At 56.9% G+C, this 50950-nt stretch carries 47 protein-coding genes and 1 tRNA gene (1 of these 48 running past the window's edge); 37 read left to right on the forward strand and 11 right to left on the reverse strand.

Annotated features, from left to right (window positions below):
• Window positions 1-3699 carry the 5' portion of a dermonecrotic toxin domain-containing protein gene (locus AKL27_RS17110; protein ID WP_050464070.1) on the reverse strand. Its footprint begins 297 nt before the window's first position, so the window shows 3699 of its 3996 coding nt (coding positions 1-3699); the start codon lies at window positions 3697-3699; its stop codon lies off the left edge, out of view.
• 782 nt (window positions 3700-4481) lie between these two features.
• On the opposite strand from AKL27_RS17110, the gene AKL27_RS17120 reads away from it, so the two are divergent.
• The 5 genes from AKL27_RS17120 (at window position 4482) to AKL27_RS17140 (ending at window position 8477) form a co-directional block, all read left to right on the forward strand.
• Complete coding sequence (locus tag AKL27_RS17120) at window positions 4482-4787, forward strand: DUF883 family protein (protein WP_050464072.1); 306 nt, start codon at window positions 4482-4484, stop codon at window positions 4785-4787.
• 14 nt (window positions 4788-4801) lie between these two features.
• Entirely contained in the window at window positions 4802-5194 is a 393-nt protein-coding gene (locus AKL27_RS17125) for a phage holin family protein (protein ID WP_157056972.1), read from the forward strand.
• An 11-nt stretch (window positions 5195-5205) separates the two neighbouring features.
• Window positions 5206-5592: a hypothetical protein gene (locus AKL27_RS17130; protein ID WP_050464073.1), complete on the forward strand. Its 387-nt coding sequence runs from the start codon at window positions 5206-5208 to the stop codon at window positions 5590-5592.
• A 55-nt stretch (window positions 5593-5647) separates the two neighbouring features.
• Window positions 5648-6304 (forward strand): OmpA family protein, encoded by a 657-nt coding sequence (locus AKL27_RS17135; RefSeq protein ID WP_050464074.1) that lies wholly within the window; start codon window positions 5648-5650, stop codon window positions 6302-6304.
• 274 nt (window positions 6305-6578) lie between these two features.
• Window positions 6579-8477: a dermonecrotic toxin domain-containing protein gene (locus AKL27_RS17140; protein WP_050464075.1), complete on the forward strand. Its 1899-nt coding sequence runs from the start codon at window positions 6579-6581 to the stop codon at window positions 8475-8477.
• Between the two features lie 105 nt (window positions 8478-8582).
• Here AKL27_RS17140 and AKL27_RS17145 read toward each other — a convergent pair whose 3' ends face one another.
• Window positions 8583-9152: a c-type cytochrome gene (locus tag AKL27_RS17145; protein ID WP_050464076.1), complete on the reverse strand. Its 570-nt coding sequence runs from the start codon at window positions 9150-9152 to the stop codon at window positions 8583-8585.
• A 247-nt stretch (window positions 9153-9399) separates the two neighbouring features.
• Here AKL27_RS17145 and AKL27_RS17150 point away from each other — a divergent pair.
• Window positions 9400-9475, forward strand: a tRNA-Arg gene (locus tag AKL27_RS17150).
• 230 nt (window positions 9476-9705) lie between these two features.
• Here the strand turns inward: AKL27_RS17150 and AKL27_RS17155 are convergent.
• Both AKL27_RS17155 and AKL27_RS17160 read right to left on the reverse strand, forming a co-directional pair.
• The gene (locus AKL27_RS17155) at window positions 9706-10467 is read right to left on the reverse strand and encodes a sulfite exporter TauE/SafE family protein (protein WP_050464077.1); all 762 of its coding nucleotides are present in this window, start codon (window positions 10465-10467) and stop codon (window positions 9706-9708) included.
• 51 nt (window positions 10468-10518) lie between these two features.
• The gene (locus tag AKL27_RS17160; protein WP_050464078.1) at window positions 10519-11247 is read right to left on the reverse strand and encodes a helix-turn-helix domain-containing protein; all 729 of its coding nucleotides are present in this window, start codon (window positions 11245-11247) and stop codon (window positions 10519-10521) included.
• A 545-nt stretch (window positions 11248-11792) separates the two neighbouring features.
• Between AKL27_RS17160 and AKL27_RS17165 the strand changes: the two genes are divergently transcribed.
• The 12 genes from AKL27_RS17165 to AKL27_RS17220 all read left to right on the forward strand — a co-directional run bounded on the left by AKL27_RS17165 (window position 11793) and on the right by AKL27_RS17220 (window position 21001).
• Window positions 11793-12137, forward strand: a complete 345-nt coding sequence (locus AKL27_RS17165; protein ID WP_050464079.1) for an ATP synthase subunit I — start codon at window positions 11793-11795, stop codon at window positions 12135-12137.
• Complete coding sequence (gene atpB, locus AKL27_RS17170; RefSeq protein ID WP_050464080.1) at window positions 12134-12949, forward strand: F0F1 ATP synthase subunit A; 816 nt, start codon at window positions 12134-12136, stop codon at window positions 12947-12949. Before AKL27_RS17165 ends, atpB begins: the two co-directional genes overlap by 4 nt.
• 76 nt (window positions 12950-13025) lie before the next feature.
• Window positions 13026-13271, forward strand: coding sequence for a F0F1 ATP synthase subunit C (atpE, locus tag AKL27_RS17175; protein ID WP_006461334.1), 246 nt, complete (start codon window positions 13026-13028; stop codon window positions 13269-13271).
• Between the two features lie 75 nt (window positions 13272-13346).
• Complete coding sequence (locus AKL27_RS17180) at window positions 13347-13817, forward strand: F0F1 ATP synthase subunit B (protein ID WP_050464081.1); 471 nt, start codon at window positions 13347-13349, stop codon at window positions 13815-13817.
• A 1-nt stretch (window position 13818) separates the two neighbouring features.
• A complete protein-coding gene (locus tag AKL27_RS17185) occupies window positions 13819-14352 on the forward strand; it encodes a F0F1 ATP synthase subunit delta (protein ID WP_050464082.1) in 534 nt (177 codons plus the stop codon).
• 48 nt (window positions 14353-14400) lie between these two features.
• A complete protein-coding gene (gene atpA / locus AKL27_RS17190) occupies window positions 14401-15942 on the forward strand; it encodes a F0F1 ATP synthase subunit alpha (protein ID WP_050464083.1) in 1542 nt (513 codons plus the stop codon).
• Window positions 15943-15972: 30 nt separating this feature from the next.
• Entirely contained in the window at window positions 15973-16842 is an 870-nt protein-coding gene (atpG, locus tag AKL27_RS17195; RefSeq protein ID WP_050464084.1) for a F0F1 ATP synthase subunit gamma, read from the forward strand.
• A gap of 56 nt (window positions 16843-16898) precedes the next feature.
• Window positions 16899-18299: a F0F1 ATP synthase subunit beta gene (gene atpD, locus AKL27_RS17200; protein ID WP_050464085.1), complete on the forward strand. Its 1401-nt coding sequence runs from the start codon at window positions 16899-16901 to the stop codon at window positions 18297-18299.
• 55 nt (window positions 18300-18354) lie between these two features.
• On the forward strand, window positions 18355-18777 hold the full coding sequence (locus AKL27_RS17205) for a F0F1 ATP synthase subunit epsilon (RefSeq protein ID WP_050464086.1): 423 nt from the start codon (window positions 18355-18357) through the stop codon (window positions 18775-18777).
• A 154-nt stretch (window positions 18778-18931) separates the two neighbouring features.
• On the forward strand, window positions 18932-19360 hold the full coding sequence (locus AKL27_RS17210; RefSeq protein WP_050464087.1) for a CoA-binding protein: 429 nt from the start codon (window positions 18932-18934) through the stop codon (window positions 19358-19360).
• A gap of 69 nt (window positions 19361-19429) precedes the next feature.
• Complete coding sequence (locus tag AKL27_RS17215) at window positions 19430-20236, forward strand: PPK2 family polyphosphate kinase (RefSeq protein WP_050464088.1); 807 nt, start codon at window positions 19430-19432, stop codon at window positions 20234-20236.
• Window positions 20237-20254: 18 nt separating this feature from the next.
• The gene (locus tag AKL27_RS17220; RefSeq protein WP_050464089.1) at window positions 20255-21001 is read left to right on the forward strand and encodes an SGNH/GDSL hydrolase family protein; all 747 of its coding nucleotides are present in this window, start codon (window positions 20255-20257) and stop codon (window positions 20999-21001) included.
• On the opposite strand, the gene AKL27_RS17225 is transcribed toward AKL27_RS17220, so the two are convergent.
• On the reverse strand, window positions 20994-21770 hold the full coding sequence (locus tag AKL27_RS17225) for a transporter substrate-binding domain-containing protein (RefSeq protein WP_050464090.1): 777 nt from the start codon (window positions 21768-21770) through the stop codon (window positions 20994-20996). The two genes, AKL27_RS17220 and AKL27_RS17225, sit on opposite strands and share 8 nt — an antisense overlap.
• Before the next feature lie 210 nt (window positions 21771-21980).
• Here AKL27_RS17225 and hemE point away from each other — a divergent pair, with 210 nt between their 5' ends.
• From hemE to AKL27_RS17265, 9 genes are all read left to right on the forward strand, one after another.
• Entirely contained in the window at window positions 21981-23060 is a 1080-nt protein-coding gene (gene hemE / locus AKL27_RS17230; RefSeq protein WP_050464091.1) for a uroporphyrinogen decarboxylase, read from the forward strand.
• A gap of 424 nt (window positions 23061-23484) precedes the next feature.
• Complete coding sequence (locus tag AKL27_RS27805) at window positions 23485-23694, forward strand: hypothetical protein (RefSeq protein ID WP_157056973.1); 210 nt, start codon at window positions 23485-23487, stop codon at window positions 23692-23694.
• Window positions 23695-23750: 56 nt separating this feature from the next.
• Window positions 23751-25787, forward strand: a complete 2037-nt coding sequence (locus tag AKL27_RS17235; RefSeq protein ID WP_050464092.1) for a primosomal protein N' — start codon at window positions 23751-23753, stop codon at window positions 25785-25787.
• 137 nt (window positions 25788-25924) lie between these two features.
• Window positions 25925-27664, forward strand: a complete 1740-nt coding sequence (gene argS / locus AKL27_RS17240; protein WP_050464093.1) for an arginine--tRNA ligase — start codon at window positions 25925-25927, stop codon at window positions 27662-27664.
• Window positions 27665-27684: 20 nt separating this feature from the next.
• Window positions 27685-28317, forward strand: coding sequence for an SPOR domain-containing protein (locus tag AKL27_RS17245; RefSeq protein ID WP_050464115.1), 633 nt, complete (start codon window positions 27685-27687; stop codon window positions 28315-28317).
• A gap of 32 nt (window positions 28318-28349) precedes the next feature.
• A complete protein-coding gene (locus AKL27_RS17250) occupies window positions 28350-29051 on the forward strand; it encodes a thiol:disulfide interchange protein DsbA/DsbL (RefSeq protein WP_050464116.1) in 702 nt (233 codons plus the stop codon).
• Window positions 29052-29115: 64 nt separating this feature from the next.
• Entirely contained in the window at window positions 29116-29898 is a 783-nt protein-coding gene (locus AKL27_RS17255; protein ID WP_050464094.1) for an SDR family oxidoreductase, read from the forward strand.
• Between the two features lie 60 nt (window positions 29899-29958).
• Window positions 29959-30912 carry a methionyl-tRNA formyltransferase gene (fmt, locus tag AKL27_RS17260; protein WP_050464095.1) on the forward strand — a complete coding sequence of 318 codons (954 nt, stop codon included), beginning with the start codon at window positions 29959-29961 and terminating at the stop codon, window positions 30910-30912.
• Window positions 30913-30938: 26 nt separating this feature from the next.
• Window positions 30939-31841, forward strand: coding sequence for a LysR family transcriptional regulator (locus AKL27_RS17265; RefSeq protein WP_050464096.1), 903 nt, complete (start codon window positions 30939-30941; stop codon window positions 31839-31841).
• A gap of 18 nt (window positions 31842-31859) precedes the next feature.
• Here the strand turns inward: AKL27_RS17265 and AKL27_RS17270 are convergent, their stop codons facing one another.
• Both AKL27_RS17270 and AKL27_RS17275 read right to left on the reverse strand, forming a co-directional pair.
• On the reverse strand, window positions 31860-32471 hold the full coding sequence (locus AKL27_RS17270; protein ID WP_050464097.1) for a cysteine hydrolase family protein: 612 nt from the start codon (window positions 32469-32471) through the stop codon (window positions 31860-31862).
• 159 nt (window positions 32472-32630) lie between these two features.
• Window positions 32631-33197, reverse strand: a complete 567-nt coding sequence (locus AKL27_RS17275; RefSeq protein ID WP_050464098.1) for a phosphorylase family protein — start codon at window positions 33195-33197, stop codon at window positions 32631-32633.
• A 238-nt stretch (window positions 33198-33435) separates the two neighbouring features.
• On the opposite strand from AKL27_RS17275, the gene metH reads away from it, so the two are divergent.
• From metH to AKL27_RS17295, 4 genes are all read left to right on the forward strand, one after another.
• Window positions 33436-37179: a methionine synthase gene (gene metH / locus AKL27_RS17280; protein WP_050464099.1), complete on the forward strand. Its 3744-nt coding sequence runs from the start codon at window positions 33436-33438 to the stop codon at window positions 37177-37179.
• Between the two features lie 83 nt (window positions 37180-37262).
• Window positions 37263-37487 carry a hypothetical protein gene (locus tag AKL27_RS17285; RefSeq protein WP_232311017.1) on the forward strand — a complete coding sequence of 75 codons (225 nt, stop codon included), beginning with the start codon at window positions 37263-37265 and terminating at the stop codon, window positions 37485-37487.
• A 310-nt stretch (window positions 37488-37797) separates the two neighbouring features.
• A complete protein-coding gene (locus AKL27_RS17290; protein ID WP_083439121.1) occupies window positions 37798-38976 on the forward strand; it encodes an MFS transporter in 1179 nt (392 codons plus the stop codon).
• Window positions 38977-39066: 90 nt separating this feature from the next.
• On the forward strand, window positions 39067-39747 hold the full coding sequence (locus AKL27_RS17295; RefSeq protein ID WP_050464102.1) for a MarC family protein: 681 nt from the start codon (window positions 39067-39069) through the stop codon (window positions 39745-39747).
• A gap of 5 nt (window positions 39748-39752) precedes the next feature.
• Here AKL27_RS17295 and AKL27_RS17300 read toward each other — a convergent pair whose 3' ends face one another.
• From AKL27_RS17300 to AKL27_RS17315, 4 genes are all read right to left on the reverse strand, one after another.
• Window positions 39753-40394 (reverse strand): LON peptidase substrate-binding domain-containing protein, encoded by a 642-nt coding sequence (locus tag AKL27_RS17300; protein WP_050464103.1) that lies wholly within the window; start codon window positions 40392-40394, stop codon window positions 39753-39755.
• Window positions 40395-40429: 35 nt separating this feature from the next.
• The gene (locus AKL27_RS17305; RefSeq protein WP_050464104.1) at window positions 40430-41965 is read right to left on the reverse strand and encodes a SpoVR family protein; all 1536 of its coding nucleotides are present in this window, start codon (window positions 41963-41965) and stop codon (window positions 40430-40432) included.
• Window positions 41962-43227 carry a YeaH/YhbH family protein gene (locus tag AKL27_RS17310; RefSeq protein WP_050464105.1) on the reverse strand — a complete coding sequence of 422 codons (1266 nt, stop codon included), beginning with the start codon at window positions 43225-43227 and terminating at the stop codon, window positions 41962-41964. Before AKL27_RS17310 ends, AKL27_RS17305 begins: the two co-directional genes overlap by 4 nt.
• 81 nt (window positions 43228-43308) lie before the next feature.
• Window positions 43309-45231, reverse strand: coding sequence for a PrkA family serine protein kinase (locus tag AKL27_RS17315; RefSeq protein WP_050464106.1), 1923 nt, complete (start codon window positions 45229-45231; stop codon window positions 43309-43311).
• Window positions 45232-45933: 702 nt separating this feature from the next.
• On the opposite strand from AKL27_RS17315, the gene rpmH reads away from it, so the two are divergent.
• The 6 genes from rpmH (at window position 45934) to AKL27_RS17345 (ending at window position 50873) form a co-directional block, all read left to right on the forward strand.
• Window positions 45934-46068 (forward strand): 50S ribosomal protein L34, encoded by a 135-nt coding sequence (gene rpmH / locus AKL27_RS17325; protein WP_039784652.1) that lies wholly within the window; start codon window positions 45934-45936, stop codon window positions 46066-46068.
• A gap of 25 nt (window positions 46069-46093) precedes the next feature.
• Window positions 46094-46486, forward strand: a complete 393-nt coding sequence (rnpA, locus tag AKL27_RS17330) for a ribonuclease P protein component (protein WP_232311018.1) — start codon at window positions 46094-46096, stop codon at window positions 46484-46486.
• 3 nt (window positions 46487-46489) lie between these two features.
• Window positions 46490-46753, forward strand: a complete 264-nt coding sequence (gene yidD / locus AKL27_RS27250) for a membrane protein insertion efficiency factor YidD (RefSeq protein ID WP_083439120.1) — start codon at window positions 46490-46492, stop codon at window positions 46751-46753.
• Window positions 46754-46772: 19 nt separating this feature from the next.
• Entirely contained in the window at window positions 46773-48416 is a 1644-nt protein-coding gene (gene yidC / locus AKL27_RS17335; protein ID WP_050464109.1) for a membrane protein insertase YidC, read from the forward strand.
• A gap of 99 nt (window positions 48417-48515) precedes the next feature.
• Window positions 48516-49922, forward strand: coding sequence for a tRNA uridine-5-carboxymethylaminomethyl(34) synthesis GTPase MnmE (gene mnmE / locus AKL27_RS17340; RefSeq protein WP_050464110.1), 1407 nt, complete (start codon window positions 48516-48518; stop codon window positions 49920-49922).
• A gap of 354 nt (window positions 49923-50276) precedes the next feature.
• Window positions 50277-50873 (forward strand): nitroreductase family protein, encoded by a 597-nt coding sequence (locus tag AKL27_RS17345; RefSeq protein WP_050464117.1) that lies wholly within the window; start codon window positions 50277-50279, stop codon window positions 50871-50873.
• The last annotated feature ends 77 nt before the right edge of the window (window positions 50874-50950 follow it).

Raw genomic sequence — 50950 nt, forward strand, 5'->3', positions numbered from 1 at the left:
GGGTTTTACCGGCCGTTGATTTGTATAAACGGATTTTTTTTCCAGATAGCGCCGGTAGCTTTCTTCCGAGACGGCCTCCAGCGTGGGATTCTTTGCCCGGGTACCGAAGACGCTGTTGTTGTATTGCGTATCCAGTTTCAACGTGTTGTGTGATAGCGGCGACGACAATGCCAGCCCGTCGCCGGCAGTTTTGAGGACGCCGGGAAGTGCGGTCAAGGTGTCGTCGGTATCGATATAGAGACCGCCTTCACGAAACAGAAGCCGATAGCGGATCACATCTGCGGCCGAGGCAAAATTGGAGTTGCCGGGTTTGCCAAGGGCGGCCTGATATTGTTCGAAGTATTTGCTTTGTTCGAATTCACGGTAGAACGGACTGTGTTCCAGTGTAGTTGGCCCGATGTGTGGCGCCAGCAAACCCAGATTGCGTCTGTTGCTGGCGAATACTGCCGGGTCACTGTTGGAAAGATAGAGGTGGCTGCTGTAGCCGGACCCTGCCGCGATCAGGGCGTTGCTCTCAAGGTTTTTCAGGATGGTGTCAGGTATCACCTTGTTGCCCACCCATATGCTGTAAATATTCTTCGGAATGGCTTGCAGGCTTGATGCCCGTGGTGCGGCAAAGTTCAGCGGCAATTCGAGGTCAATGCCCATGGCGCGCAAGCTTGCTTCGCGCTGCACGTCGGTAATGACACGGGCGGCACCGGCCAGCTTTGTCATCCCCGTTTCACCGGGTACGTAGAGCTCACTCTGATCGAATGTTTCGCCAAATGTTTCGACGCCATCAAGCACGCCAAATGCATTTTTCTGAAAGTCGTATTCGACTGACATTTTTCTGCCCTGGATTTCGGCGTTCCACGATGTACCCTGCACCGGATCGTGTTCTTTCCGCACGACGTTGCTCACCCAGGGATCGGGAGCAATTCTGCTCGGGCTGATGCTGCTGTATGGATTATCACCAGCGACGCGGCTGGACCCGCCGCCGCCGGCCAATGACAACTTGCGCCACGTCTGGTTCGCGTCGGGCGCGCCGTAGCCGGCCGATTTAAGCTGGCCGGAATGCAGCGGGTCCCAGGCAAACAGGTCGCGGTAAGTGTTGGTGTTTTTGCTGGAATGCCAGTAGAAGTAGGTCTGACCGTCAATTTTCACACTGGCCATGCCATTGGGGGCGTGGAGTGATGCCGGCGCTGTCTTGGTTGTCGGCGATGGCTTGTGCGTGACTGCTGCGCGGGCAGCGGATGATGCCGCCCGGGACGCAGGTACGTGCAATTTTGGCGCCGCGGTGAGCGCAGCTGTGGCGGCGTTTCCCAAATGATTGAGACCGGAAAAGATTTCTTCCAGTGCCATGTCGTTGTTGCCGCGTTGACGCTCCTGATGAGCGTTGTAGAAAGCATAGGTGGCGCGCCCCAATGACAAGGGTATCGCCACCACCGGGGGCAGGAAAATGCCGGCGATATCCAGCGTGGTATTGAATTTGTTCCACCGGGCCTGACGCTCGATATCGGCATTGCTGGTGCTGCGGACAGCGGCATCGGCAAGGATGCGCCCGGCCTGACGACGATAACAGGCGTTCAGGAAATCCTCGGGCATGAGGGTGTCGGTTACCTGGGCTTCAGCGACGCCGCCGGTCAGTAATATTTTCAGCTGGCCCTGACGACCAGGATCTGCCTGTCGCCACAGATAGTCGCGCATGGCAGGTGCGTTGATGAAATCCTGATTCATCTGTGCGCGGTTGGCATATTCGCGCAGGCGTTTGCCGTCTGGCGCTGCTGGCGTATAGACAACCACCCTGGCGGCAGCCTGGTTTGGAATGTAGGGGGCAGAAGACATTGCCGGTCCGGAATGCGGGTGGAATGCAGGCGGTGGTGCAAAGATCAGAATGTCATTCAGCGGGATATCGTTGATACGCAAATCCCGTGGTTGTACGGTTTTGACATTGACGGTTTGTGGATTGACGCGGGCCCGCGTAGCGGTCAGCGCAGCATGTACCCAGTGCATGGCTGGTGCTGAAATTTCGTTGCCTATCCTGGCTTCGCGCGCATCGAGTTGCAATCGTGCTTGCATAAATGCCGCGTAAGCCTGTGCTCTGGCCCTGGCTTCCGGAGAATCCAGCAGATGTGACTGCAATAATTCCTGGTAATGCCGGCTGATGTCCAATGCACGGACGGTATCTGTCAGATATTGGTGTGTCAGTGCCGGCAGTGGTTGCCCCAGTGTATTTGTGACAGTGATTTTCTTTTGATAAGACTGATCAAGTGGCGTGGTATTGGCCAGCGCCAGCGCTGTGAGTGTCATCGTCGAGGTGCGCTCTTCCGTACAGGTGTGGACGTAAGGTTGCGTTTGGGCTGTGCGTTCATAGGTGGTGACCTTGATCTGATCGGGATCGATATCGAGTTGCAAATCCTGCCTGATTCGTTCCTGTACTTTGGTGCGGGCGTACCGGTTCAGGAAATCCGGAGCGAGATACTGTCGCATGTCAGGCAGGCCGCTGGTCTGGGTGTTGTGCAATGCGACCTGGTATTGCGTCAGTTCTTCGGTCCATTTGCTGCGGTCAGCAGCACTGGCGTTCTGCAGAAACTGATCTACCTGTTGTTGCAGACGCTCCTGTATCGTGCCCTGGATGTCAAACATGGCCTGCACAGTTTGTGCCGCATCGGGCGCCAGCCGTTGCCGGCCGGCATAGGTAATATCGCGCACTTGCTGATTCAGAAGGGATTGAATGCTATCGGGCAGGGCATGTTCGCGGGCGACCGCAACATAAGCAAAGGGCGAGGCCGCCCTCACGCTATTGTCGATCCCGGCGGCGCGTTGCCGGTCTTCGCGCGCGACAAAATTGAGCAAGATGTCGCGCTGTTCCTTGAAATCGAATATTTGTTGCAAGGTTCTCTTGTAGATGTTGGACGAAGCAAATTCCATGATCGGCTGGCCGGGTATCATCAGCATCACCGGGCCGGTCGTCGCCGCCGGTGACTCATCGGGGCTGCGTGTGAATACGACAATGCCGGAAAACGGAATGTCGCCGGCTTCGTCTTGCAGTCTCAGCGTAAAACTGGCTGGCGTCGGTTTGTCGTTGCCGTCCATCAGCCAGCGCGCCACCGGCACGGCAGGCGCGCCTTCGGTGGTTCTCAGCTTCTGTTCGATCAGACGCTGAGTGGCATATTTCTCGGTGAGCCATGCCGCAGGTGTCTTGCCCTGACCGAGAGTGGTGTCGGGGCGATGCCAGAATCGTTCAAATGCCTTTCGATAATTGCGCGTGGCTTGATTGATGCTGTTTTCCAGAATTTTTTCAAAAGCGACGAGGTGAGATGCGCCGGCGGCCATTCCCGGAACTGTCTGCGCCGGATTGGCATTATCCCGGGAATAAAAGAAGCCGGTTCTGGAGACGGTGTAGGTGGGCGTCGAGCCGTTGGCCAGTGCCGTCTGCAATACCTCCGTGAGCGTATGCGATGCAATTGGGATGCGGATGCCGATCCGGCCATGGTCCGGCAGCTCGAGCTCTTCTTCCTCATATTCCGTTATATAAATGAGATCGGGGTCAAGTGGCCCGGGCGCACGGGGAAATGCGGCCTGCAACGCCGCCAGATAGGCTTGCTTCGTCATGCGCTGAAAATCCGGCTGGCGTTGCAGCAGACGGGCTATTTCCTGATGCGTATCGCGCAGCTGTGCGCCCGGCAGCGCCGCAGACCGCGTTTGTGCAGCGACCATATCGATGCTGCGGACAGGGCGCCGTGGCGGTGAAGTGTAGATACGGCTGTGCTCCGGTTTGGCAACAGAGGGCGGTAACCCCGACAAGTTACCGGCCGATGCAAACGCGGCGCACACCGGTTGTTGCTGTGACGCATCGCCGGTTGGCGGAAGGGAGGATTGCTGCCGTGCTTGGCGCAGGGCCGGTCGGGACAGGAGATTATCGGTCGAGCTGCAAGCGGGAGGGATTCTGATCATGGCAAGAGTCCAAAGCAAGTTGGTCCCAGGTGGACATTGCCGCAAAGAAAATAGTTTCATTTTGACAATTTTGCATGATGGTGTGCGAGATGCGGTTGAATCATTTCACCGGTGTTGATGCCTCATTCCTGATCGGATGCAATGTGCCTGATTGCTGTAGGCACAGATTTTTTTTGTACGGTGATGCTGCGCGGAGCGGCTACTGTCGCTGCCCCGCGCGATACGCCAGTCATCATGGCGTGGCTTCGTTTTCGGCACGACATTGGGGGCGGGTGCGGGACCGGGCGCCCCGACGATTTTGCGAATCATGCCGATGGCTTTGCCTGTAGCGTCGTGGCAGTGTATAAAGACAGTGTCAGCGCGCAGCGGTGTAATTTCGACAAGTTCATGCGTTTCCTGAAACTTATGCGCGAGAAACTCATCGAAACTAGCCGGTGCCGTCTGGTATCGGCATAGCGAATGCACTGCTGCCTCATTCTGGTCCGATGGTGCTTCAGGTTTGACTTCAGTCAAAGCCGGTGTATTTATTTAATAGGAGAATCCTCATGACAAAGTCTGCCCTTAAAACAGTGAGAAACGATATGAAAACTCTGGTCAAAGATGCACAAGAGCTGTTCCGCGAAGCCGCTTCGGCAACCGGCGACAAAGCCGACGAGCTGCGCAACAAAGGACTGACATTGCTGGAAGCTGCAGTGGAAACTGCGCAGAATGCACACACTGCCGCCATCGAGAAGGGCAAGGTCGTCGCCGCTCGCACTGATGATTACGTACATGAAAATCCATGGCGTGCCGTGGCCATTTCAGCCGGACTCGGCTTGCTGGTCGGCCTCGTCATCGGTCGCAGCAAATAAGTACCCCGCAGACGATGGAACATAAGCATCCTCAGTCTGAGTCTGGCAATCCCGGCCTGGTGGCCGGATTGCTGGGCATCACCCGCAACCTGCTGGCATTGATCATCAACCGCATTGAACTGGCCGCGCTGGAATTTTCCGAAATCGGCGCCAATCTGGTTCGTTTCGTGGTGATGTTCTCGCTGGCAATCGTCGCCTTGTGGTTTGCCGTCGCATTCTGGACGGTGCTGCTGGTCTTTCTCGCCTGGGAATCGTGGGGCTGGAAAATTCTGTTTTTGTTCGGCGCATTGTTTACTGCCATCGCCGGGATTCTGGCCTGGCAGGCAAGAGCATTGCTGCAAAAAGAAAAACTGGCGCTGCCGGCCACCATGGCGGAGTTGCGTAAAGACCGCGATGCCTTGCTGTAAATGAGGAAAGCATGACGCAAGATCACAAATCCGAAATGACGACAGAAGAACGCAAGCGCTTGCTGCTGGCAGAAGGTGCCTTGCTGCGGATCGGCATCATGGATGCGCGCAGCGTTGTGCGCGGCAATCTGAATCCCGAGTCGCTGGCAAAAGGCGCACTCAACCGTGTTGTCGGCGCTGCCTATTCGACCTTCGGCGGCGCATTTTCGGGCGGCAACCTGCAGGCCTTGTCACCGTTGCTGATTGGTGGGGTATCCCTGTTGACCAAGCGTTATCTGCGCAAGCCGCTCATGTATGGCAGTGTGATCAGCGCTGTCGCCAGCCTTGCGTATTATCTGAGCAAAAAAAAGAAGCGGCCCGACAGCGATGCTGATGCATCCGTGCCGGACGGTGAATGAAAAAAATCAATACAGGCACGCTGCTCGGGCGGTACGTGTCGCGAAAGGAAATATCATGCGTAAATTGATGACCGTCGGCGCACTGGCGCTGACACTGGCAGCCACCGGCTGTGCCGACATGTCTGCCACTCAACGTGGCACGGCCACCGGTGCCGGCATCGGCGCCGGTCTGGGCGGCATCCTCGGTGCGGCCACCGGTGGTGGCGGTGGCGGTCGTGCAGTTGGCGGTGCGGCCATCGGCGGCGCGCTTGGCGCGGTCATCGGCAACGTCTGGTCTACCCGCATGGAAAACCAGAAACGTGCGATGGAGCAGGCAACCGCCGGCACCGGCGTGCAGGTGACCCAGACTGCGGATAATCGCCTGAAGCTGGAAATCCCGAGCGATATTTCTTTTGATACCGGCCGCGCCGACATCAAGCCGAATTTCCGTCCGGTGCTCGATAAATTCGCGACGACGCTCAATGACAATCCGGCGACCACGGTCACCATCGTCGGTCATACCGACAGTACCGGCAGCGATGCGATCAATAATCCTTTGTCGATGGAACGCGCCAGCCGCACACGCGATTACCTGAGCGCCCGCGGCGTCAATGGCAACCGCTTCCGGGTGGAAGGACATGGTTCCCACGAGCCGCTCGTGGACAACAACACGGAAGCCAACCGCGCGCGCAATCGCCGGGTCGAGATTTTCGTCGCTGAACCACAGCGTTGAGCGGGCGGGCACCACGCCCGCACGTTGCTTCAATGTAGTGTGAGTCGATCCGGATCAGCGCAGTCTGATTGCCGCTGATCCGATTGACTGCAGCGCTGCACACTATTGCCCTGTTCGCATTTCGCCATCCAGTCGCACTCTTTTTTGCAGTGCGCCAAGACCGCCAGCCAGCTTTCGTCTGAGCCTGGAATCACTCGAAGTTCATCCATAGTCATACCAATGCTGATCGCCGTCGGTCATCGTTACTGCATTTTTATCAGCGAGAGGGTTCGTCATGATCAAAGCAGAGCGCAGTATTGCTGCGTCAAATGATGTGCTGTCGGCCGCCGTTGTGCCGTCGGATGAGTTTGTGCACGGGAGTCACGACACTTCTGCGGTGGTCAGGATAGCCGGTGTTGGTGATGGTACTGATCCGGTATTGATGACGGGACTGCAAGATCCGACCTACGCTACCTCGATCGCCCGGGCCAGAGAGCAGATCCGGGTCAGGCGCTCAGCTGCCTCGCCCCCGCAACAGGTCGCAGCATCAGTAACACCGCCTGCGGTTGCCGGGCGCTTTCCGGACCGGATCAGCAACAGCGTGCTGCATGTGACGTCGCGCGACAAGTTGCCGGGCAGTGCGAACGAGCAGGAACAACTTTGGGCTATACGGCAGAATCGTCTGGAGGCAATCGCGCTGACGCGCAATTTCCCGCAGCCGACGGCAGTTGCAGCACGCTGGTTGCGACAACATATCAAAGATCTTTACGGACAGGATGTCGACCCCGATACATGCCATCTGGTCCGTTTCAAGGAGGGTTCACTGACCAGCAATTCCCAAGGCATTCCGGATGCTGCCTGTACCCTGAGTGAAGTCGCGGCTTCCGGTGCCGATGGTGTCAGAGGCTGGAAAAGTTGCGACATCGCAGAACTCAACAGCAAATTCGGCATATATAAACACAATCGACCGGAAGCCGCTTACGACATGCGGCAGCAGATTCCTCTGCAGGCCAGCGAATTGAAGGATTTGTTGCGTGGCTATGATCGCAACCTTGAGTATGAGCACGCGGTGAAGATTTTCTGGGAGCAGCACCGGGCGGATTACCGGCGTCTGCTTGCCGACAGTTTCAACGTCTCACTGATGCAGCAGCATCGGGATGGCAAACTGTCGGAGAGCAGCTTCAATCTGATACAGCAGTCATTGCAGAATGCCGGTTTTCAGGGGCAGGTATTCAGCTTCGATCTGGCGGGTAACCGGGCTGCCGATATGCTGCGTTTCAGGATTCCGGAAACCAATCGCGTCGTCCTGTACATGCCGGGGCAGCAATACCCTTTTCACGAGTTCAACAGCGAAGGGAAACTGCGCGAATGGGTAGCGGCCCTGGCCACCAGCAAGAGCGGACGGGAACAGATCGGCAGCCATTTTTCGAGCATGCAGCGCGAGCTGCACGGCGTTAATGCATTCCTTAAGCGGCTGGCAGAGACTCCGCTTGAGCGCAAAAAAATCAATCAGATCGACCGCTTCGGTACTTCCGGCATCATGCACGACTTTTTGCCGCGCCTTGTCTTGTGGGGCGTGGAGAAATCTCTGCAAGATGCCCAGTTCGGTATTGCCCGCCTCGGTTCCGGCAATGACCAGCAACAGGCCGCATCGGTGTTGGCGCCATTGCTGGCGGCGCCCGACAGTCGTACCGCGCGGACGGCCTTGACGGTACTGGCCAGCCAATCCATGGCGCAGGAGTTTGATACATTTCTGGAACACGCCAGCGCCAGGGGACTGCGCAAGAACAAGCTCAATGCGGTGCTCGGTGCATTCTCGGTCCCGCAGGTTGAAGATCCGGTGCAGATCCGCAAGCGACTGGAGCGCATTGAACACCGTATGGCGCGGGTCGATGAGGCTTATCGCAACGTGGCGCTGCAACTGCAGGCGGTGTTCAAGCCGGGGCCGCACACCATGTCGATGCGCTCAGCGCGGGCGGCGCAGTGGGCACTGAAACAAGCGCATGCCTTGCAGGAAATCGGTATTCCCGGATACCGCAATATCTCGGCACCGGCATGGTCGGAGGCAATTCGTCAGATGAAACAAACGGGAGTTTCCGCAGGCAAGCTCGATATCCGGACGCTCGCCGATCAGGCATTTTTGCTGAACCAGATTCCGCAGCATCTGTGGGGCGAGGCGACAAATGACGTCTGAACCTTGTGCTGTGCAGCGATCAGGCGAGGAAGTATTCGCGGCAGATAAAAAAAATGCCGCGCTGAGCGCGGCATTTCCGGTATTTCCGTACAGCCGGTGACGGCCTTATTTCTTTTCTTCTGCCGCCGGTGCTGCTGCTGGTGCAGCCGCTGCTGCCGGAGCCGCAGCCTTCACCTCAGGTTCCTTGAACTTGGCGCCGGACTGGTTGGCCATGTAAACCACGGTACGTGCAATTTCGATATCATCCAGATCAGGATTGCCGCCCTTGGCAGGCATGGCGCGCAGACCGTTGATCGCGTGCGACACCAGCTTGTCATAGCCTTCGCCGATGCGTGCTTTCCAGGAAGCTTCGTCGCCAACTTTCGGCGCACCTGCAACACCGGCACCATGGCATGCGGCGCAAGTCGATTTGTAGACTTCTTCGCCGCTCAGCAATTGCTTCGGCGCGGTGGAATCGCGGAAGGTAAAACCATCGTCCGCAACCGGCTTGATGCGGGCGGTAATCATTTCTGCGGTCTGGCTTTCGGAGCCGGCACCGGTCTTTTGTGCGTTGGTCACATATTCCACCAGCAACACGATACAGATGATGGGGACCAAGAAGCCTGCGGCAACAGCGGCGATCAGTTGCTTTGGTGTTTTAATTGCTGATTCGTGTTCGTTATGTGCGTCGCTCATGGATTCCCTCAGTGCAATTTTTCTTCGAAAGCGGCGGCTGGGACAGCGTCAAAACCAGTACGGGTGACCGTTCAAGACGTGCTACCTCGCCAAACCCTTGATTATAGACGCAATATAATCTATTTGGAATGGAAAATAGTTGCTTTGCGTGGACGCCGGAGCAGAAAAACTGTATCCTTCAGACCTCTCCGAACTTGTTCATGATCTTGTCTGTAGACAGTGAACTGGTTCTGACATTACCTTACATGCGGCTGTAGCTCAGTGGATAGAGTATTGGCCTCCGAAGCCAAGGGTCGCTGGTTCGATTCCAGCCAGCCGCACCAGTCAAGGCAATGCCCGTCGTTTGCACCTGCTGCCGCAGTGATTCTGTGATGCCTGCCTCCCGCAGTTGCAACGCTCCTGATAGTTACCAATTCATCCATATATCGCCAGCCACGCTGTGGCCCAACCGTGCCGTCTGGATCCGGTCCCGCATCAGGCTGCTGCTCCCCCGGCGCTGCATGACTGACAACCACCCGATATGCAGGCCCGGCGTCGCAGACCAGCGCCCGTATCAACACCAATAACGTTGCGCATAGATCAGGCTCATCACCATTCCCGCCGCAATAACACACCAGCGCACGATATGCGCCGGCAGTACGCGTACCAGCATGCCGCCGGCATAGCCGCCCGGCAGGGCGCCGGCCAGCATGATGGAGGTTTCTTGCCATTTCACGGCATCCTGAATGATGAAGATGGTGATCGCCGCTAGGCTGACAGCGGTGGCCAACATGTTCTTCAATACCTTGACCTTGCGAATATCGTCCGGCTCGGCAAGCGCCAGTACCGCGGTCAGGATAATTCCCAGCGCGGCGCCAAAGAAGCCGCCATACACCGCGGCACAGGTCAGCGTCGCCAAGCCTCCCGTTCTCGAAATCTCAGCGCCACGGCGCCGGCGCCCGGCCCAGGCACTGATGCGGGGCGCGCAGGCAAACAGCAGGGTAGCAAAGGCAACCAGCGCCGGCACCGGCAATACGAACAGATGGTCGGGCAGCGCCAGCAGCAACAACGCACCCATCACGCCGCCTGCCACGCATAGCGCCAGCGAGAGCATGAGGTGCCGGTCAAGCCGGGGAAATTTTTCGCGATCAGCGAACGCGGCAATCAGGTGACCGGGAGCGATCGCTACCGCGTTGGACGCATTTGCAGTGACCGGCGCCAGCCCGGCTGCCAGCATCACGGGAAACGTAATCAGCGTGGCGCCGCCTGCCAGCGCATTGATGATGCCGCCGGCGACGCCGGAAAAAAACAATAGTGCAATGATCGTCCAATCCATGAATAGCCTTTCCTGAATCAGGGCAGACTAACCAATTCGCAAGCGGATGATCTAGAACGTTTGTGACTGTTGCATGCTGTCGCGATAGGCACGTGGCGTGATACCGAAGACGCGGAAGAAATGCCGGCCAAAATGACTCTGGTCAGCAAAGCCGAGATCGGCTACGGTAGCGGCGACGGCAACGCCATCCCGCAGTTGTCTGCGTGCCGCGTTCAACCGGCTGACGATGCGGTAAGCATGCGGGGACATGCCAACGTCGCGGGTGAAGTTGCGACTGAATGCTTCGCGGCTCAGGCCGGCAGACAGGGCGATGGCGCCAATCGATTCCAGGCTGGAGCGGAATTCTTGCAACCAGGGCAGTGGTGCGATTGCCGGCATATTCAATGGCGTCGAATAAAAATGGTCTGCCGCCGCCTGCAATAAAGACGTCACATCAAGGCCATTGGCATCCGGTTTGATGTTCCGGATATCCGGCACTGCAGGCAACTGCGGTGCATGAGATGGCGGGTAATAGATATTCAGGCATCTGGTGCCGGGATGGGAATGCGGCAGACTGCGATGCGGCAATCCGGGCGGGATGCAGAGACATTGTCCGGCATTGACCTGCAGCACCTGCGTGCCGGCTTCAAACTTGCGGCTGCCGGAGAGAACCATGGTCAGTTGTCCTTCATCATGAAAATGGGCCGCCAGCGCCGGCGCTGATGTGCCGCTCCATACGCCATACTCGGCAGGGGTGGTGCCATCTTCAGTCCGGTAAGTCCAGTAATCATGCCGAGACATAAGCATCCTCATTCTTAAAACAGATCAGTCAGTCGTGCCGCTGATAACACGCCGTGCATTTTACAAGACCGTTGCAAGGCATTATCACAACCACGGATTGGTTGTTTCGTCATGTTTGGTGATGGCGACAAGGGCGCGCAGTCACGGCCGCAGTTATCTGCGGAAATGTCGTCTTGGCAGGTTTTTGTTGTCGATTTGCTTATATTTCCGGTTCGCCGCAACAAGACGCAGTCGGTATCTGAACTTGCCGTCTGGCAAGCTGCGGGCCGCATTGCGGGGAAGGGTGGGGGGAAACGATATGCGCGGACCGGATCGGCATCGCAGAATGACCGCTTGCCGGTCAATTTTTTTGTGGTCCGTTCACCAATTTGTCGCTGTTCTGTAAATGTATGGTTATTCCCACATACCGCTGGCAATTAGCGCATATAACGCCCTGATCTTGCAGCAAAAATTTGACGGATGCGAACGCTAGCCTTTATAATCGCCGGGCTTCTGAAACGCCGTCTGCTCATATTGAGTGCGGCCTTGCACGATATTGGATATATATGCTGCGTATCATCCTTTTGCAGCTTGTGACCATGGTTGTCGCTGCAGGTGTAGCAGGTTTGCTGGGCGGTGCAACCGCGTTGTGGTCGGCGTTACTGGGGGGGATCTGCTGTGTCGTTCCCAACGGTCTGTTCGCCCTGCGACTGTTCACAAGTACCCGCAAGCCTGGTGGAGCCGACCCGATGACGTTTTTGTTCGGGGAATTTATCAAGATTGCTACGACTCTTGCGCTCATGGGCGCAGTTGTTTGGTTGTACCGCGATGTGAACTGGCTCGCATTCATCCTGGCCTTCATCGTGGTGCTTAAAAGTTATTTTATTTTACTGTTTAGACATCGACCATGACCGCTGCTGCGCACGCACCTACCGCCTCCGAATACATTGTCCACCATCTCGGGCATTTTTCTTCGCAACACCAATCCAAGATCGTTGACTTCACGATCTTCAATCTCGATACCATTTTCTGGTCTGTCGTCTGCGGCGTGTTCGCCTGTCTGATGATGTACCTGGCTGCGCGCAAGGCAACTTCCGGCGTGCCGGGACGTTTCCAGTCGTTCGTCGAAATGGTGGTCGAAATGGTTGAAGACCAGTCGAAGGCCATCGTGCACGGCGACCGCAGCTTCATCGCGCCGCTGGCGCTGACCGTGTTCATCTGGGTCGCCCTGATGAACTCGCTCGACTTCCTGCCGGTCGATCTGGTCTCGGGCACCATGCGCTTCATGGGCATGGAAGAAATCCATCACCGTATCGTTCCTACCGCCGACCTCAACGGTACCCTCGGCATTGCGCTGGGCGTGCTGGCACTGATGCTGTACTACAGCGTCAAGATCAAGGGCCTCGGCGGTTTCATTCATGAATTGTTTGCAGCACCGTTCGGCATCTGGCTGGCACCGTTCAACCTGTTGCTCAACATTATCGAATTCGCCGCGAAAACCGTGTCTCTGGGCATGCGACTTTTCGGCAACATGTATGCGGGTGAGCTGTTGTTCTTGCTGATCGCATTGCTGGGATCTGCTGCTACGGCGTTCGGCTTTGTCGGCCACGTCATTGCAGGTTCGATCTGGGCAATTTTCCACATCCTGATTGTGTTGCTGCAAGCATTCATTTTCATGATGTTGACTCTGGTGTATATCGGCCAGGCGCACGAAGCGCATTAACAAGGCTTCTGCTGTAATGTTTTTTGGTTTGTCTTTTTGATCTTTGTATTAACTTTTAACTTTCTAAGGAATTGTCATGACTGATGTCTCTTTCGTTGCTTTGGCTTGCGGTTTGATCATTGGCCTGGGTGCTATCGGTGCTTGTATCGGTATCGCTATCATGGGTGGTAAATACCTCGAAGCATCCGCACGTCAGCCAGAACTGATGAACACACTGCAAACCAAAATGTTCCTGTTGGCTGGTCTGATCGATGCTGCGTTCCTGATCGGTGTTGGTATCGCCATGTTGTTCGCATTTGCAAATCCGTTCATCGCGAAGTAATTCGGGCGGCATAGCCGATTCTCTGCTGAATCTAATTGAAGGTTCAGCACACGTTATTCTGAGAAGGACATTACCGTGAACTTAAATGCAACATTGTTTGCGCAGTTCGTGGTCTTCTTTATCCTCGCCGGCTTTACGATGAAATTCGTATGGCCGCCGCTGATTAAAGCGCTCGATGAGCGCGCAAAGAAGATTGCGGACGGCTTGGCTGCGGCTGACCGCGGCAAGGCAGATCTGGCGGCAGCAGAAAAGCGCGCCCAGGCAGAGCTGGCAACAGCGCGCGACGAAGGCCAAAAACGTATCGGCGAGGCTGAAAAACGCGCTCAGTTGATTATCGACGAAGCGAAGAAAACCGCTTCCGAAGAAGCAGCACGCATCATCGCCAATGCAAAGGCAGATGCAGAGCAGCAAGTGACCAAAGCGCGTGAAGAGCTGCGTGGCGAAGTTGCGACCCTCGCGGTCAAAGGCGCCGAGCAGATCCTGAAGCGTGAAGTCAATGCAGCGGCGCATGCCGATTTGCTGAACCAACTGAAAACAGAGCTGTAATATGGCCGAACTCGCAACGATTGCCCGCCCTTACGCTGAAGCCCTGTTTCGTGTGGCCAAGGCCGGCAGCCTTGCGGCCTGGTCCGATCTCGTATCCGAGATGGCTCAAGCTGCAGCACATCCTGATGTCAAGGCGCTCGCGCAAAATCCGGCGCTGTCGGACCAGCAGGTCGCATCCGCGTTTTCTTCCGTACTGAAAACGCCGCTGAGCATCGAAGCGCAAAACTTCATCAATGCTCTGGTCGAAAATGGCCGCCTTGAACTCTTGCCCGAAATCGCTACGCAATTCCATGCATTGAAAAATGCCCAGGAAGGCGCAGCCGATGCCGAAATCACCAGCGCGTTCGAATTGAACGCAGCGCAACTGAAGGATCTGGTTGCGACACTGGAAAAGAAATTCGGCCGCAAGCTCAATCCGTCGGTAACGGTGGACAGTGGTTTGATCGGTGGTGTGCGTGTGGTTGTTGGTGACGAAGTATTCGATACCTCGGTGCGCGCGAAGCTGCAGCAGTTACATGTTGCTTTGGCTGCGTAATCGCCTGAGACCCTAGCGTAAGCGATAGAAAAATTTTTAGGAGTTAGTATGCAACTCAACGCATCTGAAATCAGCGAGCTGATCAAGAGCCGGATTCAAGGCCTTGGCGATACCGCTGAGATTCGCAATCAAGGCACGGTTATTTCCGTGTCCGACGGTATCTGCCGTATCCATGGTCTGTCTGACGTGATGCAAGGTGAGATGCTGGAATTCCCGGGCAACACATTCGGCCTGGCGCTGAATCTGGAGCGTGATTCGGTCGGCGCCGTTATTCTGGGCGACTTCGAACACATTTCCGAAGGCGACATTGTCAAATGTACTGGTCGTATTCTGGAAGTCCCGATTGGTCCTGAGCTGCGTGGCCGTGTGGTCAACGCGCTGGGTCAGCCGATCGACGGCAAGGGGCCGGTCAACGCCAAACTGACAGCACCGATCGAAAAGATCGCACCGGGCGTTATCGCCCGTCAGTCCGTTTCGGAACCAATGCAAACCGGTCTGAAGTCGATTGACTCGATGGTACCTATCGGTCGCGGTCAGCGCGAACTGATCATCGGTGACCGTCAAACTGGCAAGACAGCCGTTGCGATTGATGCCATCATCAATCAAAAGGGTCAGAACGTGACATGTATCTATGTCGCGATCGGTCAAAAAGCATCGTCGATCAAGAACATCGTGCGTTCGCTCGAAGAGCGCGGCGCGATGGAATACACCATCGTCGTTGCCGCATCGGCTTCCGAGTCGGCTGCGATGCAATACGTGTCGGCTTACTCCGGTTGCACCATGGGCGAATACTTCCGTGACCGCGGTGAAGACGCACTGATCGTTTATGATGATCTGTCCAAGCAAGCCGTGGCTTACCGTCAGGTATCGCTGCTGTTGCGCCGTCCACCAGGCCGCGAAGCGTATCCTGGCGACGTGTTCTATCTCCACAGCCGTCTGCTGGAACGTGCAGCCCGCGTCAACCCTGTCTACGTTGAGAAGTTCACCAACGGCGAAGTCAAGGGCAAGACCGGTTCGCTGACAGCATTGCCAATCATTGAAACCCAGGCTGGCGACGTTTCGGCGTTCGTTCCTACCAACGTGATTTCGATCACTGACGGTCAGATCTTCCTGGAAACTTCCCTGTTCAACGCTGGTATCCGTCCTGCGATCAACGCCGGTATTTCGGTGTCGCGCGTTGGTGGTGCAGCACAGACCAAGGTGATCAAGAGCCTGTCCGGCGGTATCCGTACCGACTTGGCGCAGTATCGTGAATTGGCAGCGTTTGCCCAGTTTGCTTCTGACCTCGATGCAGCAACCCGCAAGCAGCTGGACCGTGGCGCGCGCGTGACTGAGTTGTTGAAGCAGGCGCAGTACTCGCCGCTGTCGATTTCGCTGATGGCCGTGACACTGTTTGCTGTCAACAAGGGCTTCCTGGATGATATCGACGTGAACAAGGTGCTGGCATTCGAAGCCGGCGTGCATGATTTCGTCAAGACCAGCCACGCTGCATTGCTGCAAAAGATCGAAGACACCAAGCAACTCGATAAAGAGTCCGAAGCTGCATTGGCCGCTGCGATTGCGGATTTTAAAAAATCCGGCGCATATTAATCTCAACTGAAGCTATAAGGAGTCAATCTCATGGCTACGGGTAAAGAGATACGGGGCAAGATCAAGAGCGTAGAAAATACGAAGAAGATCACCAAGGCGATGGAAATGGTAGCAGCATCCAAAATGCGCAAAGCGCAGGACCGGATGCATGCTGCACGTCCCTACAGTGACAAGATTCGTAATATCGCCTCTAACTTGTCGCGCGCCAATCCGGAGTACACGCATCCGTTCATGGTCAAGCAAGATAGCGCCAAGAAGGTGGGTTTCATCATCGTCACGACCGATAAGGGTTTGTGCGGCGGTATGAATACCAACTCCTTGCGTATGGCCACTGCGAAGATCCGTGAACTGGAAGCGCAAGGCAATGCGGTGGAAGCCGTCGCCATCGGCAACAAGGGTTTCGGTTTTCTGGGTCGTATTGGTGCCAAAGTTGTGGCGCATGTGACCCAGATCGGCGATACGCCACACCTGGAAAAATTGATCGGCCCCGTCAAGGTGCTGCTCGATGCTTACCAGGAAGGCAAGCTGGATGCGGTGTATCTGGTTTACACCAGATTCATCAACACGATGCGTCAAGAGCCGGTATTGCAGCAATTGTTGCCGTTGTCGAGCGACAAACTGCAAGCCGATGAAGGCGCGCACTCGTGGGATTACATCTACGAACCCGATGTGCAAAGCGTGGTTGACGAGCTGCTGGTACGTTACGTCGAGGCACTGATCTACCAGGCTGTGGCTGAAAATATAGCGTCCGAGCAATCGGCGCGCATGGTCGCGATGAAGGCAGCCAGCGATAACGCAGGTAATGTGATTGGCGAGTTGAAACTGGTCTACAACAAGACTCGTCAGGCAGCGATTACCAAGGAACTGTCCGAAATCGTCGCCGGTGCGGCCGCGGTCTAAAGACTTAATGCAGAGATGCGTAACAGTATTTAATTTTATATATTGAAGGAACGAAAATGGCTGATGGCAAAATCGTTCAGTGTATCGGCGCTGTGGTGGACGTTGAGTTTCCCCGTGACGCGATGCCCAAGGTGTACGATGCCTTGAAGATGGAAGGTTCGGAGTTGACGCTGGAAGTGCAACAGCAATTGGGTGACGGTGTGGTCCGTACCATTGCGCTGGGTACATCCGACGGTCTGCGCCGTGGCATGATTATCAAGAATACCGGCAAGGCGATCACCGTTCCTGTCGGTAAAGCAACCCTCGGCCGCATCATGGACGTGCTGGGTAACCCGATCGACGAATGCGGTCCTGTGAGCCACGCGCAAACAGCATCGATTCACCGCAAGGCTCCTGCATACGACGAACTGTCGCCATCGCAGGAACTGCTGGAAACCGGCATCAAGGTTATTGACCTGGTCTGCCCGTTCGCCAAGGGTGGTAAGGTTGGTCTGTTCGGTGGTGCGGGTGTGGGCAAGACCGTGAACATGATGGAACTGATCAACAACATCGCCAAGGCACACAGCGGCTTATCCGTGTTTGCCGGTGTTGGTGAGCGTACTCGTGAGGGTAACGACTTCTATCACGAAATGGCTGACGCCAAAGTGGTTGATCTGGAAAATCCGGAACAGTCCAAAGTGGCGATGGTCTACGGTCAGATGAATGAACCACCAGGCAACCGTCTGCGCGTTGCGTTGACCGGCCTGACCATTGCGGAAGGTTTCCGTGATGAAGGCAAGGACGTTCTGTTCTTCGTCGACAATATCTACCGTTACACACTGGCCGGTACCGAAGTGTCCGCGCTGCTGGGTCGTATGCCTTCGGCGGTGGGTTATCAGCCTACGCTGGCGTCCGAAATGGGTCAGCTGCAAGAACGTATTACTTCGACCAAGACTGGTTCGATCACATCGATTCAGGCCGTCTACGTTCCAGCGGATGACTTGACCGACCCGTCGCCTGCAACTACTTTTGCCCACTTGGATTCGACCGTCGTGCTGTCGCGTGACATCGCTTCCCTGGGTATCTATCCTGCGGTTGATCCGCTGGATTCCACTTCGCGTCAGCTCGATCCTATGGTTGTGGGTCAAGAGCACTATGAAACAGCGCGCGCAGTGCAAGGTACTTTGCAACGCTACAAGGAATTGCGTGACATTATCGCGATTCTGGGCATGGACGAACTGGCACCGGAAGACAAGTTGCTGGTGGCTCGCGCTCGCAAGATGCAGCGTTTCCTGTCGCAACCGTTCCACGTTGCTGAAGTGTTTACCGGTTCCCCAGGTAAATACGTTTCGCTGAAAGACACGATCAAGGGCTTCAAGATGATCGCTAGCGGCGAACTCGATCACCTGCCGGAACAAGCGTTCTACATGGTTGGCACGATCGAAGAAGCAATCGAAAAAGCCAAGAAACTCAACTGATTCTAGGCGTGCCGTTTTCGCGTGAGCGGAAACGGCTGACCGGATGGGAAACGATATGGCACATACTATTCACGTTGACGTTGTCTCCGCCGAAGAGTCGATCTTTTCGGGTGAGGCTGAATTCGTCGCGTTGCCGGGTGAAGCGGGCGAGCTGGGGATCTATCCCCGTCACACGCCGCTGATCACGCGCATCAAGCCGGGTGCAGTACGCATCCGGGTGCCGGGTCAGGCGCAGGAAGAATTTGTTTTCGTGGCGGGTGGTTTGCTGGAAGTGCAACCCGACACGGTGACTGTTCTGGCTGACACCGCGATTCGCGGTGCTGATCTGGACGAGGCAAAAGCATCTGCCGCGAAGAAGCTGGCGGAAGAAGCATTGGCCAATCGCGATTCGAAGATCGATTACGCAGCAGCTCAAGCCGAACTGGCGACAGCAGTTGCGCAATTGGCAGCGATTCAAAAGTTGCGTCAAAAGCGGTAAGCAATTCAGTATTGATGAAAAAGGCAGCTTCGGCTGCCTTTTTTATTGCCTGCGGCAAACGTCGTGCACGCCGGAGAGTGATCGCAACAGCCTTGCCGTTATCGGGTAAAGTGAGGTTTTGCCGTTTCACCGTTTCAGTTTCTGTCGGAGGAAAATGTCACTATTTACTGCCAGGCCCAAACCAATCATTGCCGTCGTCGGCCTTTCCAATCGCCCGAACCGCGCCAGTCACGAGGTTGCCGCGTACATGCAGGCCAACGGCTATCGGATCGTGGCCGTCAATCCCGTGTATGCCGGAGAAATCATTCTTGGCGAACACTGCTATCCCACTTTGCATGTGGCCGCACAGGCGCTGGCCGAGAGCGGATTGAAAATAGATATCGTCGATTGTTTCCGCAAGTCGGCCGATATTCCGCCGGTGGTGGATGAAGCCATTGTCATCGGTGCACGCTGTGTCTGGATGCAACTCGATATCGTGCATGAAGAAGCGGCAGCCAAAGCGCGTGCCGCCGGGCTGATCGTCGTGATGGACCGCTGCATCAAGATCGAACACGCGATGGGCCAGTTGCACGGCGTGTTATGAACTGCCGGCCCGGCGCCGGCAACATGCTTTATTTCCAGACGCATAACCAGACCTGATCCGGAGACCCGCATGAAAATCGGAAAACAGTTTCGCGCCAGCAGCAAGAGCGTCATCAAAGACGATGCCGCCGCTGCCAAGCCCCTGTCGAGTGGCGACAAGACCGCCGACAAGTTGCAGGTGACTGCGCTCAGCGAGCAGATCGGCGCGTTGCAAGACATGCTGTATGCCGGCCATGAGCACAAGATTCTGGTGGTATTGCAGGGCATGGATACCAGCGGCAAGGATGGCGCCGTCAGCGGCGTGTTCGCCAACGTCAATCCGCAAGGAATACGCATCGCCAACTTCAAGGCACCGACGGAACTGGAAAAACAGTACGACTATTTATGGCGGGTGCATCAGCAAGTGCCGCGTCGGGGCGAAATCACCGTGTTCAATCGCAGTCATTACGAAGACGTGCTGATCACGCGCGTGCACGACTGGATCGATGAGGCCGAATGCAAACGCCGCTATGCCCAGATTCGCGATTTCGAACGGCTGCTGGCCGAGACCGGGACCACCATCATCAAATGCTTTCTGCACATCTCCAAGGATGAGCAAAAAGGACGTTTGCAAGAACGCGTGGATGATCCGCTGAAGCACTGGAAATTCGATGTGCAGGATGTCGAAGAGCGCAAAAGCTGGGATGCCTATCAAGACGTCTACACCAAGGCAATTCAGGAAACCGATGCCGATCATGCGCCGTGGTATCTGATCCCCGCCAATTCCAAGACCCATCGCAATCTGGCCATCGCCAACATCGTGCTGGAAACGCTGCAAGATCTCAAGTTGAGCTTCCCGCCGCCGAAACCGGAGCTGGACGGTTTGAAGATCAAGTAATGCGGAGAGGCTAAGACGATGTGGCCGTGGTTGCCTGAGGCAATTGCCTTGCCCTTGCTGCCGCTGTTGTCGGCGCAGGGCAAGCGCACCCGGCGCATCACGCCGCGCATGCCGGAAGCGGCCGGACCAAGGTCCGGTCTGGCCGGCGCCACAGTCGGCAGCATGGCGCCGCTGAGCATGCTCAGCCTCGGCGAATCACCGGTGGCGGGGGTAGGGGTCGCGCTTCAGGAGCAGGCAATCACGGCGCAGTTTGCGCAAGCCCTGGCGGAACGCCTGCAACGGGCGGTGGCGTGGCAAGCCTGTGGCAAGAACGGCGCGACCATCGCCGATGCCCTGGCGGAACTGGTACCGCAATTGCCTGCCGTACCGGTGCAGATGGTGTTGCTGGCGTTTGGCGTCAACGACACCACTGCGTTTCGCAGCAATGCCCGCTACCGCGAACATCTGCATCAATTGTTGCAGACCTTGACCACGCGCCTGCAACCGGCGTTGATCGTGGTTGCCGGCGTACCGCCGCTGCATCTGTTTCCGGCCTTGCCGCAGCCGCTGCGCTTTGTGCTGGGCCTCAAGGCCAGATGCCTGGACCAGACTACCCGCCAACTCGCCGCTGCATTCCCGGGCACGTTGTATGTGCCGGTCGTCAGTGATAATGCGCGGCGCGAATTGATGGCTGCGGATGGTTATCATCCGTCCCGGTCCGGGGTCATTGAATGGGCGCAGCAATTGACTGCCGCCGCCGCGCCCTTGCTGAAAAAGCTTACTTGAGCCAGTGGTTGAAGATCTGCTCGTAACCGCCGGTGGCTTTCAGCAAATGCATCCAGATATCGACATACTCCTTGAACGCCACGTCGCCGCGCGGCAGCATGAAGGCCTTTTCCGAAAATTGCAGCGGCCGGTCCGGATTGATCGAGCATAGTTGCGGATGCTGCTTGGCCTGCCACAAGGTTTCGCTGGCGTCGGTCACCATGATGTCGGCCTTGCCGTCGATGATTTGCTGAAAAATCGTGACGTTATCCGGATGCATGAGCAATTGCGCTTGCTTGTAATGGGTACGGGCAAAGCGTTCATTGGTGCCGCCCGGATTGACGATGGCGCGGGTCGCGGGACGGTCGATCATCTCCAGCGACTGGAATTTGGCGACGTCGGCACAGCGTGCAATGGCAGCCTTGCCGTCAACCATGTGGGAAGCCGAGAAGGAGGCCTTGCGCGCGCGTTCCAGCGTCACCGAGACGCCGCCCATGGCGATGTCGCAACTGCTCAGAAAGTCGTTGGTGAGCGTGGTCCAGGTGGTTTTGACGAATTGCGCCTGGACGCCGAGTGATGCCGCCAGTGACTGGCCGAGATCGACATCGATCCCTTCGAAGGTCTGATCCGGTTTGTAAAAGGTGAAGGGCTTGTAATCGCCGGTCATGCAGATGCGCAGTTTGCCGCTCTTGATGACGTCGTCCAGCCGGCTGTTGTCTGCAGCTTGTGCCGTCCATGCGTTGCCGGCCAGCGCGAATGTCAGGCCGAGTGTAGTCAGTATTCTTTTCATATGGTCTCCTTGGGCAGTGACAATAGCATGCGCTGCCGGCCCGTCGCAATTGGCGGTTGCCGGCTGCGCGGCGCAGCGTCTGACGCCGGTCAATAAGATTGTCAGTCTGACAAGCATGGCGATTCGCCATCCGCGCCGGCAGGCAGAAGCATCTTATGCACAGTTTGGATGCGATAATAGCGGTTTGCCGACAGCAGGACTCGAATTCTCATGCCTCAATTTGCCCCACTCAAAAACGATACTTTCTTGCGCGCCTTGTTGCGCCAGCCGACTGAATACACGCCGCTGTGGCTGATGCGCCAGGCTGGCCGCTACCTGCCGGAATACCGCGCCACGCGCGCCCGCGCCGGTTCGTTTCTGGGCCTGGCAAAGAATCCTGACTACGCCACCGAAGTTACGATGCAACCGCTGGAGCGTTATCCGCTGGATGCCGCAATTCTTTTTTCCGACATTCTGACGGTGCCGGATGCGATGGGCCTGGGCTTGTATTTCGCCGATGGCGAAGGTCCCAAGTTCGAACGTCCGTTGCGTGACGAGCAAGCCGTACTGGCCTTGCGTGCACCGGAACTGGACAGCCTGCAATATGTGTTTGATGCCGTTACCCAGATTCGCAAGGAACTCGATGGCCGGGTACCGCTGATCGGTTTCTCGGGCAGCCCGTGGACACTGGCCTGTTATATGGTCGAAGGCGGCGGCTCGGATGACTTCCGCCGCGTCAAGACCATGCTGTATGACCGTCCCGACCTGATGCACCACATTCTGGAAACCAATGCAGCAGCAGTGGCCGCCTATCTGAATGCGCAGATCGACGCCGGCGCCCAGGCCGTGATGATTTTCGATACCTGGGGCGGCGCGCTGGCCGATGGTGTCTATCAGGAGTTTTCACTGAGCTACATGGCCAAGGTCATGCAACAGTTGCAGCGGGAAAAAGACGGCGTGCAGATTCCGGCTATTGTCTTTACCAAGGGTGGTGGCCTGTGGCTGGAACAGATCGCCGATATCGGCGCCGATGCCGTCGGCCTCGACTGGACCGTCAATCTGGGTGAAGCGCGTCGCCGCGTGGGACACAAAGTGGCGCTGCAGGGCAATCTGGACCCGAACGTCTTGTTCGCCGGCCCGGATCAGATCCGCGCCGAAGTGCGCAAGGTATTGGCAGCATTTGGAATACCGGCAGCCGGTAACGGACACGTATTCAATCTGGGTCATGGCATTTCTCAGTTCACGCCGCCGGAGGCCGTCACGGTGCTGGTGGAAACCGTGCATGCGCTGAGCCGGGAAATGCGTGGATAACTTGCGTCCCGGCGCCTTTGCCGGGGTGAGATTTAGCAATTTGCTATTACTTATGCACAAGCATCCGAGATTTTTTTGTGAGAATCATTCATATCAATATACCGATTCCAGATAAAGATGTTTCTGCGCAAGTGATTGATTTTAAATAATTTATTTTTCACTGCGCGGCTGAGGAAATTATTGTCAATGAGATCGGATCCGGTGCACGAGGCCAGCGGCAAGTAGTTGTCAACAAAGTTATCCACAGAAATTGTGCGCCGGGAAAAATGATATATGAAACCGGGGTTTACGATACTTCCTGAGGTATTACATGAAGTATTTCGAGGCCATTTTCAATTCCGGTTCTAATTTCTGACAAACTCTTGACAAAAGCGAAGTCTGTGCATCGTGATGAAGACCATTTCTGTGCAAAGCGCATAGACTTATGCACAAAATGGGTTTGCTGCGAAGCAATAATAAAAAATTTAAAAATCATTTTTTACATGCACTTTGTGTTTTGCAAGTCATTGATTCTAAACGATTAAATAATTGCTTTGGATTTGAGCATTTTATTGAAACCCGCATGGGGCTTGATAAAAAAGCTGTCAAGAGCGACTTGTCCACAAAGTTATCCACAGGTTTTGTGGATAGTTGAAAATCTAGTTAGTAAACCGGTAGTTAGGTCACCTTTTCAGGAATCACATTAAGTTCGTGGAACATTGCATTCTCCAGGTCGCGCTCGATACCCCGCTTGATTTGACCTTCGATTACCGGTGGCGTCAGACCGCTGCGGAACCGTTGCCGCAAGTCGGACAGCTGGCCATCGTGCCATTCGGCCGGCGCGAGGCGGCCGGGGTGATCGTCGGCATTGCAGGACACAGCGAGGTACCGGAAGCCAAGCTCAAGGATGTGCTCGCAGTGCGCAGCCAGTTGCCGCCGCTGTCGCCGCAATGGCTGGCCTTGTGCGGTTTTGCGGCAGACTACTACCAGCGCCCGCTGGGCGAGGTGGCGTTGCCCGGATTGCCGAAGAATCTGCGCATCCTGAAAACGGTAGCACTCGACCGCGCCCTGAAGAAGCTGGCGAAATCGGTTACCGAGCATGACGCCAGTCCGGTCAACACGCCGCAACTCAACGCGGAACAGCAACAGGCCGTGAGTGCCATTGCTGAAGCCAAAGGTTTTGCGCCCTTGTTGCTGTACGGCGTGACGGGCAGTGGCAAGACCGAAGTCTACCTGCAAGCGGCAGCCGGGATTCTGGCGGCGGCAGATGCGGCCGGCGAGCTGGCGCAGATTTTGATTCTGGTGCCGGAAATCAACCTGACGCCGCAGTTGGAGTCGAATATCCGCACGCGCTTTCCGGGGCTCGATGTGGTCAGCCTCCACAGCGGGCTGGCGGAAGGCGAGCGCACCCTCAACTGGCTGGCGGCACATCTGGGCCGGGCCCGCATCATTCTGGGCACGCGGCTGGCAATTCTGGCATCGCTGCCGCATCTGAAGCTGATCGTCATCGACGAAGAACACGATCCGTCCTATAAACAACAAGAAGGCTTGCGCTATTCGGCGCGCGATTTGGCGGTGTGGCGGGCGCATCAGCTCGCGATTCCGGTCGTGCTCGGTTCCGCCACGCCGTCGCTGGAAACCTGGCAGCACGCGCAGGCCAAACGTTACCGCAAGCTGGAATTGCGCGAGCGCGCGGTCAAGGATGCGGTGTTGCCGCAGGTGCGCATGATCGACATGGAGCGCGACAAGCCGGCCGATGGTTTGACATCGACGCTGGTGGCAGCCTTGAAGCTGCGCCTGGAGCGCGGCGAACAGTCGCTGCTGTTCCTCAACCGGCGCGGTTACGCACCGGTGCTGTCGTGCGATTCCTGCGGCTGGATCAGCAATTGCACGCGTTGCACCTCATTCATGGTGCTGCACAAACCGGACCGCCGCCTGCGTTGTCATCATTGCAGTCTGGAACTGTATATCCCGAAGTCGTGCCCGACCTGCGGCAATATCGACCTGCAACCGTTGGGACGCGGTACTCAGCGCGTGGAAGAGGGTTTGCAAAGCCTGTTTCCGCAAGCCCGCATCTTGCGCATCGACGCCGATTCCACGCGCCTCAAGGGCTCGGCGCAAACCGCGTTCGACAGTGTCCATCGCGGTGATGTCGATATCTTGATCGGCACCCAGATGGTGGCCAAGGGGCATGACTTCAAACGGCTGACGTTGGTGGGCGTAATGAATCCGGATACGGCGCTGTTTTCGCATGATTACCGCGCCAGTGAGCGGTTGTTCGCGCAATTGATGCAAGTGGCCGGCCGTGCGGGCCGGGCCGGGCAAAAAGAAGGCGGCAGCGTCAGCCAGGTAATGATTCAAAGCCGTTATCCCAACCACCCTTTATATAGTGCGGTGGTGGGACATGATTACGATGGCTTTGCCACCAGTTTGCTGGAAGAACGTCAGCAAGCGGCTTTGCCGCCGTTCATCTATCAGGCGCTGTTGCGTGCCGAAGCGCGCGAGCTGGATACGGCGCTGGCGTTTTTGCAAGATGCGGTGGCGTGCATCGAGCATCACGGCATCACCATGCATGACCCGATTCCGATGACCATGACCCGGGTGGCCAATGTCGAGCGCGCGCAATTATTGGTAGAGTGCTCTTCACGCCCCGGCCTGCAAGCATTCCTGAAAGACTGGATGCAGATCCTGCGGCAGACCAAGACCCGCGCCAAATGGTCGCTGGAAGTGGACCCGGTGGATATTTGAAGCTTGGCGCACGGCAATCTGTTGCCATTTGCTTATCGCTCCTGAACCACCGGACTACCGCGTATGGCGCACGGCAAGCCGGTATAATCAGGTCTTTGTTCAATGTGCGGCGTTAAGCCGCCTATTCTTCTGCTCCCATGCTTGCCCAACAAAAACAACGTATTACCGAATTATTCCAGGATGCCCTGACGCCGCTGATCGCCGGAACCGAACTGAAACCGGCGATTACGCTGGAGCGTCCGCGCGATCCGTCGCATGGCGATATTGCCTGCAACATCGCCATGCAGCTGGCCAAGCCGTTGAAGAAAAATCCGCGCGAACTGGCGCAGGCAATCGTGGATGCCGTGCTGGCGCATCCCGGACGCGGCGACCTGATCGCCTCGGCCGATATCGCCGGACCCGGCTTCATCAATCTGCGCGTGGCGGAAGCCGCCAAGCAGGCGGTGGTGAGCGTGGTGCTGGCCGCCGGTGAACATTACGGCAAGAGCACCGACGGCGCCGGCAAAAAAGTATTGGTGGAATTTGTCTCGGCCAATCCGACGGGGCCGCTGCACGTCGGCCACGGCCGTCAGGGGGCACTCGGCGATGCCTTGTCGGCCTTGCTGGATTCGCAAGGCTACGACGTTACCCGCGAGTTTTACTATAACGACGCCGGGGTCCAGATCGCCACGCTGGCTTCCTCGGTGCAGGCGCGCGCCAAAGGCGCCAAGCCGGGCGATGCAGACTGGCCGGAGTCGGCTTACAACGGCGACTACATTGCCGACATCGCCAATGATTTCCTCGCCAAAAAAACGGTTGCCGCCAGCGACGGCGAACCTGCCAGCGCCAGCGGCGATGTCAATGATGTCGACTCGATCCGCAAATTCGCAGTGGCCTATCTGCGGCGCGAGCAAGATCTCGATTTGCAGGCCTTCGGCGTGCGTTTCGACAATTACTATCTGGAATCATCGCTGTACAGTGACGGCAAGGTAGCGGCAACGGTCGAGGCGCTGGTCAAGGCCGGCAAGACCTATGAGCTGGATGGCGCGCTGTGGCTGCGCACCACCGATTACGGCGATGACAAAGACCGTGTCATGAAAAAAGGCGACGGTACCTTTACCTACTTCGTACCCGATGTTGCCTATCACATCACCAAATGGCAGCGCGGTTTCGGCAAGGTCATCAATGTTCAGGGCAGCGATCACCACGGCACCATCGCCCGGGTGCGCGCCGGTTTGCAGGCCGCCAATGTCGGCATTCCGGAAGGTTATCCGGATTACGTGCTGCACAAGATGGTGACGGTCATGAAGAACGGCGAGGAAGTGAAGATTTCCAAGCGCGCCGGCTCTTACGTCACGTTGCGCGATCTGATTGAATGGTCGACCGGCACGGATGAAGCCGGCGAAGGCGAAGTACGGGATCTGACCCGTGGTCGCGATGCGGTGCGTTTCTTCCTGATTTCGCGCAAGGCCGACAGCGAATTCGTGTTCGACGTCGATGTGGCGCTGACGCGTTCCGATGAAAACCCGGTTTATTATGTGCAGTACGCGCATGCGCGTATCTGCTCGGTGCTGGCGCAATGGGGCGGCGATGAAGCTTCCTTGTCGGCAGTGCAGGATTTGTCGCCGCTGACGGCGCCGCGCGAAGTCAGCCTGCTGGCCAAGCTGGCTGAATATCCGGAAGCCCTGGCGCATGCGCTGCAAGAGCTGGGACCGCATCAGGTGGCGTTTTATCTGCGTGACTTGGCGGGCGAGCTGCATAGCTACTACAATGCGGAACGGGTGCTGGTGGACGATGCCGCGACCAAGATGGCACGTCTGGCCTTGATGTGCGCGACACGTCAGGTACTGCGCAATGGTCTGGCGCTGATCGGTGTATCGGCGCCATCGAGAATGTAAATTGCATGAAGAATCTCAACGTGAAACAGCAAAACTTGAAATACGAAAAACAGGGCGGCGGCACTTTTCTGGGCTTGATCATCGGGCTGATTTTCGGTCTCGGCATTGCCGTCGTGGTGGCGCTGATGATCACCAAGTCACCGATTCCGTTTGTGAATAAAGTCACCAAACAGGAACGTACCGAATTGTCGCCAAGTCAGGCCGCCGATCCGAACAAGCCGTTGTATGGCAATCGCGACAGCGCCAAGGAAGCAGCGAAAGATCAGGCCAAGGCGCCGGATCAGCCGCCGGCCGAGGTCAAGAAGCCTGACGTCGCACCGGTCGCACCGCCGGCGCCGGTGGTGAAGGCACCGGAAGCCAAACCGGCCACACCGGCCAAGGATCCGGCTGGCGCCAAGACCGACAGCGGTGACGAAAAATGGACATATTTCCTGCAAACCGGCGCATTCCGCGAGCAAAGCGATGCCGAAAGCGCACGCGCCAAGCTGGCGCTGCTCGGTTTCGAAGCCAAGGTGTCCGAGCGGCCATCCGATAACGGCACGCTGTATCGGGTGCGTATCGGCCCGTTGGCGCAAGTGGAAACAATGAACCGTATTCGCAGCAAACTGTCCGATAACGGTGTCGATGCCGCCATCGTTCGCGTACCAAAATAAAACCGATCGTTTCCATGAAAGAGGTAATGTTTATGCGTTTGTTCCGCCACGTGCTTGCCGCCCTGAGCCTGAGTCTGCTCGCCGTTTCCGCTGGCGCTTCGCCAGCCAATCCACAAAGTGGTGTCGATTTCCGTACCCTGGAGCAGCCGCAGTCGACTGACTCCGGCAAGAAAATCGAAATCACCGAATTCTTCTGGTACAGCTGCCCGCATTGCAGCGCGTTCGATCCGGCGCTGCAAGCCTGGGTCAAGAAGCAGGGCGACAAGATCGTCTTCAAGCAAGTCCCGGTCGCCTTCCGTGATTCCTTCGTGCCGCAGCAAAAGCTGTATTACGCACTGGAAGCCATGGGCAAGACCGCTGAAATGAATCCGAAGATTTTCCATGCGATCCACGTCGAACGTCAGCGTGTTGATACCGACAAGACGATTCTGGAATTCATCGAGAAGCAAGGTATCGACAAGCAGAAATTCCTCGATGCGTACAACTCCTTTGGTGTTGCCGCCAAGCTGCGTCGCGCCTCCCAGTTACAGGAAGCCTACAAGATCGACGGCGTGCCGACGATTGCCATCGACGGCCGTTTTCTGACGTCGCCTTCGATTGCCGGTGCGACTTTATCGAATCAGCCGGAATCGATGCAACAGGCTGCCGCGTTGCAAGTGATGGATCATCTGGTGGCCAAGGTCGCTGCCGAAAAATCGGCTGAACCAGCCAAGGCACCGGCCAAGAAGAAGTAATTTCTTGTTTCCCGGCCAATAGTCCGTTGCTCGCAAGAGCGCGGACTTTTTTTATTGGAATACGATGCGCAGAGTCTTTATCACGGGAGCATCCAGCGGACTGGGCCAGGCACTGGCGCGCGCGTATGCGGCGCAAGGGGCCGTGCTCGGACTGGTGGCGCGTCGCGGTGAGTTGTTGCAGCAGTTATGCGACAGCCTGCCGCAGCCGCAACGGCATCACGTCTATGCATTGGATGTGACCGATCATGCGGCACTGGCAGCTGCCGCTGCCGACTTCATCGCGGCCGAAGGCGGTGCCGATGTGGTGATTGCCAACGCCGGCATCTCGCAAGGCACGCTGACCGATTACGCCGAAGACTTGCCGGTATTCGAGCGCATCATTGCCACCAATGTGACCGCAACCGTGGCAACCTTCACCCCGTTTTTGACCGACATGCGCGCCCGCGCCGACAGTGCCGCTTGCCGTCTGGTCGGTATCGGCAGCGTAGCCGGCATTCGCGGTTTGCCCGGTGGCGGCGCCTACAGCGCGTCCAAGGCAGCGGTGATCAGCTATTGCGAATCCTTGCGCGTGGAATTGCGCAACAGCGGCATCAAGGTGGTGACGATTGCACCGGGCTACATCGATACGCCGATGACCCAGGTCAATCAGTATTCGATGCCGTTCCTGATGCCGCCCGAAAAATTCGCCGCCAAAGCGATCGCCACCATTGAGCAGGGTTGCAGCTATCGCGTGATTCCGTGGCAGATGGGGGTAGTTGCCAAACTGCTGCGGCTGCTTCCCAACGCGGTCTATGACTTTGCCTTTGCCCGCGCGCCGCATAAAAAGCGAAACCTGCAGCAGAAGTAGTCGCATCCGCGACAGCGCCGGCACCTGTATCGCAGGTGCAGATCGATCAGTGAGAACAGTATGAAAATCATCTTTGCCGGAACCCCGGAATTCGCTGCCGTCGCGCTCAACGCGCTGTACGATGCCGGCCATGAGATCACCCTGGTGTTGACGCAGCCGGATCGTCCGGCCGGGCGCGGCATGCAGTTGCAGGCATCGGCCGTGAAGCAATGTGCCCTGGCGCATGGCACGCCGGTGGCGCAGCCGCAATCGCTGCGGCTCGACGGCAAATATCCCGACATCGCCAAAGAGGCGCATGCGTTGCTGCTGACCACACCGCACGACGTCATGATCGTCGCCGCCTACGGACTGATTTTGCCGCGCAGCGTATTGGATATTCCGCCGCGTGGTTGCATCAATATTCACGCCTCATTGCTGCCGCGCTGGCGTGGCGCGGCACCGATTCATCGTGCCATCGAAGCCGGCGACAGTGAAACCGGCGTCACCATCATGCAGATGGAAGAAGGGCTCGATACCGGGCCGATGATGCTGATGGAAAGTTTACCGATTCTGGATACGGACACTACCGGCAGTTTGCACGACAAGCTGGCAACGCTGGGCGGCGCCATGATTGTGCAAGCCTTGCAACAGTTTGAGGCCGGCACTTTGCAAGCCACGCCGCAGCCAGAAGCCGGCGTCAATTACGCGGCCAAGATCAGCAAGGAAGAAGCCGCGCTCGACTTTACGCAAGATGCGACGGTACTGGCGCGCAAGATTCGCGCCTTCAATCCGTTCCCGGGTGCGACCGGGAAATTCGGAGACGTCGTGGTCAAGTTGTGGCAGGCACAGGCACTGGATACTTCAACCGCAGCGGCGCCCGGTCAGGTTCTTGCCGCCAGCGCGCAGGACGGTGTCTTGATTGCCTGTGGTCAGGGCGTGTTGCGTGTGACGGAATTGCAAAAGCCGGGCGGCAAGCGTCTGGCGGTGGCTGAATTCCTCAAGGGGTTTGCGCTCGAAGGCGGCAGTTTCCACTAACCACGCAGGTCAACCAGGGCCGCTTCATGGACCAGTTCACTGCAATGCGCATCTTCCGCCAGGTAGTCGAGCAGGGTGGTTTTTCGGCAGCGGCCGAGGCACTTGATATTTCCCATACGGTGGTGTCGCGGCAAATCCGGCAACTGGAAGAGTCGCTCGGCGCCCAGTTGTTGAACCGCACTACCCGCCGCTCGGCATTGACCGAGGTCGGGCAGGAATATTACCGGCGCTGCATCGATATTCTGGAACAGGTGGACGCCGCCGCCCGCGCGGTGGCCCATCATCAGGCGCGCCCGGCGGGCATCTTGCGCATCAATGCGCCGATGGCATTTGGCACGCTGGAATTATCGAAGTGGTTGCCGCAATTTCTGCGTCAGTATCCGGAACTCGGGGTGGATATCGTCTGCAATGACCGCTTCGTCGATCTGATTGCGGAAGAATTCGATGTCGGTTTGCGGATCACGCGTTCGCTGCCGGATTCGACGCTGATCGCCAAAAAACTGACCCAAAGCGATATGGTGCTGGTGGCGGCACCGGCCTACCTGCAGCAATATGGCGTACCGCAGACGTTGGCGGACTTGAGCCGTCACAACTATATGGCCTATTCGCTGGCCTTGCAGACCACTGATTTGTCTTTTTCCGACCGCAATGGCGTCATCCATCAAGTCAGCGTGAGCGGTAATTTTCAGGCCAACACCGGCATGGTGGTATCGGATGCGGTGCGGGCGGGTTTGGGCTTTACCGCTTCGGCTACCTTTGTCGTACATGAGGATTTGCGCAGCGGCGCGTTGGTGCCGATACTGCCTGAATATCAATTGCAGCCGCGCGACCTGTATGTGCTTTACCCGCAGAATCGCCACCTGTCGCCGAAAGTGCGCGCCTTTGTCGATTTCGTTACCGCCTACTATTCCCAGCCGCACTGGGAATAGTAGGCGGCCCGGGCCTGATCAGGCGACCGGCAATTTCACGATGTCATCGGTGCTGATGATTTCACCGAAGGCATCGGCAATCGTCACCAGCGCCGAGCGGTGCAATGCGTCATGGGCAATCGCCCCGCCGCCGGGCGCATCGATATCACGCGTGGCGGCAGCGTCGCTGGCGACAATGACGGCATAACCGGCCGGCGCTGCATCGCGCGACGCGCCGGCGACGCAGGCGTGGGTCATCAGGCCGCTGATGATCAGGGTCTTGATGCCGGCCGCTTTCAATTGCGCATCGATATCAGTATTGACGAAGACGCTGACCTGTTCTTTTTGAACCACGTGATGATGCGCCGCCGGTTGAATCGCGGCATGAAACGCGACGTTGTTGCTGTCGCGCGCGAAGATCGGCGAACCGGCCGGCCGGACGTGCTGGACATGGAATACCGGGATGTGGTGCTGATCGGCGAAACGGATCAGGCGGTTGGCGTTGGCCAGCGCCTTGAGACCGTCGGGAATCGGCATCTTTCCCGTGAAATATTCATTTTGAAAATCGATCACCAGCAATGCCGTGCTGGCAGCTTGCAATGCGGTAGTGGCGGGGGCGCCGGCAATGGTGCGGATGGTGGGGTGGGACATGAAGTTCTCCTGAGGTGGATGGATGCGACGACAGGACGAAGCATAGTGCCGATCCGGTGCCAGCAACAGTAGCGCGGCGCGACAAGATTTGTGCCGATTCCGCACAAATGGTCAGTGCCTTAGTCGGCCCAAGATTCAACGCATGAATCGGCTCATGAATCAGCTTGCCTCGATAATCTGCCGCAATTGTTGCCAAAAAAGCACTTCACCGCGATGCACGTTGTCGGCCCAGTCGCTGGCAGAGGCTTCATTGGCATCATCGGTGATGAATTTGAACGCGCGCCACGACACGCCATAACGATGGCAGGTATGCGCGATGGCAAACAATTCCATGTCGACCACATCGACGTTTTGCTGATGCAACCAGTCATCGCTGGCGGTGACGAAGCTGTCGCCGGTGCCGCAGCGGGCAGCGCCGAAGCCGGAACTGTAGCTGCCCGGCTCATCCGATAGCGGGGTGATGCCGCGTTCGGCGAGCGGCATGGCCAGCATGTCGCGCTGAATGACGTGCGCAATTTCGAGCAAGCCGGCATGTACCCGATTGATCTTGCCGGCCGTGCCGAAGTTGACGATCAGGCCTGGCTGACGCGTGAGAATCGCTGCCGTGGCGGCAGAAGCGGCATTGATTTTGCCGACGCCGGTGTAAATCACCTCAATTCCGGCCGGCGCAGCAGCAGCCGGCAGTTCGGATTGCAGCGCGGTCAGGATCACTATTTTCGGTGTCATGGCAGTTTTTATTTTCGTGAAAGGGCACGCGGTAAAGACGGGGGAAAGACGGGAGATATCTGCGAATGCCGTCAAATTCGCGCTACAGGAGTCGTTTTTGCAGCATTTTCGCCAGTCTCTGAAACGCATAAGACTAAGGGGTTTGGCGTATAATTTCCACACTTTTAACCCGGCACCCGTACTTTGTCCGCGATCCGGGTTTTTGCATTGTTTTCACCGTATTTTCAAAGAGCGCCTGATGAAGCCAAACGACTATTGCCCTGCCGAATTGCTGTTGCGCGATCTGATGTCGCAACGCATCCTGATTCTGGACGGGGCGATGGGCACCATGATTCAGCAATACAAGCTGACCGAGGAAGATTATCGTGGCGAGCGGTTTGCCGGTTTCAGCGTGCCGGGCAAGGAATTGTTCGTCAAGGGCAACAATGAATTGCTGTCGCTGACGCAGCCGCACATCATTCAGGAAATCCACGAGCAATACCTGGCGGCGGGTGCCGATCTGATCGAAACCAATACCTTTGGTGCGACCGGCGTGGCGCAGGACGACTATCACATGGCGCATCTGGTGTACGAGATGAACGTGCAGTCGGCCCGGTTGGCGCGTGCCGCGTGCGACAAGTATTCAACGCCGGACAAGCCGCGCTTTGTCGCCGGCGCGTTGGGACCGACCCCGAAGACTGCCTCGATTTCGCCGGATGTGAATGATCCCGCCGCGCGTAACGTCTCTTTCGATCAACTGGTCACCACGTATCTGGAACAGACGCGCGCGCTGGTGGAAGGCGGCGCCGATGTGCTGCTGGTCGAAACCATCTTCGATACGCTCAATTGCAAGGCCGCCCTGTTTGCGCTCGATACCTTCTTCGAAGAATCAGGCAAGCGTTTGCCGATCATGATTTCCGGTACCGTGACCGATGCCTCGGGACGGATTCTGTCCGGCCAGACCGTGCCGGCATTCTGGAATTCGATCCGTCATGCGCGGCCACTGACGGTCGGCTTGAACTGCGCGCTCGGTGCGGCGCTGATGCGTCCCTATGCCGAAGAATTGTCGAAGATCGCCGATACCTTCGTGTGTATTTATCCGAATGCGGGTTTGCCCAATCCGATGAGTGATACTGGCTTCGATGAAACGCCGGATGTTACTTCGGCCTTGCTCAAGGAATTCGCCGAAAGCGGCTTCGTCAACGTCGCCGGCGGCTGCTGCGGCACCACGCCGCCGCATATCAAGGCGATTGCCGAGACGGTCGCCAGCATTGCCCCGCGCAAGGTGCCGGAAGGGACGCATGAAATGCGGTTGTCCGGTCTGGAACCGTTCACGATCAATGATCAGTCGCTGTACGTCAACGTCGGCGAGCGGACCAACGTCACCGGCTCCAAGGCGTTTGCCCGTCTGATCCTCAACGAGCAGTACGACGAGGCACTGGCGGTGGCGCGGCAGCAGGTCGAAAACGGCGCCCAGATCATCGACATCAACATGGATGAGGCGATGCTCGATTCGGTCGCCGCCATGACGCGCTTCCTCAACCTGATCGCATCCGAACCGGATATCGCGCGGGTGCCGATCATGATCGACTCGTCCAAGTGGTCAGTGATCGAAGCCGGCCTGAAATGCGTGCAGGGAAAATCCATCGTCAACTCGATCTCGATGAAAGAGGGCGAGGAAAAATTCCTGCATGAAGCCAAGTTGTGCCGTCGCTATGGCGCGGCAGTGATCGTGATGGCGTTCGATGAAGTCGGTCAGGCCGATACCTTCGAGCGCAAGACCGAGATTTGCGAACGCGCCTATCGCTTGCTGGTCGACAAGGTCGGCTTTCCGCCCGAAGATATCATTTTCGATCCGAACATTTTCGCGGTCGCGACCGGTATCGAAGAACATAATAACTACGCGGTTGATTTCATCGAGGCGACACGCTGGATTCATCAGAATCTGCCGTATGCCAAGATCAGCGGCGGCGTCTCCAACGTCAGCTTCAGCTTCCGCGGCAATGATCCGGCGCGGGAAGCGATTCACACCGTGTTCCTGTATCACGCAATCAAAGCCGGCATGACCATGGGTATCGTCAACGCCGGCATGATCGGCGTCTATGATGATTTGCCGGTCGAGTTGAAGGAACGCGTCGAAGACGTGGTGCTCAATCGCCGCCCCGATGCCACCGAACGCATGATTGATATCGCCGCCACGCTCAAGGCCGGCGATAAAAAGGAAGAAGCCACGCTGGAATGGCGCGGCGAAACCGTGCAAAAGCGTCTGGCGCATGCACTCGTGCATGGCATCACGCAATGGATCGTGGAAGATACCGAAGAAGCGCGGCAGCAATTGCTGCGTGACGGTGGCCGTCCGATTCATGTGATTGAAGGTCCGTTGATGGACGGCATGAACATCGTCGGCGACCTGTTCGGTCAGGGCAAGATGTTTTTGCCGCAAGTGGTGAAGTCGGCGCGCGTCATGAAGCAGGCGGTGGCGCATCTGATTCCGTTCATCGAGGAAGAAAAGCGGCTGCACGAACAGGAAACCGGCATTGCCAGCAAGCCCAAGGGCAAGATCGTGATTGCCACGGTCAAGGGCGACGTGCATGACATCGGCAAAAACATCGTGTCGGTGGTGTTGCAGTGTAATAACTTCGAAGTCGTCAACATGGGCGTGATGGTGCCGTGTTCGCAAATCCTGGCCAAGGCCAAGGAAGAGAATGCCGACATCATCGGCTTGTCCGGTCTGATCACGCCGTCGCTGGAAGAAATGGCCTACGTGGCCAAGGAAATGCAGCGCGATCCGTATTTCAGCGGCCTCAAGATGCCGTTGCTGATTGGTGGCGCCACCACTTCGCGTGCGCATACCGCGGTCAAGATCGCACCGAATTACGATGGCCCGGTGGTCTATGTGCCGGATGCCTCGCGTGCGGTTGCAGTGGCGCAGTCACTGCTGACGCCGGAACAGAAAGATCAGTACGTCGCCGATATCAACGCCGATTACGTGCGTATCCGTGAACAGCACGCCAACAAGAAGGCGGTGCCGCTGGTATCGATTGCGGCCGCGCGTGACAACAAGACAGCGCTGGAATTTGCCCCGCTCAAACCGAAGTTCATCGGCCGCCGGGTGTTCAAGAATGTCGATCTGGCGACGCTGTCCAATTACATCGACTGGGGCCCGTTCTTCCAGACCTGGGATCTGGCCGGACCGTACCCGGCGATCCTGACCGATGAAGTGGTCGGCGAAGCTGCCAGCAAAGTATTTGAAGAAGCGCAGGCGCTGCTCAAGAAAATCATCGATGGCCGCTGGCTGACCGCCAATGGCATCGTATCGTTGTTGCCGGCCAATACCGTGCATGATGACGATATCGAAATCTATACCGACGACACTCGTACCAAGGTGGCACTGACGTATTACGGCGTGCGCCAGCAAACCGTCAAACCGGTGATCGATGGCGTGGCACGTCCGAATCAGTGCCTGTCCGACTTCATCGCGCCGAAGCAGTCAGGCATTGCTGACTATATCGGCATGTTTGCGGTGACCTCGGGGTTGGGGATTGAAAAATACGAGAAACGCTTTGAAGATGCGCATGACGATTATTCCTCGATCATGCTCAAGGCGTTGGCTGACCGGCTGGCCGAGGCATTTGCCGAATATCTGCATGAGCGGGTGCGCAAGGACCTGTGGGGTTATGCACCGCAGGAACAGCTCAGCAGCGCCGAACTGATCAAGGAAAAATACGTTGGAATTCGTCCGGCGGCAGGGTATCCTGCGTGCCCCGAACATACTGTCAAGAAAGAAGCGTTCGAGGTGATGCAGTGCGACGAAATCGGCATGATGGTGACCGAGTCGTATGCCATGTTCCCTGGCGCATCGGTATCGGGCTTCTATTTTGCGCATCCGGAATCAAAGTACTTCGTGGTCGGCAAGATCGGCGACGATCAGGTCAGCGACATGGCCGAACGGCGTGGTGTGCCGAAGGAAGATGTGGAGCGTTGGCTGGCCCCGAATCTGTAACACCGGAATTGCAAGACAATTGAATATCACCCTGATTTTTTTGGATTTTCACCATGATCGATATTGCCGACAATGTGACTCATATGTTGCCTGTAACAGGGCCGATGCGCCTGCGTTTTTCCGATGATGCCTGTGCTGATCTGACCCAGGATTTGCTCGGAGACTGGATCGTGACGCAAACCTGGATCGGTAAGCCACAGGCGCGTGGCGGCGGTCGCGTGACGATGGTCAGCGATCAGGATGCGGGTTTTCAGTTGCTGCAAAAAATCGCCAGGAAAAAAGAGAAAAGTGGTTATCGCCTGGTCTGATCGTGGCCGCGCAATACGGCCGGCATCTGATTTTTCCCTCTGTCGTGCGGGCCGTTTGTTATCTGCAGTTTTCCTCTGATATATCCCCCTTTCTGATCGTCATGTTGGCTCGCCTGCACCTGCAGGCGTCTCGTGTTACGCTAACCGGCGTTGTCTGAACCGTGCTTGTCATGCTCGGCGATGACCAGCAACCATACAATAATTCAATGAGACGGAGACCTCGTCAGTGACAGCTTCACTTGGTGCGCAATCGCGCGCAGAACCCGATTCCCGCTATGCCGTTATCCGCCTTCTCATCACCCTGGTATTGATGGTGGTGGGCGCCAGCGGCATGTATGTCGTGGCCGTTGTTTTGCCTGCGGTGCAAGCCGAATTCGGCATTGCGCGCGGCGAGGCCTCGATTCCTTATACGCTGACGATGATCGGCTTCGGTATCGGCGGCATGCTGATGGGCAAGCTGGCGGACCGCTTTGGCGTCATGGTGCCATTGCTGATCGGCGCCGTCAGTCTCGGTGCCGGGTTTGTGATTGCCGGACTGGCGCCGAATATTCTCACCTTCACGCTGGCACATGGTTTTCTGATCGGCTTGTGCGGCAGCTCGGCGACCTTCTCGCCGCTGATTGCCGATACCTCGTTGTGGTTTGTGCGCCGGCGTGGCATTGCGGTGGCCGTGTGCGCCAGCGGCAATTATCTGGGTGGTGCCATCTGGCCGCCGATTGTCCAGCATTTCGTGGAAACCGTCGGCTGGCGTCAGACCTATATTGGTCTGGGGATGTGCGGATTTCTGGTCATGGGTGGTCTGGCATTGCTGATGCGCCAGCGGCCGCCGGCCGTCACGGCGCATGTCAGCAATGGCAAGGTGCAAGCGTCACGGCTGCCATTCGGCCTGTCGTTGACCAAGGCGCAACTGTTGCTGTGTGTGGCCGGCGTCGCCTGCTGTGTGGCGATGGCCATGCCGCAGGTGCATATCGTTGCCTATTGCGGTGATCTCGGTTATGGCGCCGCGCGCGGGGCGCAGATGCTGTCGCTGATGCTGGCTTGCGGGATCGTCAGCCGGCTGGTTTCCGGTGTCATTTGCGACCGTATCGGCGGTTTGCGGACCTTGTTGCTGGGTTCGGTATTGCAAGGCGTGGCCTTGTTGTTGTTTTTACCGTTTGATGGTCTGGTATCGCTGTATGTGATTTCCGCACTGTTCGGCCTGTTTCAGGGCGGTATCGTGCCGTCCTATGCGATTATCGTGCGCGAGCATTTTCCCGCCGCCGAAGCCGGCAGCCGGGTTGGCTCGGTCATCATGTGCACCATGCTGGGCATGGCGCTCGGTGGCTGGATGTCGGGCAAGGTATTCGACATGACCGGCTCTTATCACGCGGCCTTCATCAACGGAATTTTGTGGAACTTGCTCAACTTTGCCATCGTGATTTTCTTGCTGCGGCGCTCGGCGCGCAAGGAAAACGCCCCGGAATCACCGGAAAAAGCGATTGCTGTTTGATTTGAGGGCGCGAGTGGATTACGCTACGGCTGAGTCCGGTAGCATCTGCAGCTGATCCGGCCGATTCCTCACGCGCCGGATAGCTGACAAATGCTGATTATTTTCCTCAAAGCGGTACTGCTGATCCCGATCACCTTGTTGCCCATCCTGAATCCGCTGGGAATCGCACCGGTATTTGCCAATTTGCTCGGCAATGTCAGTCGTCAGGTGGAAAATCGGGTAGCACGCCAGGTGGCCATCAATTGCTGGTTCATGCTGGTCGGTGCGATCTTCATCGGCTCCCATGTGCTGGCGTTCTTCGGCATTTCATTGCCGATTGTGCGGGTTGGCGGCGGCATTCTGGTGGCGATTTCCGGCTGGCGTCTGCTCAGTGACTCGGGGCAGGACGCATCGATCCCGACCCAGGTCGCCAAATCCTATGACGAGTTATCCGACGACGAATTCAAGGCCCGCAGTTTTTATCCGATCAGTTTCCCCTTGACGGTGGGGCCGGGCGCGATTGCCGCCTCCATCACGCTCGGTGCAAATACGCCGGCACGGCTGGTGGATTGGGTCATGTCGATTGGCAGTGCGGCGCTGGGATCGGCGCTGACCGCGTTTGCGATTTACCTGTCGTATCGGTCGGCCAATAAATTCGTGGCCTTGCTGGGCCGGCTCGGGGCCATGGTGGTGCTGCGGCTGTCGGCCTTCATTTTGTTGTGCATCGGGATCCAGATTTTCTGGTCGGGCCTGACTGCATTGCTGGCGGAAAGCGGTATGTTGGCGACCTGAACGGATCAAATCAGATTGCGCTGTTCCAGCATGTCTTGAATCAGCTCCAGTCGCAGTACCGGATTGTCGAGTGCCAGCAAATCCTGTTTTTGCCGGATGGCCATCGGCAGCAACTCGCTCCAGCGGTTGGCGACCCAGCCGCAATCATTGAGGCGATAGGGCGCGGCAATCGGAATTTCGCTGTCCGGAATATCCTGATTGCGCAAGGTCGACAGCAGATTCGCCAGTGCATTGACGGTATTTTGCAGTTCGTCCGGCACCGCTACCGACAGATCGTCGGCCAGCGTTGCCACGCTGGCCATCCACAGACCGTGTTTCATTTGCTCGCTGGAGACAATGCGAAAGCGGCTGGCGCCGCTGCAGGCTACTTTCAGCAAGCCATTGATCGGCGCTGACCATTCATTGATGTTGGCAAGGGTGCCGACCGCGGCGAAGGTTTCGGTATGACCCGGCTTGCGCACTTCACTGCCGGCGGTCAAGGCGACCACCCCGAACATGCTGCCGTTATCGATGCAGCGCTGGATCATGTCGAGATAGCGTACTTCGAAAATCTGCAACGGCAGACTGCCATCCGGAAACAGCACGGTACCGAGCGGAAACAGCGGTATCGACAGCAAGTCGGAAACGGGCCCGGTCAGGGATGGCATGTGCAGGTACTCCTCAGGTCAGCGGCAGATCGGGATTACGAACGCAGCACGTAGCGGTTCTCGCTGATGCATTCGTAACGCTGCACAATATAGCCGTTGTCATCCACACTTTCCAGATAAACGTCGAACTGCCACAGGCGCGCCATGTGCCGCAACACCTCGTTGGTACTGTCGCCGAGCGAGCGGCCGTCGCTGCGGAAATGGCGCAGCGTCAGGCTGCGATTGCCACGGGTATTGACCGACCACACCTGAATATTCGGTTCGCGGTGATTGATATCGTATTGCCGCGACAGCGCCTGACGTACGTATTGATAACCGCTGTCGTTATGGATTGCGGACACTTCCAGTTCGCTGCGGCTTTCATCATCGAGAACAGCAAACATGCGCATGTCGCGCATCATTTTCGGCGACAGATATTGCGCCACGAAGCTTTCGTCCTTGAAGTTGCGCATCACGTATTGCATAGTGTCCAGCCAGTTGCTGCCGGCCATGTCGGGGAACCAGGCGCGATCTTCATCGGTCGGGTGTTCGCAGATGCGACGAATGTCGCTCATCATCGAAAAACCGAGGGCGTAAGGATTGATGCCGTTGTAATACGGTTTGCTGATCGGCGGCTGGAACACCACATTGCTGTGCGAGTGCAGGAACTGCATCATGAAGCCATCAGTGAGCTTGCCTTGATCGTACAGCGTATTGAGCAGCGTGTAGTGCCAGAAGGTAGCCCAGCCTTCATTCATCACCTGGGTTTGCCGCTGCGGATAAAAATACTGGCCGATCTTGCGCACGATACGAATCACTTCGCGCTCCCACGGCTCCAGCAGCGGGGCATTCTTTTCAGCGAAATAAAGCAGATTTTCCTGCGGTTCGGGCGGATAGCGTTCCTCGCTCTGGGTGGCCGCAGTTTCTTTTTTCGCCGGCAGCGTGCGCCACAACTCATTGATTTGCGACTGCATGTATTGCTCGCGCTCGTGGGCCTTGGCCTGCTCCTGCGCCAGCGATTTGCGTTGCGGCCGTTTATAGCGATCAACGCCGTAGCTCATCAGGGCATGGCAGGAATCGAGCAATTCTTCAACACGGTCAAAGCCGTGACGTTCTTCACATTCGGCAATGTAACTCTTGGCATACACCAGGTAGTCGACAATGGCGCTGGCGTCAGTCCACAACTGGAACAGGTAATTGCCCTTGAAAAACGAATTGTGACCATAGGCGGCATGGGCGATCACCAGCGCCTGCATGGTCATCGTGTTTTCTTCCATCAGATACGCGATGCAGGGATTGGAGTTGATCACGATTTCGTAAGCCAGTCCCATCTGACCGCGTTTGTAATCGCGCTCGGTGGCCAGAAAATGTTTGCCGAACGACCAGTGCCGGTAATTCACCGGCATGCCGGAAGAGGCGTAGGCATCCATCATTTGTTCGGCGGTAATGATTTCCAGCTGAATCGGATAAATATCCAGCTGGTAGCCTTCCGCCACGCGGGCGATTTCGGTGTTGTAGCGTTCGATCAGCTCGAAGCTCCAGTCCGACGGGCAGGGCAGCGGATCATGTCGGATGTTCATGCGGGTATTCATGTGTTCACCTGTTTCTCAAACAATTCCCGGAATACAGGATAGATTTCGGCCGCCGACTGCACCTTCTTCATCGCGAAGTGCGGATGGCCTGATAACAGCTGAGCGTATTCCGTCCACAGATTCTGCTCCGGCTCGGCCACCTGGATGTAGGCGAAATAGCGCGACAGCGGCAAGATGCTCTGTTCCAGAATGGCGCGGCATTTGGGCGAGTCGTCATTCCAGTTGTCACCATCCGAAGCCTGGGCGCCGTAGATATTCCATTCGTTGGAGGGATAACGTTCTTCGATGATCTTCTGCATCAGTTCCAGCGCGCTGGAAACCACCGTGCCGCCGCTTTCCTGTGAGTGGAAAAAAGTTTCTTCATCGACTTCATCCGCCCGTGTGTGGTGGCGGATGAAAACCACTTCAATATGTTCGTAGTTGCGGGTCAGGAACAGATAGAGCAGGATGAAAAAGCGCTTCGACAAATCCTTGCGTTGCTCATCCATCGACCCTGATACGTCCATCACGCAAAACATCACGGCACGGCTCGATGGTTGCGGCTGCCGGATGCGGTTGACGTAGCGCAGGTCAAACGGATCAATGAATGGAATGCGCCAGATGCGGCCTTTGAGATGATGAATCTCATCTTCCAGTTCGCGGATTTCCCGCAGCCGCTCATTCGGATCGCGATTCAGTTCGATCAGTTCCGCTTCCAGTTCCCGCAGCCTGGCCACCAGCGGCGAGCCGAGTGCGATACGGCGTCCCAGCGAACTGCGCAGCGAACGCACGATATCGATATTGTTGGGAGAACCATCGACCGAATAGCCGGCGCGCATGTTCTTCCAGTTGGGAATGCTCATCAGATTGGTTTGAATCAGACGCGGCAATTCCAGATCTTCGAAGAAGTACTGCATGAATTCTTCGCGCGTGAGCTGAAACACGAAATCGTCGGTGCCTTCGCCGTCATTGCTGGCGCTGCTGCCACCGCCGCCGGAGCCGCCGCTGTTGCGCGGGATGCGGTCGCCTTGCAGATAATCTTCATTGCCGGGATGGACCGCCTCGCGCCGGCCGCCGCGGCCATGATGAAATGCCGGCTCCGAAATATCCTTGCGCGGAATGCTGATGCTCTTGGCGTTTTCGATTTCCTTGATGCTGCGGTCGCGTACCGCCTCGGTAACGGAACGACGGATATCGCTGCGGAAGCGCCGCAAGAAGCGCTCCCGATTGGCGATGCTTTTATTTTTGCCAGCCAGCCTACGGTCGATTATCTGATGCAGCACAGTCCGTTCTCCTGCTGGTGATACGCCGGGAGGGCTGCCTGTGAGGCGTTGTTATTGGCAGCCCGTTCAGTCGTACCGGTCTCAAGAAGACTTGCGTACGCGCAAATACCATTCGCACAGCAGGCGTACCTGCTTCGGCGTATAGCCTTTACTCACCATGCGATTGACGAAGTCCTCGTGTTTTTGCATCTCCTCGGTGGAACCCTTGGCATTGAAGGAAATGACCGGCAACAGATCCTCGGTATTCGAGAACATCTTCTTCTCGATCACCACGCGCAATTTTTCGTAGCTGGTCCACAACGGATTCTTGCCGCCGTTGTTGACGCGTGCGCGCAGCACAAAATTGACGATCTCGTTGCGGAAGTCCTTGGGGTTGCTGATGCCGGCCGGCTTTTCGATCTTTTCCAGTTCGGCATTCAGGGCGGCCCGGTCAAAGCTCTCGCCGGTGTCGTGGTCGCGGAATTCCTGATCCTGTATCCAGAAATCGGCATACGTGACATAACGGTCGAATACGTTTTGCCCGTATTCCGAATACGACTCCAGATACGCGGTCTGGATTTCCTTGCCGATGAATTCGGCGTAACGGGTGGCCAGCGTATCCTTGACGAACGACAGATATTTTTGTTCTTGTTCGGGTGGGAATTGCTCGCGCTCGATCTGCTGTTCCAGTACATACATCAGATGGACCGGGTTGGCGGCCAGTTCGGTCGAGTCGAAGTTGAATACGCGCGACAGTATCTTGAATGCGAAGCGGGTCGAAATGCCCGTCATGCCTTCATCGACGCCGGCATAGTCGCGGTATTCCTGATACGACTTGGCCTTGGGATCGGTGTCTTTGAGGTTTTCGCCGTCATACACCTGCATCTTGGAAATCAGGCTGGAGTTTTCGGGTTCGCCGAGGCGGGTCAGTACTGAGAACTGGGCCATCATCTTCAAGGTACCCGGAGCGCAAGTGGCCTTGGTCAGCGAGGAGGAGCGGATCAGCTTTTCGTAAATCTTGATCTCTTCCGATACGCGCAGGCAATACGGCACCTTGACGATATAGATCCGGTCCAGCAGCGCTTCATTGTTCTTGTTGTTGCGGAAGGCTTTCCATTCCGATTCGTTGGAGTGGGCCAGGATGACGCCGTCGAACGGAATCGCGCCGAACCCTTCGGTGCCTTTGAAATTGCCTTCCTGCGTTGCGGTCAGCAGCGGATGCAAGACCTTGATCGGGGCCTTGAACATTTCGACAAATTCCAGCAAGCCCTGATTCGACAGGCACAGGCCGCCGGAGTAGCTATAGGCATCGGCGTCGTCCTGCGAGTATTGTTCCAGCTTGCGGATATCGACCTTGCCGACCAGGGTCGAAATATCCTGATTGTTTTCGTCGCCCGGCTCGGTCTTGGAAATGGCGATTTGCCGCAAGATCGACGGATAACGTTTGACGACGCGGAACTGGCGGATATCGCCGTTGAATTCATGCAGCCGCTTGACGGCCCACGGACTCAGTATCGATTTCAGGAAGCGGCGCGGAATACCGAATTGCTCTTCGAGTATCTGTCCGTCTTCTTCATAATCGAACAAACCGAGTGGCGATTCATTGACCGGCGAACCTTTGATGGAATAGAACGGCACGCGCTCCATCAATTGTTTGAGGCGTTCGGCAATCGATGATTTACCGCCGCCGACCGGACCGAGCAGATACAGGATCTGTTTCTTTTCTTCCAGGCCTTGTGCGGCATGGCGGAAATAAGCGACCACTTGTTCGATCACTTCTTCGGCGCCGTAGAATTCCTTGAAGGCGGGATAAACCTTGATGACTTTATTGGCAAACAGGCGGGACAGTCGCGGATCTTCCCGGGTATCGAGTTTCTCCGGTTCCCCGATCGCCATCAGCATGCGTTCTGCCGCCGATGCATAGACGGCGGGATCGTTCTTGCAAAGCTCCAGATACTCTTCAAGCGAAAATTCTTCTTCTCTGGTTTTGTCGAAGCGACTCGCAAAGCTGCTGTAGATATCCATATCACCTCCGTAACTTCAATAAGACGACCAATTGAATACGTGCGTTTCGGGACTACCAACTGCGTTTCCATCAAGCATACGCCGATGAATCAAATTTTGCTGAACCGTGAAAATTTTTTCTTTCAAAAATCTGCTGTGAAAAATCGTTGCAATCACGCTTGATTTTGCACGCGAAAGCCGGATCCGGCAGGTTCCTGATGATGTGCTTTCAATGCGCGAATGCAGTGCTCGGTTGACGTCCGGTCTGATTGTTGATGACGCCGCTTGACATTGATCAATGCAAAATTGTTGTTGTGAGGTAAGTATTGATCTGCGCATTTGCTGTGACCCATTTGCAACGCCGGCAACGCGGTATCGGCATTTATTTAGTTGTTGCATTGATATTTATTTCGGGCAATATCTCGAATGAAGCGGGCCCGAAGGCAGGCGGCCAGATCGGATCGGACGGGGTAGTCCGGCAGGCTCCGGGCAAGATAAGTCATTGACAAGCAAGTGAAAAATGCAGTCTAATTCAGGGTTCACCATCCGTTGAATTGCGCGAGCGCTGCAACCTGGGGGCTTCGGCTCCTGAAAACGTCTTGAAGTAAGACGTCGCATGAGAGCAAAGCACATACAGCCAAGGCATGCAGCCGCGGCGATATCAGGCGCGGGCAACGGAGTTTCGGTGGTTCCGATTTATTTTTGCTGATTAGCGAGTCCATAATGAAACGTACTTACCAACCTTCCGTCGTGCGTCGTAAGCGTACTCACGGTTTCCGCGCACGCATGGCAACCCGTGGCGGTCGCGCCGTGATCAATGCGCGCCGCGCCAAGGGCCGCAAGCGTCTGGCAGCTTGATCCATACCAGTGCGCTGCTGTTTGCGTGACAGGCGATCATTCACATCTCTACTCACGCGATCAGAGAATCGTTAAAACGGATGAGTTTTCATCCGTTTTTCGTTTGCGACCGGTGTTTCGTACTGCGCATTTTGTGCTGTACGCGCGTCACAACGAATTAGCGTGCGCCCGTCTGGGGGTAGTTGCAGCCAAGCGCATGGCGCCGCGTGCGGTTACTCGCAATACGATCAAGCGTGTCACGCGGGAATTGTTCCGGCAGGCGGCTTTGCCGCAGGTCGACTGTATCGTGCGCTTGTCGAGGCCCGTCAACAGCAAGAGCGGACCTGCAACGACCGCCAAGTTGAAAGCGGAATTACGCGAGGAACTGACTCAGTTGTTCGCATTTTTGCTGAACGCGACAGCGTTTGCCAGGAAATAAGTGATGAAAACGCCTTTACTCCTGCTGTTACGCGCCTACAAGCTGGGAGTCAGCCCGTTTCTCGGGCAGAACTGCCGTTTCTATCCAAGCTGTTCGGATTACGCCGCCGAGGCAATCCGTTCGCACGGCGCATGGAAAGGCAGTTTGCTGGCCGGCAAGCGGCTGTGCAAATGTCATCCCTGGCATCCTGGCGGACTCGACCTCGTTCCTGCTCCTCCGGCTTCTCCATCTTCCTCTGTAACCGCTGACGGTTGCAGCCACTCCTGAATTATTGGTCAATACTCTTATGGATATCAAACGTACCGTCCTGTGGGTTGTGTTCTCCTTCTCCCTGCTTCTGCTGTGGGATGGCTGGAACCGTCATAACGGCAACCCGTCCATGTTTTTTCCGACGGCGACTCCGGTCCAGCCCGCGGCTGCGGCAGCAGGCAGTGCGCCAGCGACGACGGCGGTGCCGCAGGTTGCCGGTGCTGCACCTTCGGCCACTGAAGTTGCAGGCGCGCCAGTCGCCAAAGGCGAGACGATCACCATCACCACCGATGTGGTCAAGGCTGATATCGATACCGTCGGCGGTGAGCTCAAGCGTCTGGAATTGCTCAAGCATCGCGACACTGTCGACCCGACCAAGAATCTGGTGTTGTTCGATTCCGGCTCCGGCCATACCTATCTGGCTGAATCCGGTCTGATCGGTGGTCCGTTCCCGAACCACAAGTCGATTTTCACTGCCAGGCCGGGCGCCCGTGCGCTGGACAACGGCAATGACGTGCAACTGGTGCTGGAGTCGCAGGAAAACGGCGTCAAGCTGACCAAGACCTACACCTTCAAGCGCAGCGACTATGTGATCGACCTCAAGCATACGATCACCAACGACAGCGCAGCACCGATTGCGCCATCGCTGTACCTGCAATTGCTGCGCGACGGCAGCAAGCCGGGCGGCGAATCGCATTTCTACAGCACCTTCACCGGTCCTGCGGTGTATACCGATGCTGAAAAATTCCAGAAACTGACCTTCGAGAAGATCGAAGAAGGCAAGGAACAGCACGCGAACAAGGCCGACAACGGCTGGATCGCACTGGTGCAGCATTATTTCGTGTCGGCATTCATTCCGCCGGCCAGCGCTCCGCGTGACATCTTCACCAAGAAGGTCGCGACCAATCTGTACGCAGTCGGCACCATCCTGCCGCTGGGCACGATTGCTCCCGGCGCCAGCACCACGATGGACGCCAAGCTGTACTCCGGTCCGCAAGAATCGGCAGTGCTGGAAAAGACCGCACCCGGCCTGGAACTGGTCAAGGACTATGGCTGGCTGACCATCATCGCCAAGCCGATCTTCTGGCTGATGACGCATATCCACGCACTGGTAGGCAACTGGGGCTGGACCATCATCCTGCTGACCGTGCTGATCAAGCTGGTGTTCTTCCCGCTGTCGGCCGCCAGCTATCGCAGCATGGCCAAGATGAAGGCGGTCACGCCGAAGATGCAGGCAATTCGCGAGCGTCACAAGGGCGACCCGCAAGCGATGAACAAGGAAATGATGACCTTGTACAAGACCGAAAAAATCAATCCGCTCGGTGGCTGTCTGCCGATCGTGATTCAGATTCCGGTCTTCATTTCGCTGTACTGGGTATTGCTGGCCAGCGTCGAAATGCGCAACGCACCGTGGCTGGGATGGATTCACGATCTGGCCGCACCTGATCCGTTCTACATCCTGCCGGTCATCATGGCCATCTCGATGTTCATCCAGACCAAGCTGAACCCGACGCCGCCGGACCCGGTCCAGGCCAAGGTGATGATGTTCATGCCAATCGTGTTTTCGGTCATGTTCTTCTTCTTCCCGTCCGGTCTGGTGCTGTACTGGGTAGTCAATAACGTGCTGTCGATTGCGCAGCAGTGGGTGATTACCAAAAAAATGGAGGCCGGCAAGAAGTAATTCTTTCTTGTTTGTCTCGAAAGCCCGTGGCATGATTTCCACGGGCTTTTTTTTTCGCCTGTACCCATCCGGGTCGGTTTTCATAGATTTCAGCGCAACATGACACTTGATTCATCTCCCATAGCAGCAGTTGCCACCGCTCCCGGGCGTGGCGGTATCGGCGTCGTTCGTCTTTCCGGCAAAAATCTGTGGCCGGTGATTCAGGCGGTCTGCGCCAAGGGCGAGGCGGCCCTGACGCCGCGCCATGCGACTTACCTGCCGTTTCTGCGCGATGATGGCAGCGTGATCGATCAGGGCCTGGCGATTTACTTCAAGGCGCCGCATTCCTATACCGGTGAAGACGTGCTGGAGTTGCAGGGGCACGGCGGTCCGGTGGTGATGCAAATGTTGCTGGCGCGCTGTATCGAGGCCGGCGCAGAGATCGGCTTGCGTCTGGCGGAACCCGGTGAATTTACTCAGCGTGCATTCTTGAATGACAAGCTGGATCTGGCGCAGGCAGAAGCCGTTGCCGATCTGATTGAAGCCTCCACCGAAGCGGCCGCGAAATCCGCATCGGAGTCGTTGTCCGGCGCATTTTCCAAAGTCATCCACGAGCTGGTCGAGAAAGTCACCAACTTGCGCATGCTGGTCGAAGCCACGCTGGATTTCCCGGAAGAAGAAATCGATTTCCTCGAACAGTCGAATGCCCGCGGTCAATTGGCGGCAATCCGCGCCACGCTGGATGAAGTGTTTGCCCATGCGGCGCAGGGCGCATTGTTGCGTGACGGCCTCAATGTCGTGTTGGCAGGGCAACCGAACGTCGGCAAGTCATCGCTGCTCAACGTGCTGGCCGGCGCCGACGTGGCAATCGTGACGCCGATTGCCGGCACCACGCGCGACAAGGTCACCGAGACGATTCAGATCGAGGGCATGCCGCTCAATATCATCGACACCGCCGGTATCCGCGAAGACGGCGAAGACGGCACTGGCCCCGATGAAGTTGAGCGCATCGGCATTCAGCGCACCTGGGCCGAAGTGGCCAAGGCCGATGTCATCTTGCACATGCTCGATGCCGATCGCGGTCCGACGCTGGAAGATGAAAAAATTACCAGCCGCTTTCCCGACAATGTTCCGGTGATCCGGGTCTGGAACAAGATTGATCGTTCAGGACACAAACCGGCAGTCGATCAGTTGCCCGACGCGATTCATATTTATCTGTCAGCCACCGACCGTCTCGGCATTGATTTGCTGCGTGCCGAATTGCTGCGCATTGCCGGTTGGGAGCAAACCGTGGAATCGCGCTATCTGGCGCGAGAGCGGCATTTGCTGGCGCTGAAAGCGGCGCGGGAATATCTGGACAGCGCGGCGCAACACGCCGCGATGGACGGTCAGGCCAGCGACAAGGCACTCGATCTGTTTGCGGAAGAACTGCGGCTGGCGCAGGAACGCTTGAGCAGCATCACCGGAAAATTCACGCCCGATGATTTGCTGGGCGTCATCTTCTCGCGCTTCTGTATTGGCAAATAAGCAGCAGTAAAAAGGGCGGTGAAGCATGTCAGCTTGCGGTCAGCGTCGTAACGGATGTTACAGCATGTAAAAGCGGTAGTGCGGAGCAGGAGGGGGCGGTATCTTGGGTCTCCTCCCTCTCCAATTCATCACCCCCGAGAATTGGATTTAACCCGCGAAGCGCAAGTTTCGCGGGTTTTTTTATGGCTGTCAGGATTGTCGCCGATGGCCTGCAACAAGCTGCTGTCGCTGCCGTTATTTCTGCTGCAATGTGGAAACCGGCGTCATGCCGGCAGCGATCCGGCGCGCGTCAGCAAGGCCGGAAAACTCCTGATAATATGCCGGTCTCGCTACATCAACTCATCAGGAGCAACCATGTCGCAATCGAATTTCCGCGTCGCCGAATTTCCCGTCGATCCACAATTTCTGAATCGCTGGTCGCCACGTGCGTACACCGGGGCCGATATTTCGGAAGAAACCGTGTTGAGTTTTATCGAAGCCGCCCGTTGGGCGCCTTCTTCGTATAACGCACAGCCATGGCGTTTCGTGTTTGCACGTCGCGGCACACCGCATTGGGATGCTTTGCTTGGTCTGTTGAATGAATTCAACCGCAGCTGGGCGCAGAACGCGTCGGTGCTGATCATTGTGTTGTCGAAGAAAACTTTCCTGCCGCCAGGTGCCGCAGCAGAAGTTGCCGCGCCAACCCATTCGTTCGATGCCGGTGCTGCATGGGCCTATCTGGCGTTGCAGGCAAGCCTGTCTGGCTGGCATGCACATGGCATGGCCGGCTTCGACAAGGAACTGACCCGCAGCGTGCTGGGTGTGCCGGAAAACTACGCCATCGAAGCCGCAGTAGCGGTAGGAAAGATTGGTGACAAGTCGATTTTGCCAGAAGGATTGCAAGCCAAAGAAGCCCCAAGCCCACGCGAAGCCCTCGTCAAACTGGCCTTTGAAGGTAAATTTAAAGGTTGATGTGAAAAGTACTGGAATTTCCAAATAAGTTTCTATACAATAGCGAACCTTCAGCAGGAGATACATTCTCTTGTGTG

Source organism: Herbaspirillum autotrophicum, assembly GCF_001189915.1.
Classification (GTDB): domain Bacteria; phylum Pseudomonadota; class Gammaproteobacteria; order Burkholderiales; family Burkholderiaceae_D; genus Herbaspirillum; species Herbaspirillum autotrophicum.

What these genes read in the sequence shown, in the direction of transcription:
- AKL27_RS17205 (WP_050464086.1), top strand. Translation starts at nt 18,355, where the DNA reads ATGGCACATACTATTCACGTTGACGTTGTCTCCGCCGAAGAGTCGATC.
- AKL27_RS17210 (WP_050464087.1), top strand. Translation starts at nt 18,932, where the DNA reads ATGTCACTATTTACTGCCAGGCCCAAACCAATCATTGCCGTCGTCGGC.
- metH (WP_050464099.1), top strand. Translation starts at nt 33,436, where the DNA reads ATGAAGCCAAACGACTATTGCCCTGCCGAATTGCTGTTGCGCGATCTG.
- hemE (WP_050464091.1), top strand. Translation starts at nt 21,981, where the DNA reads ATGCCTCAATTTGCCCCACTCAAAAACGATACTTTCTTGCGCGCCTTG.
- AKL27_RS17155 (WP_050464077.1), bottom strand. Translation starts at nt 10,467, where the DNA reads ATGGATTGGACGATCATTGCACTATTGTTTTTTTCCGGCGTCGCCGGC.
- AKL27_RS17130 (WP_050464073.1), top strand. Translation starts at nt 5,206, where the DNA reads ATGACGCAAGATCACAAATCCGAAATGACGACAGAAGAACGCAAGCGC.
- AKL27_RS17345 (WP_050464117.1), top strand. Translation starts at nt 50,277, where the DNA reads ATGTCGCAATCGAATTTCCGCGTCGCCGAATTTCCCGTCGATCCACAA.
- AKL27_RS17305 (WP_050464104.1), bottom strand. Translation starts at nt 41,965, where the DNA reads ATGAATACCCGCATGAACATCCGACATGATCCGCTGCCCTGCCCGTCG.
- atpD (WP_050464085.1), top strand. Translation starts at nt 16,899, where the DNA reads ATGGCTGATGGCAAAATCGTTCAGTGTATCGGCGCTGTGGTGGACGTT.
- rpmH (WP_039784652.1), top strand. Translation starts at nt 45,934, where the DNA reads ATGAAACGTACTTACCAACCTTCCGTCGTGCGTCGTAAGCGTACTCAC.
- atpE (WP_006461334.1), top strand. Translation starts at nt 13,026, where the DNA reads ATGACTGATGTCTCTTTCGTTGCTTTGGCTTGCGGTTTGATCATTGGC.
- AKL27_RS17275 (WP_050464098.1), bottom strand. Translation starts at nt 33,197, where the DNA reads ATGACACCGAAAATAGTGATCCTGACCGCGCTGCAATCCGAACTGCCG.
- AKL27_RS17315 (WP_050464106.1), bottom strand. Translation starts at nt 45,231, where the DNA reads ATGGATATCTACAGCAGCTTTGCGAGTCGCTTCGACAAAACCAGAGAA.
- yidD (WP_083439120.1), top strand. Translation starts at nt 46,490, where the DNA reads ATGAAAACGCCTTTACTCCTGCTGTTACGCGCCTACAAGCTGGGAGTC.
- atpG (WP_050464084.1), top strand. Translation starts at nt 15,973, where the DNA reads ATGGCTACGGGTAAAGAGATACGGGGCAAGATCAAGAGCGTAGAAAAT.
- AKL27_RS17165 (WP_050464079.1), top strand. Translation starts at nt 11,793, where the DNA reads ATGCTGCGTATCATCCTTTTGCAGCTTGTGACCATGGTTGTCGCTGCA.
- argS (WP_050464093.1), top strand. Translation starts at nt 25,925, where the DNA reads ATGCTTGCCCAACAAAAACAACGTATTACCGAATTATTCCAGGATGCC.
- AKL27_RS17220 (WP_050464089.1), top strand. Translation starts at nt 20,255, where the DNA reads ATGTGGCCGTGGTTGCCTGAGGCAATTGCCTTGCCCTTGCTGCCGCTG.
- AKL27_RS17295 (WP_050464102.1), top strand. Translation starts at nt 39,067, where the DNA reads ATGCTGATTATTTTCCTCAAAGCGGTACTGCTGATCCCGATCACCTTG.
- AKL27_RS17160 (WP_050464078.1), bottom strand. Translation starts at nt 11,247, where the DNA reads ATGTCTCGGCATGATTACTGGACTTACCGGACTGAAGATGGCACCACC.
- AKL27_RS27805 (WP_157056973.1), top strand. Translation starts at nt 23,485, where the DNA reads ATGCACAAAATGGGTTTGCTGCGAAGCAATAATAAAAAATTTAAAAAT.
- fmt (WP_050464095.1), top strand. Translation starts at nt 29,959, where the DNA reads ATGAAAATCATCTTTGCCGGAACCCCGGAATTCGCTGCCGTCGCGCTC.
- AKL27_RS17125 (WP_157056972.1), top strand. Translation starts at nt 4,802, where the DNA reads ATGGAACATAAGCATCCTCAGTCTGAGTCTGGCAATCCCGGCCTGGTG.
- atpA (WP_050464083.1), top strand. Translation starts at nt 14,401, where the DNA reads ATGCAACTCAACGCATCTGAAATCAGCGAGCTGATCAAGAGCCGGATT.
- AKL27_RS17145 (WP_050464076.1), bottom strand. Translation starts at nt 9,152, where the DNA reads ATGAGCGACGCACATAACGAACACGAATCAGCAATTAAAACACCAAAG.
- atpB (WP_050464080.1), top strand. Translation starts at nt 12,134, where the DNA reads ATGACCGCTGCTGCGCACGCACCTACCGCCTCCGAATACATTGTCCAC.
- AKL27_RS17255 (WP_050464094.1), top strand. Translation starts at nt 29,116, where the DNA reads ATGCGCAGAGTCTTTATCACGGGAGCATCCAGCGGACTGGGCCAGGCA.
- yidC (WP_050464109.1), top strand. Translation starts at nt 46,773, where the DNA reads ATGGATATCAAACGTACCGTCCTGTGGGTTGTGTTCTCCTTCTCCCTG.
- AKL27_RS17135 (WP_050464074.1), top strand. Translation starts at nt 5,648, where the DNA reads ATGCGTAAATTGATGACCGTCGGCGCACTGGCGCTGACACTGGCAGCC.
- AKL27_RS17290 (WP_083439121.1), top strand. Translation starts at nt 37,798, where the DNA reads ATGGTGGTGGGCGCCAGCGGCATGTATGTCGTGGCCGTTGTTTTGCCT.
- AKL27_RS17140 (WP_050464075.1), top strand. Translation starts at nt 6,579, where the DNA reads ATGATCAAAGCAGAGCGCAGTATTGCTGCGTCAAATGATGTGCTGTCG.
- AKL27_RS17270 (WP_050464097.1), bottom strand. Translation starts at nt 32,471, where the DNA reads ATGTCCCACCCCACCATCCGCACCATTGCCGGCGCCCCCGCCACTACC.
- AKL27_RS17225 (WP_050464090.1), bottom strand. Translation starts at nt 21,770, where the DNA reads ATGAAAAGAATACTGACTACACTCGGCCTGACATTCGCGCTGGCCGGC.
- AKL27_RS17185 (WP_050464082.1), top strand. Translation starts at nt 13,819, where the DNA reads ATGGCCGAACTCGCAACGATTGCCCGCCCTTACGCTGAAGCCCTGTTT.
- AKL27_RS17300 (WP_050464103.1), bottom strand. Translation starts at nt 40,394, where the DNA reads ATGCCATCCCTGACCGGGCCCGTTTCCGACTTGCTGTCGATACCGCTG.
- AKL27_RS17250 (WP_050464116.1), top strand. Translation starts at nt 28,350, where the DNA reads ATGCGTTTGTTCCGCCACGTGCTTGCCGCCCTGAGCCTGAGTCTGCTC.
- AKL27_RS17285 (WP_232311017.1), top strand. Translation starts at nt 37,263, where the DNA reads ATGTTGCCTGTAACAGGGCCGATGCGCCTGCGTTTTTCCGATGATGCC.
- mnmE (WP_050464110.1), top strand. Translation starts at nt 48,516, where the DNA reads ATGACACTTGATTCATCTCCCATAGCAGCAGTTGCCACCGCTCCCGGG.
- AKL27_RS17265 (WP_050464096.1), top strand. Translation starts at nt 30,939, where the DNA reads ATGGACCAGTTCACTGCAATGCGCATCTTCCGCCAGGTAGTCGAGCAG.
- AKL27_RS17215 (WP_050464088.1), top strand. Translation starts at nt 19,430, where the DNA reads ATGAAAATCGGAAAACAGTTTCGCGCCAGCAGCAAGAGCGTCATCAAA.
- AKL27_RS17120 (WP_050464072.1), top strand. Translation starts at nt 4,482, where the DNA reads ATGACAAAGTCTGCCCTTAAAACAGTGAGAAACGATATGAAAACTCTG.